Here is a 54578-nt window from a genome sequence, read left to right as displayed (position 1 = left end):
GAAGGCGCTGGGGGGCAGATCCGCACTGGGTTCGCCGCGCGCATGGCCATGGCGTGTCGTCTCGCCCTGGTAGATGAACCCCTCGGCCAGGCAACGCGCCAGCTTGGCGGTAGGCTGCTCGGCAAAGTCGCTGTAGTAGGCGTCGGTTTCACCGGTGAGCAGCACATGCAGCACGTTATGAAAGTCGTCATTCCATTGGGCGTCGAAATCGTGCTGCAACAGGCTGGCCTGGTTCAGTTCGTTTTCCAGCATCAGCCACACGTGGCGCCCGCCGTCCACCTGCTGGCGTACCCGTTGTGCCAGTTCCTGCAGAAACCCAGGGTTGTCGATGGCGTGCACGGCATCCAGGCGCAGGCCGTCGAAGCGGTATTCGAGCAGCCACATCAAGGCGTTGTCGAGGAAGAAATCCCGCACTTCACGACGCTCGAAATCAATGCCGGCGCCCCAGGGTGTGTGCACGTCCTCCTGGAAGAAACCCTGGGCGTACTGGCCCAGGTAATTGCCGTCGGGGCCGAAGTGGTTGTAGACCACATCGAGGATCACGGCCAAACCGTGGCCGTGGGCACTGTCGATCAGCTGCTTGAGTTGCTCGGGAGTGCCGTAGGTAGCGTGGGGCGCATAGGGCAGCACGCCGTCATAGCCCCAATTGCGTTCGCCGGGAAATTGCGCCAAAGGCATCAATTCAATCGCGGTGACGCCTAGTTCGGCCAGGCGTGCCAGGTGTTTCTCGACGGCAGCGTAGCCGCCCATGGCGCCGACATGGAGCTCGTAAATCACCGCCGTGTGCCACGGGCGACCCTGCCACTGGCTGTGGCGCCATTCATAGGCGAGGGGGTCGACTACTCGGCTCCACCCATGCACGTCCAGCGCCTGGGCCCTGGAGGCGGGGTCGGGCACTGTGTTTTCGCCATCGATGTTAAAACGGTAAAGCGTGCCGGCAGGGCACGCGATTTCGACTTCAAACCAACCACCGGCCTGGGGCAGCATGACGATGGTTTTACCCTGTTCCAATTCAACGCTGACATAAAATGCGTCTGGCGCCCATAACGCAAAGCGCGTGCGGTGCGCGTCAAGCATGATTGCGCCGTGGGGCCAGGTTTCCAGAGTCCTTGACGGCATCTTATGAAGACCTCCCTTAGTTGTTCCAGTCGCTACTTGTTCGATTTCCCCAGGGCCTTGGCCACCAGTTGTTCGTAGAGTTCGGCGTAGGGTTCCACGGCCTGGCACCAGTTGAACGGCTGGGTCATGGCACGGCTGCGCATGGCATTGAGCAGACCGGGGAAGGCGAACACCTTGAAGGCGCGGCGCAGCGCCTCTTCGTAGCTTTGCACCGTGGATTCATTGAACAGGAACCCGGTGACGCCATCCTCAATGGTGTCCGCCAGCCCGCCGGTGTTACGCGCCACCGGCAACGAGCCGAAGCGTTGCGCATACATCTGACTCAGGCCGCAGGGTTCATAGCGCGACGGCATCAGCAGAAAATCGCTGCCGGCGAACATGCGGCGGGCATCGGTCTCGTTGAAGCCGATGCGCACCCCCACCTGACCCGGGAAGCGCAGCGCCAATTCACGCATGGCCTGTTCTTCTTCCGGCTCGCCACGGCCGATGATCGCAATCTGGCCGCCGTTTTCGACGATGAAACCGGCGACGGCTTCGGTGAGGTCCAGGCCTTTCTGGTAGACCAGGCGCGAGACCACAGCAAACAGCGGACCACTGGATGGCTGCAGCTCAAACAGCTCGCGCACGTGGGCGGCGTTGATGGCTTTGCCTTCCCAATCGCCGATATTGAAGTTGTGGGTCAGGTGCGTGTCGGTGGAGGTTTCCCAGCTTTCGTCGATGCCGTTGGGAATGCCGCTGAGCAGGCCTTGCTGGGTCTTGCTGGCGAGGAAGCCATCCAGGCCACAACCGAATTCCGGGGTGGTGATCTCCTGGGCGTAGGTGGCGCTCACGGTGGTGATATGGCTGGAATAAGCCATGCCCGCCTTGAGAAACGACATCTTGCCGTAGAACTCCATGCCTTCCTGTTGCAGGGCGTGGGGCGGAATGCCCAGCTCTGGCGTCGAGGCCAGGCTGACCACGCCTTGGTAGGCCAGGTTATGAATGGTGAACAGGGTGGGCGTGCGTGACCCACGCCAGTGCATATACGCCGGAGCCAGGCCCGCAGGCCAGTCGTGGGCGTGCACCAGGTCTGGGCACCAGTGGATTTGTGCAAGGTTGGCGGCAATGTCCGCGGCAGCCAAGCCCAGGCGGGCGAAGCGAATATGGTTGTCCGGCCAGTCGCGGCCGTTGTTGGCGCCGTAGGGCGTGCCTTCGCGCTCATACAGTTCGGGGCAGATCAGCACATAGATGACCAGGCCGTCCTTGAGGTCCATGCGCCCGATCTTGCACGGTGGCAACGCGGCATGGCCACCCAGTTCACCGACGATATGAATCGGGTTATCGCTTTCCATCACTTGCGGGTAACCCGGAATCAGCACCCGCACATCATGCAGGTGCGCCATGGCGCGGGGCAGGGCCGCGGAGACGTCGCCCAGGCCGCCGGTTTTCACCAGGTCCGCGAACTCGGAAGTGACAAACAAGACTTTCTTTCGATTCGGATTCTGACTCACGACCGGCCGCACAGTGTTGGGCAGGTCGGCCAAAGACTTTGGCCCTCCTGCCGGCTGACTAAAACGCTCTCCCTGAGTATCTACTGCGGCACTGATCATAATGCACTCCCATCTGTTGGTTGGCTAATGGCCCGCTGCCATCGGCTCCGAGTGACCGCATCCTGCGGCCATGCACACAAGCGCTATACAAACTGGCAAGGCGTATGCCAGTTGCAACGTCGGCTTAAAAAGATTGGATGAGCGGGCATTCGGCCTGAAGCGCGCGTGCTCGCCCTTACCTAAAACTTGACCAGCGGCAGGTTTCGAAAGTTTAGATTTTTTGCGGGGTTTTTGTTTTGGAACGGACCCATCGGTCATGAGTCTAGGACAGATCCCAGCGCCTGCTGGGTTTTCATGCAGATTTTGTAGGACAAAAAACTTTTAACGATATGCCCCTGTGGCGAGGGAGCTTGCTCCCGCTGGGGCGCGTAGCGGCCCCAAAATTTTGGGAGCGCTGCGCACTCCAGCGGGAGCAAGCTCCCTCGCCACAGGGGGGGGGTGCACTTTAATGGTGCGTCAGGCGAGCCCGCGAATGGGCACACCCTTGGCCCAGGCTTGGATATCTTCGATCATCTGCTGATAGAACTGCTGGTAATTCTGCTCGCTCACATACCCCACGTGTGGCGTTGCGAGCACATTGGGCAAGCGGCGAAACGGGTGGTCAGCCGGCAGCGGTTCCTCGGCAAACACATCCAGCGCCGCCCCGGCCAGGCGTCCGCTGCGCAATGCTTGCAGCAGTGCCTGCTCATCCACAATCGGCCCGCGTGCGGTATTTACCAGGCGCGCTGTGGGCTTCATCCAGCCCAACGCTTGCGCATCCACCAGACCACGGCTGCGCTCGCTGAGCACCAGATGGATGGTCAGAATATCCGCCTGCTCAAACAGCTCGCGCTTGCTGACCCAGGTCACCCCCGATTCAGCCGCGCGCTCCGATGTGAGGTTTTCACTCCAGGCAATCACCCGCATGCCAAACACCTGGGCAAACCTTGCGACTTTCTGGCCAATGCTGCCCAGCCCCAGGACGCCCAATGTCTTGCCGTGCAGGTCGCCGCCCAGGCCGACCTGCCATCCGCCCCCGCGCAGCGAGTTGGCTTCGGCGAGCAGGTTGCGTGTAGAGGCCATGATCAAGGCCCAGGTCAGCTCCGGAGCTGCGTGTTTATAGCTGTCGGTGCCGCATACCTGGATGCCCAGGGCCTTGGCTGCGGGAAGGTCGATGGCGGCATTGCGCATGCCGCCGGTCACCAGCAATTTGAGCTGGGGCAGCCCTTGCAGAAGGGCTTTGCCAAAGGTTGAGCGTTCGCGCATCAGGCAAATCACCTCGAACCCTTTCAAGCGCTCGATCATGGTGGCGGTATCGGCGGGGTAGTCGTGGAGAAAATGCACCTTGCCCACGCTGTCCAGCGCCGACCAATCTGCCACGTCGCTGGCCACGTTTTGCCAATCATCCATCACTGCGATTTGTATCGACATGCACGCGGGCCTCGAAAAGTGGCAATTAAAGGGCGTTCAACCCGTGCAACAGGGCTTTATGAAACTGTTCCGGCTCTTCCATCTGGGGCGCATGGCCCAGGCCGGGGAACTCCACCAACGTGGCGCGGGGAATCAGCTTGGCCACCTGCTTGCCCAGTACCTCGTAATGACCAATTTTGGCCTTGACCGCCGCCGGCGCCACATCTTTGCCGATGGCGGTAGTGTCGCTGGTGCCGATCAGCAGCAGGGTGGGCACCTGCAAGTCCTTGAACTCGTAGTACACCGGTTGGGTGAAGATCATGTCGTAAATCAGCGCCGAGTTCCAGGCAACCTGAAGATGCCCCGGGCCTTGGTTCAGGCCGGCGAGCATGTCTACCCAGCGCTCGTACTCGGGTTTCCAGCGCCCAACGTAATAGGTGTTTCGCTCGTAATTGCGTACACCGTCGGCGCTCAGTTTCAGCTCGCGCTGGTACCACTGGTCGACGCTCTGGTAGGGCACGCCGAGGGCTTTCCAGTCTTCCAGGCCAATGGGGTTCACAAGCCCCAACTGTTCGGTTTGCTGGGGGTACATCAGCGCATAGCGTGTGGCGAGCATGCCGCCGGTGGAATGGCCGATCACCGTGGCCTTTTGAATGCCGAGCTTTTCCAACAGTTGATGGGTGTTGGTCGCCAGTTGCTGGAAGCTGTACTGGTAGTGGTCGGGCTTGCTGGAGGTGCAAAAACCAATCTGGTCCGGGGCGATGACGCGGTAACCGGCGTCACTGAGCGCCTTGATCGAACCCTCCCAGGTAGCGCCGCAAAAATTCTTGCCGTGCATCAGCACCACGCTGCGGCCGTTTGGAGTGCCGGTGGCGGGGACGTCCATGTAGCCCATTTGCAGGGATTTGCCCTGGGATTGGAAGGCAAAATGATTCAAAGGGTAGGGGTATGCAAAGCCCTGCAACTCAGGGCCGTAGGTGTCAGCTAACACGGGCGCCGCGCTGACCGAAAACAAACCGGCTACGCATAATGTACGGATAAAAGGCATGGGTTTTGGCTCCGAGACAGATGCCCGGATGCTCTTTGCCCGCGATTAACGGGGGATTAACGCCCACTGCAACGTCAGCGCTGCGATTACGCCATAGCGCAGGCTTTTCGCCAGGGTTACCAGCAGTAGAAAACGCCACAACGGCTCACGCATCACCCCAGCCACCAACGTCAGCGGATCACCAATGACTGGCACCCAACTGAGCAACAACGTCCAGTGCCCCCAGCGTGCGTAATGGCTGCGAGCCTTGTCCAGCTGATTGGCGCTCACCGGGAACCAGCGTCGCTCTTTGAAGCGCTCGACCGAGCGCCCCAGCAGCCAATTGACCAGCGAGCCCAGCACATTACCCAGGGTGGCGATGCCCAGCAGCAGCCAAAGGTTGTAATGCCCGCTGAGCAGCAGGCCGACCAGCACAGCTTCCGACTGCAGGGGCAATAACGTCGCGGCGCCAAATGCCGCGCCGAACAGCCCCAGGTACCCCATCAACACCGGTCAGTGAGCCGGGTAGTCCGCTACCACCACGTCTTCGCCGTCGCGGGTCAAGCCAATGATTTGATACGCCTCGCTGCGTCCGTCTACTTCCATGCCTGGCGAGCCCAATGGCATGCCCGGTGCGGCAAGGCCCAGCAGGTCGTTGCGCTTGCGCAGAGCCAGGACCTGCTCGGCGGGTACGTGGCCTTCGACGAACTTGCCGTCGATCACCGCGGTGTGGCAGGAGCCAAGGCGTGGCGCCACGCCCAAGCGTTGTTTCACCGCGCTCATGTCGGCTTCAACGTGGTCGTTGACCTTGAAACCGTTGCTCTCCAAGTGGCTGATCCACTTCTTGCAGCAGCCGCAGTTGGCGTCGCGGTGTACATCGATGGGGATCAGTTCGGCGGCCTGGGCCAGGGTGGTGGTAAACAGGGCACTGAGCAGGGCCAGTCGCAATGGGGTTTTCATCGTGGGTCTCACTGAAGGCGCGGCAATAAGCCGGGCATTCTCCCTGCTTTTGCCGGCATGTTTGCAATGTGACGTCGTGGTAATGTTTCTAAATTATACGAACCCCGGATTGTCCAGCCGCTGCTTGAGCCGGTCCAACGCAATCGCCGACAACGCGACCATGCGCTCATGCAAAGACGCCAGTTGCAGTTCAGTCTCGTAAGTCAGCACCCGTTTGAACAGGGTGCCTCCCTGATGAGCGCGCAAGCAGTAATGGATGCAACCGTCAACCGCCAGGGAGGTGAACACGGTCTTGAACTCGCTGGGGCGGCGGGCGATTTGTACGCGGTAACTCATGGGGACGCGTATGCCCAGCAGGTCGATGATTTCGGTAAAACGCGTGCCGACCGGTAATGAGCCGGTGGTGCCGGTGTCGGCGCTGAGGGAGGTGGGGTGCCACTCGTGCCAGCGGTCGGGCTGGGTCACATAGTCATAAACCGCCTCGATCGGCGCCTGGATGAAGCGTTCCTGACTGATCTGCTCCAAGCGGACCGAATGCTCAGTCGCGTGCATGACACACCTCCTGTGTGGCGGTTTTTACACTAGGAGTTGTGAGAATAGTCTGACTCCCATGCTTTGCACGAGAGTCGGCAGACCGTTGATCAATCCCGCTGAGAACGGCCCCCACAAGGGTTTCCAGCAAACGCTAGATATCCAGCATGGCCAGCACTTCCTTGGGGTAACGCAGGCCTGCGGTTGCATCGGCAGGGAAGATCGCATCCAGCGCAGCCAGTTCGTCAGCGCTGAGAGAAATCGACAGCGCCTCCACATTCTCTTGCAGATAGGTGCGCCGCTTGGTGCCGGGAATCGGGATGATGTAATCGCCTTGGGCCAATACCCAGGCCAGCGCCAGTTGCCCGGCCGTGACACCTTTGTCTGCCGCCAGGCTCTTGACCTGTTCTACCAGCAGCAGGTTTTTCGCAAAGTTCTCCCCCTGAAAGCGCGGGCTGAAGCGTCGGTAATCATCGGCGCCGAAATCATCCGGGCTCTTCAAGGCGCCGGTGAGAAAACCTCGGCCCAACGGGCTGTACGGCACAAACGCGATGCCCAGGCGCTGGCAAGCGGCGAGGCAACCATTGTCTTGCTGGTCGCGGCTCCACAGCGAATATTCACTTTGCAGGGCGCTAATGGGATGGACCTTATGCGCCCGTTCCAGAGTAGCGGCGGACGCCTCGCTCAGGCCCAGATAGCGCACTTTGCCCTGTTTCACCAGGTCGGCCATGGCGCCGACCGTTTCTTCGATGGCCACGTCGGGGTCGATACGGTGCTGGTAGTACAGGTCCAGCGTATCCACCCCCAGGCGTTGCAAGGTGCCGTCGATGGCGTTGCGGATATACTCGGGCCGGCCATTCACCCCGCGCACTACGGGGTTGGCAGGGTCGCGCACAATCCCGAATTTACTGGCCAGGAAGACCTGGTCGCGCTTGCCGGCAATAGCCTTGCCGATCAGTTGCTCATTGGTGTGCGGGCCGTACATGTCCGCGGTATCGAGAAAGTTGACGCCCAGCTCCAGGGCGCGGTGCAAGGTTGCGGTGGCTTCGGTGGTATCGGTGCCGGGCGTGTAGAAATCGGTCATGCCCATGCAGCCAAGGCCGATGGCAGACACATGCGGGCCGTTTTTACCGAGTTGTCGAGTGTGCATAGGGAAGCTCCTTGTGATGAGGGGCCCATTGTTACCCTTGAAAAAATGCAGATAAACCCGCTAAAAGTGCTATCACTGTTCGTAATATCTAAACAATTCCCCACGGGAGCATTTTATTGGATCGTTTTAACGCCATGCGCGTGTTCACTCGGATTGTTGAATTGGGCGGGTTTGCCAAGGCCGCCGACAGCCTGCAATTGCCACGCGCCTCCGTGACGATCCTGATCAAGCAACTGGAGGCCCATCTCGGCGTGCAACTGCTGCAGCGCACCACGCGCCACGTCAGCCCGACCCTGGATGGCGCGGCGTACTACCAACGTTGCGTGCAATTGCTGACTGATCTTGAGGAAACCGAGGCGGTGTTCTCCACGCGGCGCCAGAACCCCCGGGGCACATTGAGCATCGATATGCCCTCAGGCATTGGGAGCTTGATTGTGATTCCGGCCTTGCCAACGTTCACCGCGCTGTACCCACAGATCGAGTTGGAGATCGGCCTCAATGACCGGCCAGTGGATCTGATTCGCGAAGGCGTCGATTGCGTGTTGCGCGGTGGTCCGGCCCTGGATGAATCGCTGGTGGCACGCCCCTTGGCGATGATGGAACAACTGACCCTGGCCAGCCCCGCGTACCTTGAACGCATGGGCACGCCCACTTGCCTGGAGCAGTTGGCGGGTCACCAAATGGTCGAGTACGTGTCCAGCGCCAGCGGTAAACGTTTTGGCCTGGAATTTCTGCTGGGCAGCGAGTTGCATCCGATCAACCTGCCGAAAGTGGTTGCCGTGAACAGCTCTGCCGGTTACTTCGCTGCGTGCGAAGCCGGCTACGGGCTGATCCAGGCACCTCGTTATCACTCCCTGCGCCAACTGGCCGAGGGCACGCTGGTGCAGGTGCTCCCTGATGTGGCAGTGCCGAAGATGGCGCTGACTGCGTTGTACCCGCCTCATCGGCAGTTGTCGCAGCGGGTGAGGGTGTTCGTCGATTGGCTGGTGCAGTTGTGCGCTCGGCCCGGCACCGGCTTACAAGGCTAGGCTTGCGCCCTTCGATAGGCACCAGGCTGTTGCCCGGTGACTTTATGGAAGGCTCGGGTAAACGCCGCCACCGATTGATACCCGGCCGCCAGCGAAACCTCGGCCACGGTCTGGTCCGCCTTGAGCAACCCACAGGCGTGGCGCATTCGGATCATCAGCAGTACTTGCCCGGGCGACTGTCCACACAGTTCGCTGAAGCGCTTGAAAAACGCCGAGCGCGACAACCCGGTACAGGCCGCCATGCTTTCCAGGCTCCAGGGCTCGGCGGGGCGGGCTATCAATTGCTCCAGCAAATGTGCGAACGCCGGTGCCCGGCCCAGCGCCGCAAGGCCGCCAAGCTCGGTGTTGTCGAGCACTTGCTGGCGCAGCACATACAGGAACAGCAGGTGGCACAGGCGCTCAAGCAGCGCGGAAGAGGGCGCTGGGGTGCGTGCGCATTCTTGCAGGATCAATTCGAACAGGTTGCGTGCAGCCATCAGCGACGGGTCGCCGGCGCGCAGGATGATCCAACTGGGCAGGGTGTCGACGATCAGCGTCGACAATCCGGATTGGAAGTGAAAGAAACCGCAGACTAGTCCTACGCCGTCCGTGGCCGTGCTATCGAGAGGCAGCATCGAGCGGCGTGGGCACTGCTGGGCGCCGGCCGCCGTGGCTTGGCCGGAAAGCCTGAAGGCAAAGTCCCGCAGCAGGAACACCGCGTCACCATTGTTCAGGTGTTGGGGCGTTGGATCACCGTCGATATGCAGCCAGCATTCGCCTTGCACAATCAAGTGGAAGCTCGCCTTCGCGAGGCCATGGGTGCTCGCGTGCCAGTCACCACAATAACGGCCGACGTGAAACAGGCTGGTGTTGAGTTCGAGGCTATCTAATAACCAATCGACAAGTACATCGGACGAATTCATCTAATGGAAAGACTCAAGAGCAAGTAATCGCTACTTTAGCCTATTGAGCGCTTTTTTTAGAACCAACAGACTGGGGCATTCAAACCCAACAGGAGTCCACTTCATGTCCCGTGTACCGTTGCTCACGCCTGAAACCGCACCGGAAGCCGCCAAGCCCTTTCTGGAAAACGCGCTGAAAGGCTCGGGTTTTATCCCTAACCTACTGGGCGTACTGGCCAACGCACCGGCTGCGCTGGAAACCTACATCACCGTCTCCGGCTTGAATGCCAAGGCCGAGCTGAGCCTGGCCGACCGTGAAGTGGTGCAACTGATTGCTGCTACTACCCACGGTTGTGATTTCTGCGTCGCCGGCCACACGGCGGTTGCCCGCAACAAAGCCAAGTTGCCCGAGGAGGTGATCGAGGCCTTGCGCCGCCGGGGTGAGTTGCCTGACGCGCGCTATGAGACACTTGCCGCGTTTACCCGTGAAGTGATCGCCACCCGTGGGGATGTGAGTGACGCGGGCTTTGAGGCGTTCCGCGCCGCTGGCTACACCGACGGCCACGCGCTGGAAGTCATCCTGGGTGTCAGCCTGGCAACCCTGTGCAACTTCGCCAACGTGTTTGCCCGCACCCCGCTGAACCCGGAGCTGGCGCAATACCGTTGGGAAAAACCGGCCAACTGATTCGGCGTTGGCCCACCTGCTGTAAAAGGAGAGACATGAATGCTTGACCCAATCTTGAGCCGTTGGCTCGATGTTCAAGCGCAGGCCCTGGACGTGGGCAGTTGCGATCCACAGGAAGTGCTGCCACGGCTGGCAGAAGCCAATATTCTGAGAATCGGCGTGCCCACCCACCTGGGCGGCCTGGGCGGCGATGTGGCGGGTGCGGTCGAGGCCATCGCCAATGTGGCCAGCCATTCCCTGGCTGCGGCGTTTGTGTGCTGGGGCCAGCGCTCGTTTATCGAGTACCTGCTGCAGAGCCCCAATCAGCGCTTGCGCGAGCAGCTGATGCCAGACCTGCTCAGCGGCAAGTTGGCCGGCGCCACCGGGTTGTCGAATGCGATGAAGTTCCTGTCGGGTATCGAGACGTTGCAGATCAGCGCCGAGCCCAACGACCACGGTTGGATCCTCAACGATCGCCTGCACTGGGTGACCAACTTGCGCAAGAATGGCTTTGTCGCTGCGGCGGCCATCGAGCATGCCGGGGGCGGCGCGCCATTTATCCTGGCCATTCCAGATTCGGTGGCCGGGTTGCAGCGCTCCCGTGACCTGGAGCTGCTCGGGCTGCAATCGAGCAACACCGCAGCGCTGGGCCTGGAAGGCGTGGAGCTGAGTCGCGAGTGGTTGTTGCACGAGGATGCGCGCAAGTTTTTACCGGCGGTACGCCCGGCGTTTCTAGGCTTGCAGTGCGGTATGTCGATTGGTTTGGCACGGCGTTCCCTGGCTGAAGTAGCCCACCATTTGGGCGCCAGTCGTACCGTGTTGCGCGACGAGCTGGAAGCCCTGCGCGCAACGCTGGATCATCTGGTCAACGAGCTTGAAAAGGGGCTGTTGGCCGGGCGCTTTACCGCCGAGCCCATACCGCTGTTCAAACTGCGTATCGCCTTGGCCGAAACCGCCGCCAGCGCTGTGCAGCTTGAACTGCAAGCCAGCGGTGGCAAGGCCTACCTGACCGCCCACGGCAGCGGCTTTGCCCGGCGCTGGCGCGAGTCGGCCTTTGTACCGATCGTAACGCCCAGCCTGGTGCAACTGCGTACCGAGCTACACCGCCAGGCCAATCTATGAGCCAGGCGGTATTGACGGCCCAGGGCATTTGCCTGGGGTATGGCAGCGGGCCGGTGTTGCAAGGCTTCGACTTGCACTTGCAACCGGGTGAAGTGGTGTCGATCCTGGGCCCGAGCGGCGTGGGCAAATCCAGCCTGCTGCGCGTGCTGGCCGGCTTGCAGGCACCTCAGGCTGGCCGCGTGCAGGTATTGGGCGAGCCGTTGAGCGGCCCGCATCCGCGCGTGGTGGTGGCTTTTCAAGACCCGAGCCTGTTGCCTTGGCTGACCCTGGAAAAAAACGTTGCCTTCGGCCTGGATTTCGCTCGCCAACCGCACTTGAGTGGTGAAGAACGCCGCCGTCGTGTTGATCACGCCATTGCAGCGGTGGGGCTGGAGCCTGCGCGCCAGCAGTTCCCGGCGCAATTGTCCGGTGGCATGGCACAGCGCACGGCACTGGCCCGCTGCCTGGCGCGTCAGCCACAAGTGTTACTGCTCGACGAACCCTTCGGCGCGCTCGATGAAGTGACTCGCGCCGATATGCAGCACCTGTTGCTCAAGGTCAATCGTGAGCAAGGCTCGGCGGCCGTATTGATCACCCACGACATCGACGAAGCGCTGTTGCTGTCGGACCGCATCCTGCTACTGGGTAACCGCCCGGCGCGGACGTTGGGCGAGTGGGCTATCGATTTGCCACACCCTCGGGAAGAACAGGTCGAGGCCATCGGCGCGCTGCGTATCGAAATTTTGAAAACCTTACGGCAGGCGAGCCGCCCTCAACCCAACCCCCTTGAACAACAGGAGTTTACTTATGTGTCTGGATGACCTGGCCCACTCGCGCCGTGACTTTCTCAAACTCTCCGCCGTGCTCAGTGCCGCCGGCGCCTTGCCTCTGCTGAGCAGCCTGCAGGCGCGTGCCGCCAACGAGCCCGACGCGCCGGTGCGTATTGGCTATCTACCTATCACTGACGCCACGCCACTGCTGGTGGCCCACAACAATGGCCTGTTCGAAGCCGAAGGTATCAAGGCCGAGCGCCCAGTGTTGTTGCGCAGTTGGGCCCAAGTGATCGAGGCGTTTATCTCCGGCCAGGTCAACGTGATACACCTGCTGTCGCCAATGACCGTATGGGCGCGCTACGGCAGTAAAGTGCCGGCCAAAGTCGTGGCGTGGAACCATGTGGGCGGTTCGGGCTTGACCGTATCCCCAGGTATTACCGACGTGAAGCAACTGGGTGGCAAGTCGGTGGCGATTCCGTTCTGGTACTCGATCCATAACGTGGTGGTGCAGCAACTGTTCCGCGATAACGGCCTCACACCGGTCACCCGCGCCACCGGCAGTTCGATTGCTGCCAATGAGGTCAACCTGATCGTGTTGCCGCCCTCGGACATGCCTCCGGCCCTGGCCAGCAAACGCATCGACGGCTACATCGTCGCCGAACCGTTCAATGCCCTGGCAGAAAACCTCAAGGTCGGTCGCGTGCAGCGCTTCACAGGTGACGTGTGGCGCAACCACGCGTGCTGCGTGGTGTTCATGCACGAGCACGACCTGGCCAACCGTCCGGAGTGGTCGCAGAAGGTGGTGAACGCCATCGTCAAGGCCCAGGTGTGGACCCGCAACAACCGTGAAGAGGCGGTGAAGCTGCTGTCCAAGGATGGCCCGAACCGTTACACGCCCCATGCCGAACCGGTGTTGAGCAAAGTCCTGGCGCCGGCGGCCAGCGACCGCGCCTCCTACGTGGCCGACGGCGCGATCCAGCACGCCAACTGGGACGAGCAGCGCATCGACTTCCAACCGTACCCGTTCCCCAGCTACACCGAAGAACTGGTGCGGCGCTTGAAGGACACCCTGATCGAAGGCGACAAAAAGTTTCTCACGGACCTGGACCCAGCCTTCGTGGCCAAGGACCTGGTGGACGACCGCTTCGTGCGCAACGCGATCGAAGCCGTGGGTGGCATGCAGACCTTCGGTTTGCCGGATGGTTATGAGCGGCACGAGGAGATCGGCGTTTGAACAACAGCAGAATCCCCGGCTGGTGGCTGGGGCTGAGTGGCTTGGCGGGTTTGTTGGTGCTGTGGTGGTTGGGCGTGAAAGTGTTCGGCGAGGCCGATGGCCTGTCGGCGCGCTTTTCCCTGGCGGCCACCGCCAGCAGCTTGTGGGAATTGCTCGGGCGGGGTGAGTTGTACCTGCATATCGCCGTGAGCCTGAAGCGTATTTTCGTCGGGCTGTTTATCGCGTTGTTGGTAGGCGTACCCCTCGGGCTGCTGGTGGGCAGTTCGCGTAACCTGGAGGCGGCGACCACGCCAGCGTTCCAGTTTCTGCGGATGATTTCGCCGCTGTCCTGGATGCCGATCGTGGTGATGCTGATGGGCGTGGGCGACCAGCCAATCTATTTCCTGCTGGCCTTTGCCGCTGTCTGGCCGATCATGCTCAACACCGCAGCGGGCGTGCGTCAGCTCGACCCGCGCTGGTTACAGTTGAGCAAGAGCTTGAGCGCCACGCGTTGGGAAACCTTGCGCCGGGTGGTCATTCCTGGCGTGGTAGGGCATGTGCTGACCGGCGTGCGCCTGGCCATCGGCATCCTGTGGATCGTGCTGGTGCCCTGCGAAATGCTCGGGGTCAGTGCGGGGCTGGGGTATTACATCCTCGACACCCGTGATCGGCTCGCGTATTCGGAGTTGATGGCGATGGTAGTGGTGATCGGGGTGCTGGGGTTCGCGCTGGATGCGTTTGCGCGTTGGTTGCATCGGCGGTGGGTGCATGGCGGCTAAGTGGTGGAAACCGGCGTCGAGGCTCCGAACCCGCCTGACGAGTAGGTAATGTCGATGCAGTAACGCGTGAAGCCCCCAAGCGTGCTGCACGCGTTGTGCACGAAGCGTTATCCGGATGCAGATCAGCGCCGCTGGTAACCGCCACCACCCTCATAGCGGTGATCATGCCAGCCCCCGCCGCGCGGGAAGAAAAAACAACCGCCCAGGCTCAGCATGATCATCAGTGGAACCAGCAGGATGAGTCGTCGCAGCATTTCACAGTTCTCCAAGGGGTATTCGCAAGGCCTGTCAGGCGGAGGGCAAGCCAAAACTTTTCATCGCCTGTAACATAAGACCCTGCCGAAACCGCGCCATCCCCGTGACTGGGTATGTGCTTGGCATGCACGGCGATACACAGTGGATACATTCTTCAGGTTCAGGAACTCGTCATGACCCAAAAGCAACGCTTGAAATACTCGCTTCTGATTGCCCTGGCTGTACTGGGCGCGATGTTCGGCCTGTCTTATCTGCAGAACACAGGCGTGATCAGTGAAAAAACCTTCCAGTACCTGGCCATCGCGATTGCCGTGGTCGTCGTCGTGATCAACGGCATCATGCGCCGCAAGGTCAAGCCTAACTTCTGACGGGCGTCAGTCAGGCACGACCTTCGAGTACCTTGGCAGCCTCTTCATGGAGGCTGTAGCTCTTGTCAGCGTTGAGGGTGATCACGCCCTCGCTGCATAGACGCTTGAGTACCTCGCGCACGCTGAGAAACGACAACGGTATGCCCAGCTCCAGCAAATGGCTGTGCACGCCGCGTACCCCGAGGGTGCGCTGATTGTCGGCGGCAGTGAGGAGGGCGTCGATGACCTTCAGCCGGATCAGGCTGGTGCGCAAACCGAAACACTTGAGCAAATGGCGGATGCGCTGGTTGCCCTGCTGTTCGGGCGCGTTACCGAACGCCCGTGCGTCGTTGCCATAGTGGGTATCTGCGGCCTTTGAATGTCCATCCGTGGGCACTTGCGGGTTATACATGCAAAAACTCCTTTTCAGAGCCTGATCAGGAAAAAGATGGTGCTCTTGGGTAATAAGACGAACGAGTGACGCAAATCATGAAACGATGGATGTAGAAAATTTGTCGGTATCAGGTTTGTCACATCCCCTGCGCCGTCGATAGGCAACCTTGTGCGGTTAAATTTTGCCGGGCGATGTGCGTTCTTACGGTGGGGTAACCATCCCTCGTGAGGCTGTTCAATTTGACTGTGGAGTCGGCGTGATTATTTCCAAGGGGTTGTCCAGAGTGGGCACGGCAGGGCTGTTACTCGCCATGAGCCTGGCCGTATCGGCACGCGAGCAAGTGACGCAAACGTCGGCGGATATACGGCGTACCAGTTATGGCGTGCCGCATATTCGCGCCTCTGATGAGCGGGGCCTGGGGGTAGGTATGGGTTACGCCTATGCCCAGGACAACCTGTGCCTGCTGGCCAATGAAATAGTCACGGTCAATGGCGAGCGGGCGAGGTTTTTCGGGCCGGACCAGGCGACCCTGGAAGAGCGCAACAACCTTGCCAGCGATGTATTCTTCAACTGGCTGAATACACCCGAGGCCGTTGCGGCATTCTGGAAAGCCCAGACGCCCGAAATGCAACAGCGCATCGAAGGGTACGTGGCCGGCTACAACCGTTATCTCAAGGATAAGGGCGCACCCGCACAGTGCCAGGCCGCGTGGGTACGGCCCTTGGTAGTGCAAGACCTGGTGAAGTTGACCCGCAGGCTATTGGTAGAAGGGGGCATCGGCCAATTCGCCGAAGCCTTGGTCGGGGCAGCACCGCCGCAGGCCACCGCCAGTGTGCAGTCCGGTGCCAAAGCCTTTGCCATGGCCGCCGCCAACCAGCAACGCTTCACGCTGGATCGAGGCAGCAATGCCGTTGCCGTGGGCCGTGACCGCTCATTCAATGGCCGTGGCATGCTGCTGGCCAACCCGCATTTCCCGTGGGTGGGCGGCATGCGTTTTTACGAGATGCACCTGACCATCCCGGGCCAGTTGGATGTGATGGGCGCCGCACTGCCAGGGCTGCCCGTGGTGAACATCGGTTTCAACCAGCATGTGGCGTGGACTCACACCGTGGACACGTCCAAACACTTCACCCTGTACCGCCTGACCCTCGACCCCAAGGACGCCACCCGTTACCTGCTGGACGGCAAGTCCATCCCCCTGGATAAAACCGCCGTAACGGTACAGGTCAAGCAAGCTGACGGCAGCCTCAAGGCCGTGACCCACACCGTCTACAGTTCGCAGTTCGGCCCCGTGGTGCAATGGCCGGGCAAGCTCGACTGGGACAACCACTACGCCTTCAGCCTGCGCGACGCCAACCTTGGCAACGACCGGGTGCTGCAACAGTGGTACGCCATGAATCGCGCCGGTAGCCTCAAGGAGCTGCAAACCTCAGTGCATACCCTGCAAGGCATCCCCTGGGTCAACACCCTGGCCGCCGATGACCAGGGCCAAAGCCTGTACATGAACCTGTCGGTAGTGCCCAACGTCAGCGCCGCCAAGCTGGCAAAATGCAGCGACCCGCGGGCCGGCCTGCAAATGATCATGCTCGACGGCGCCCACAGCGCCTGCGCGTGGGACATCGACCCGCGCGCGGCCCAGCCGGGTATCTTCCCGGCCGACCAGTTGCCCCAGTTGCAACGCACCGACTACGTGCAACACTCCAACGATTCCGCCTGGATGGCCAACCCCAAGGCGCCGCTAAGTGGCTTTTCGCCGGTGATCAGCCAGGACAACATCGGCCTCGGCCCGCGTGCGCGCTTCGCGCTCCAGCGCCTGCAAACCCTCGAGCAGCAGCCGATCACCGTCACTGATCTGCAAGACATGGTCATGGACAACGAGGTGTACCTGGCGGGCCAAGTCATGCCCGACCTGCTGACGTTCTGCGCCAAACACCTGGGCACTGACGCCGCTGCGCTACAGCCGCTGTGCACCAGCCTGAAAAACTGGGACCAGCGCGCCAACCTCGACAGCGGCGTCGGCCTGCTGCACTTCATCAACCTGGTGCAGCACCTGCAGCAAATCCCTGACGCCTGGCGCGTGGCCTTCGACACGGCCCATCCTCTGACCACCCCTAGCGGCCTCGCCATCGACCGCGCCCCGGTCGCCAAGGCCCTGCGCGCAGCCATGCTGGCCTCCAGCGCTGAGGTCAGCAAACTGGGGCAGACCCGCTGGGGCGATATCCAAGTCTGCGGCCAAACCCCCATCCACGGCGGCCCGCAAGAACTCGGTATCTACAACGCCATGCAAACCGTGCCCCGCGCCGACGGCAAACGCGAAGTCGTCAGCGGCACCAGCTACCTGCAAATCGTCAGCTTCGACGACAAAGGCCCCAACGCAGTCGGCGTCCTCGCCTTCTCCGAGTCCAGCAACCCGGCGTCCGCCTATTCAAAGGACCAGACCCAAGCCTTCTCCGAGAAAAAACTGCGCCCATTGCCCTTCACCGAGGCCCAGATCAAGGCCGACCCGCACTACCAAATCCACAGGGTGAAGGAGTAGGGCAGAGGCGCAACCCCTTGATGCCAAGGCAGAATATTTTTTGAAATCAAGGGGTTGCAGGCCTAGGCAAATGAGTACATAATGGCGCCCATCGAACGCAACGAAGCATTAAAAACTTCAATGTATTCAATGAGTTAGAGTAGAGGCAGGCTTCACGTAGCCCACTCAAGTTTGTATGCGGTGAATGTCAGCAACCAGGGCATTGATCGTTTGAGGCCGAGTAGCAAAATGGTTATGCAGCGGATTGCAAATCCGCCTACGCCGGTTCGATTCCGACCTCGGCCTCCACTCTTGAAAACCCCGTAGATTAACGTCTACGGGGTTTTTTATTGCCTAAAATGCAGCAATACCGCCACCGCCCTGATTCCGTGAAACTGATCGAAGCAAATGATGTCCGATTGCTATCGGCCAAGGAAGAGGTCCGCCAAGCGCGCATTGGGTCTACGCTCAGTAGAGCCTCAAGCGACCTCCTCATGCCGGTTTAGCCGCGCGCTTATCCTGCCTGCGCAGGATAACGCCCGCACTCATCAAAGCTGACAGAGTGACCCATGAAACAAAAAATTCTTCTTGTAGCCGTGTGTGCTGCACTCATCCAAGGCTGTGCCGCCCCTTCCAAAAGCCATGAAGAATCACCTTCAATGCCTATTACCTCAGCAGCTGTAGCCCAGCCAACCTTATCCGCTTACGACTGGAACCTGGTCTCGGCAACGGATGCGTCGGGCAAGCCTCTTGTGGCGATGAACAAAGGCATCGAGCGCAAGTTGCGCGTTGCCTTCGGTGACAAGAACCTGAGCATCAGCGGTGGCTGCAATCGTCAGTTCGGCGGCTTTCACTATCAGGACGGAGTTCTGAAGGTTCAGCCACTGGCCTCTACGCTGATGGCCTGTGACAAGAGCCTGATGGACCTTGATGCCCAAGTAGGGCGGCTGTTCAAGGGTGATCTGCGCGCTGTGATCACCGGCGATAACGTGGCGCCGATGCTGCAACTGACGACAGCGGATGGCTCGGTGCTCAAGCTGCAAGGCGAGGCCACCCCGCAGACCCGCTACGGTAGCGAGGGTGAGGTCAAGTTTCTGGAAGTGGCGGCCAAGACGGTCAAGTGCAGCCATCCTTTGATCCCAGGTTATCAGTGCCTGCAAGTGCGCGAGCGTCGCTATGACGACGCGGGCCTGCAACTGGCGACCCAAGACAGCTGGCATCCGCTGTACCAGCCTATCGAAGGCTTTGTGCATCATGACGGCGTGCGCACTGTGCTGCGGGTCAAACAGTACGAATGGAAGAATCCGCCAGCGGATGCGCCTTCGACGGTCTACGTGTTGGATATGGTGGTCGAGCAGGACGCTTCTGGCAGCAAGTAAGCGAACACAAACCCCGTAGATCAGCGTCTACGGGGTTTTTTATTGCCTGTGATTTATGCGTTTTTTCGACGAGTGACATGTCTAGGTCAAGGGTTCTGGGTCGATCAGGGGTTGTCACGTGCGGATTTGCCGACTACCCTGAAAATGTTTGAATTATTACAAACAATTTCGGTGTGACTGTTTTTTAGGTCATACGGCTTCAGGACGAGGAACGAAAAATGTTTTCACATGAAGGTATTGCACTAGAGCTGTTGGTCTTGGTTTTTGGCGTCACTGGGTTATTGTTGATCGCCTGGTTTATTCACCATCAATACGAGCTAAAGTCGCGTAGGCATGTAAAAAAACAACATGTTTCTGGCCAGCAGCGTGAAGCTCAGAGCCGCTGACTGTCCCTTCACCCGTGCCAGCCTTTACGGCTGGCTTCAGCATCCGGTTTTCAATGGACTGCAAGGTTTTCCCGAGCCCACTGCTCAGCAGTGGTGACAGGAATCGATTGTTGCTCGTTGAACGTGGCCGCCTTAGGCCAGGCCACACCTTTGGCTTGTGCGAATACAGCACGGTACTTCTTGATGTGGTGCGTGGGGTCTTTTTCCAGTGCCTGCATGAGATAGTCAACCGTCCACACGTTGCGTTTGAACGGGCGATCCAGAACGCGTTCCAGCATGCTCGCAACCTGCCCATACGTGACGGTGTCGCCGGCGAGATAGACAATCTGATTGCGCATGCGCGGTTCGAAGAACACGATTTGCGCTGTCAGCGTACCGATGTCGTCCGGTGTCGTGAGCGTCACGCTGTTCTCGAGGCTGCCCAGGGCGTTCACTGTGTTGTTGTCGAAGTCGACGACCTCGAACACCGGCTCGAACAGGAAGCTGGTGAACATGCCTGTCGAGATGATGACCCATTCAGTGTTGTCCTGGGCGCGCAGCAACTCACGCACATCCAGTTGGGCATCGAACAGATCCTGGGGGCTGCCCCGGCCAATCACTTCGAAATCCACGCCAAACTGCCAGGGGAAGTAGCGCTTCACGCCGGATTTGAGTGCGGCGGTTGCCAGCTTCATCGGGGTTTCTCGGCCCGCGATCATGCCCGCGCAGCCGATCACGGTATCGAAGCGTGCGAAGACCTTGGCAAGTTGATCGATTGAGTCGTTCACCAGATCTGCGGCGACCATCTGGATGCCCAGGCTGCGCAGCTCATCGATGTCTGCCTTTTTCTCGGGCGCTTGAGTGTTGATGGTCGATTCCCTGAGTAATACGCTGATGGTGGAACCGGGCGCGCGTTTGGCCTCCCGCGCCAGGTTGCGCAAAACCGGCAGGCCGAGTTCGCCGGCACCTAGAACGAGGATCGATTGAGGGGGAAGTGGGGTCATTTCAGGCATGATTTCTCCGCAGACCTGTTGGCGATAAGATGAGCCCATGCTGGCACGATTCGGCAGCGCTCATAAGAAGGCACACGTGTGATACCAGGGGTAGAAATGACCGATCAGGAAACGCTCAGCCAGGCAGAAGTTATCTGCCAGTCGCTCAGGGAGGAGGACGATGGCGTCAGGCGTGAAGTCCTTGCTCACGCTGGTAGCCGCTGGGCATTGGGCATCCTGCATGCCCTGGGTGTGTACGGTGCAATGCGTCATGCCGAGATAAAACGACAGATGACGGGTGTGACTCAGCGCATGTTGACCAAGACGCTTCGTGCCATGGAGCGCGATGGTTTGTTGGTTCGGCGCGAGTTCGGTGAAATTCCGCCACGCGTCGAGTACGAGCTGACGCCCCTGGGCCGAGAGCTTTTGATTCGCATGTCGCCTATCTGGACCTGGGTGGTGGAAAACGTGGAGGACTTTCGCAAGGCTCGGCGTATTTTCGACAGTCAGGAGGGCAAAAAACCGGCATGGCAGGTTCCCACACCGGTTTCCGATGCGCCTCGGTAAGCGCTACTTCTCGATGAAGACTTTGCAAGTGTACGCCTCGATCCACCCCTAGCTGTACGGGGCGCAGCGCGCCATAACCCACTACTGTCGCAGGCACATCACCACCGCTTGGATGCCGCGCCATGTTCATGTCTACCAGCCTGTTATCAGCCTTCGTGCTGTTCGCTTTTGTCTCTTCGATCACCCCAGGGCCCAACAACACCATGTTACTGGCCTCAGGCGTGAATTTCGGCTTTCGCCGTTCGATGCCCCATGCGCTGGGGATCAGCATTGGCTTCATGCTGTTGGTGATTTGTGTGGGGCTGGGCTTGGGCGAGGTGTTCAAGCTGTTTCCGTGGGCCTACACGCTATTGCGTTATGTCGGCGCCGCGTATTTGTTGTATCTGGCGTGGAAGATTGCCAATGCGGGCGGCATGTCTGATAACCCGGATGAACATGGCAAGCCGATGACCTTCCTCGGTGCGGCGGCCTTCCAGTGGGTCAACCCCAAGGCGTGGATCATGGCGCTGGGGGCGATCACTACGTACACGCCGGCCGAGGGTTATGTCACCAATGTGCTGGTGATTGCCTTGGTGTTTGCGGTGGTTAACCTGCCGAGTGTGTGCGTGTGGGTGGGGTGTGGCAGCGGCTTGCGCAACTTGCTGCGTGAGCCGCGCTGGTTGCGGATGTTCAACTGGTCCATGGCCGGGCTGTTGGTGCTGTCGCTGTATCCGATGCTGTTTGTGGGCTGAGGTGGCGTAGGTAACGCGTTGACTGTCAGGCCGTCATCGCAGCATAGGTATCTACATAACTTCGGCACGACGCTAAATCTGTGGCGAGGGAGCTTGCTCCCGCGACGGCCTGGCAGCCGACACAGATATAACTGATGCGCCGCGATCCAATGTGGGAGCTGGCTTGCCTGCGATGACCATAGGTATCTACACAGCTTTGCAAAGCACCCGTAGCAGCCGACGGTAACCACGATGCGAAGCGAGTCGCTCTTGATCTGCTTTTGATCTTAGGCGCCCCGTCAAACCACGCTGGCCGGAATCAAAAGTGAGCCGCTGTAAAAGCGGAACCCTAAGTGGCCGCTACCGCAGGAATGGATATGTACACGGTCCAACTGAGTTGACCGTCAGGCCGTCATCGCAGGCAAGCCAGCTCCCACATTTAGGTCGCGGGGCGTCAGGTAGATCACCGTCGGTTGGCAGGCCGTCACGGGAGCAAGCTCCCTCGCCACGATGCGGGATTAGACCGGCGAGATGGTCGCCAACATGCCGATGCCAATGGTCAATACCAAAAAGCCGAACAGGAAAATTGCCATCTTGGTCATAAGGCCTCCGAGGGGAAGGGGACGACAGGAGTGTCGGGATGGGGCTATTGTCCGCCTCAAGCGGTTTTCAATACAGGCGCAGATCGAAAAGAAAAAACCGTATCAGATCACCGCGCAGCGCCTGGGCCGTGGCTTTTCAAGCGACCAGTTTTTATCAAGATCAGTGCAATGGCCGCTGCCAGCCTCGAGCGTCACCTGAGACAGGCACTGCATTTGCCCCTAAGATAGCCCCCACTGCACAACAATAAGCGTGGGCCGACCCTCGATGGAAAGACGCCAGTTCAGCGGTGGCATGCAAGGCAAGAACCTGCGCTACCTCAGTGATAATCCCCAGCAATCGACGTCGGTCACCCGTGTCGGTTTTTTGCTGCTCGAACACTTCTCCTTGCCGGCCTTTACCCAGACCCTCGACACGCTGGTGACCGCCAACCTGTTGCGCCCTGATCTGTTCGCTACGCGCACTTTCGGGTGGGGCGAGGGCGAAGTCATCAGCGACTTGGGCCTGATCATTCGCCCGGATGCGAACCTGATGCTGGCGAGCTTGCAGGACTTGGACCTGTTGGTGATCTGCGGTGGTTTTCGCACCGAACTCAAGGCGAGCGAGCCATTTATCCAATGGCTGCGCAGTGCGGGTGAAGCGGGCGTGCGACTTGCCGGTTTGTGGAACGGCTCGTGGTTCCTCGGGCGTGCGGGGCTGCTGCAGGGTTACCGTTGTGCCATCCACCCCGAACATCGCCCGGCGCTGGCCGAAGTGTCCAAGGCGGCGCAGGTCACCAGCGAGCCCTACGTGATCGACCGCGACCGCCTCACCGCGTCCAGCCCCTCGGGGGCTTTCCATATGGCCTTGGACTGGATTAAGAGCCTGCATGGCAAAGCCTTGGTCGAAGGCATCGAAGATATCCTGGCGTTCGAAGAGTCGCGCTACCGCCGCATCAAACCCACCGAAAACATGTGTGTCAGCGCGCCGCTGCGCGAGGTGGTGAAGTTGATGGACGCCAACCTCGAAGAACCCCTGGAACTCGATCAACTCGCCGTCTACGCCGGCCGTTCCCGCCGTCAGCTGGAGCGCCTGTTCAAAGAACAGCTGGGCACCACGCCGCAGCGCTACTACATGGAACTGCGCGTCACTGAGGCGCGACGCCTGTTGCAGCACACCGAGTTATCCCAAGTGGATGTGCTGGTGGCGTGCGGGTTTGTCTCGCCGAGCCATTTCAGCAAATGCTACAGCGCGTATTTCGGCTATCGCCCCTCCAAGGAGAAGCGGTTGGTCAAGTAGCCTGGCGGGTGTAGCAAGATTTTCACGAGGAGTGGCAATGGATATCACGCTTTTGGATCGTTATCGCGGCAGCCTACTTGGGCTGGCGTGTGGCGATGCTGTAGGGACGACGGTTGAATTCATGCCCCGCGGCAGCTTTTCTCCCGTGACGGATATGCTAGGCGGCGGACCGTTTAGCCTCAAGCCTGGCCAATGGACTGACGATACGTCCATGGCACTGTGTCTGGCCGAAAGCCTGTTGCGCAAAGGCGGTTTTGACGCGATGGACCAGATGGGACGTTATCTGAATTGGTGGAAGTGGGGTTACTTGAGTTCTACCGGAGAGTGCTTTGATATCGGCATGACGGTTCGCGAAGCGCTGGAGCAATTTCAGCAAAGTGGCAACGCTTTTGCGGGCTCAACGCATCCGTATTCGGCCGGCAATGGTTCAATGATGCGTCTCGCACCTGTCGTGTTGTTTTACTTTCCAGATAGGGCGGACATCCACCTGTTTGCCGAGCAAAGCTCGCGAACTACGCATGCCGCGCATGAGGCTATCGAGTGCTGCCTGCTGCTGGCCGAGGCTATCAGCAATGCCCTGAGCGGCGTGCCAAAGAAACAGGTGCTGAGTTTTTCCCACACCGCGCTGTCGGCTCCTAAGGTCAAGGCTATCGCCTCTGGCGACTATCGCGATAAAACCTCTGCTCAAATCGTTGGCTCAGGTTATGCGGTGGCTTCGCTGGAGGCCGCATTCTGGTGTTTCGATCAGACCTCCAACTTTGCTGAAGCGATACTGGCCGCCGCCAACCTTGGGGATGACGCAGACACTACTGCCGCAATCGTTGGGCAACTGGCGGGGGCGTATTACGGCGTCCAGGCTATCCCCGCCGATTGGTTGAACAAGCTATGGATGCGCGATGAAATCCAAGAAACGGCTGATGCGTTATTCAGCACTTCGCGCCTACCACAGTAAGGTTCAGAAACGATCCAGCCGATAAGGCTGTAGTTCTGGCACCTGCTCACCCGCAGCAAGCTGCCCAACCCGCTCGGCCGTCACCGCCGCTTGTGTCAGCCCCAGGTGCTGGTGACCAAATGCAAGCAGCACTTTGCCGTCGCACACCCGGTCAATGATCGGCAGCGAGTCGGGCAGGGAAGGGCGAAACCCCATCCAGGGCGTGGCTTCGCTGTCGCTCAGTTCGTGTCGGAACAACCCTTTGCTCAACCGGTGCAACTGCCAGGCCCGTTGCATATTGGCCGGGCGGTCGAGGCCGGCGAATTCGACCGTGCCGGCCAGGCGCAGGCCACCGGTCATGGGCGTCATGATGAATTTGCGCTCCAGCGAAGTGACCGCGAAGGGCAGGCGCTGTTGTTCGTGGGGCAGCATCAGGTGGTAACCGCGTTCGGTGTCCAGCGGCACTTGTTTGCCGGTGAGAGCTGCGGTGAGTTTGGCCGAGTGGGCGCCGCAGGCGATCAGCACTTGCTGCGCTGTCAGTACGCCTTGGTCGGTCATCAGAGAAACGCCACTACCCTCCAGGCGTCCGTCCAGAACGCGCTGCTGAAGAAATTGCACCCCCTCAGCCTTGGCCGCGTTCACCAGTTCGCCAACCACCGTGTACGGGTCCAGAAAGTGTCCGGTAGCGGGGAAGAACAAACCGCCTTGTATGGCGTCGCTCAGTTGCGGCGCAGCCTTGCGCACCGCATCGCCGCCCCAGAAGTCCACGGCGACGCCTTGCTGCCGCATGCGTTGCTGCACTGCATCCAGTGCAGCGCGGGATTCGGGGCGCTCATACACCAATAGCGAACCGTCTTCACGCAGCAATTGCGTTTGACCCATCGATTGCAGCAAGCGTTGCCACGCGCCCAGGCTGCCTTCGTTCAGCGCGCGAAGGCCTGCCACGGTGCGCTGGTAACGCGCTGGCCGCAGGTTGAGCAACAGGCGGATAAACCAGGGCAGGGCGCGGGGCAGGTAGGTCCAGTCCAGGCGCAGCGGGCCCATGGGGTCCAGCAACATGGCGGGCAAGCGCTTGAGGATCGACAGGTCGGCGATGGGAAACACCTGTTCCGTCGCCAGGTGGCCGGCGTTGCCGTAGGAGGCACCCATGCCGGGTGCCTGCGGGTCGAGCACGACGACATGGCGGCCTTGGCGTGCCAGCTGCAAGGCGCAGGCGACGCCGATAATGCCGGCGCCGACTACTACGATGTCTGCTTGCTTGGGATCGGCCATGATTACGCTTCTCGCTGGCCGTCGAGCAGGCGCCGCAACCGCAGCGGGTTGTCGTGCTGCAGCGCGGTGGGAAGCAAGGTGTCCGGGAAGTCCTGGTAACACACCGGGCGCAGGAACCGCAGAATCGCCGCCGTGCCCACCGACGTACTGCGCGCATCCGAAGTCGCCGGAAAGGGCCCGCCATGCACCATGGCGTCGCACACTTCTACGCCAGTCGGCCAGCCGTTCACCAGCAGGCGCCCAGCCTTGCGCTCCAGCACCGGCAGCAATGCCCGCGCCTGTGGCAGGTCGTGGTCATCCATGTGCAGGGTTGCGGTGAGTTGACCTTCCAGGTGCTCGGACACCTGGCGCATTTGCTCGACATCACGGCACTGCACCACCAGCGAGGCGGCGCCGAATACTTCGGCTTGCAGGTGTTCATTGTTCAGGAACGCCTCGGCCTGGGTCACGAACAGATGGCCCTGGCCCTGGTTCGGCCCGGTCGCTGGCAAGCCCTTGGCGGCGATGTGAGCGTGCTGGGCCAGGGTCTTCAGGCCAGTTTCGTAAGCGCTGAAGATGCCCGGTGTGAGCATGGTCTGGGACGGGCAACGCGAGAGCCGCTCACTGGCAGACTGAATAAAACGGTCCAGAGCGGCGCCTTGCAGAGCGATCACCAGGCCAGGGTTGGTACAGAACTGGCCGGCGCCTTGGGTCAGCGACGCGATGAACCCTTCGGCCAAGGCTTCGCTCCGAGCTTCAAGCGCAGCAGGAAACAGGTACACCGGGTTGATCGAGCTCATTTCCGCATACACCGGGATCGGCTCCGGGCGTGCCTGCGCCGCTTGGCACAGGGCAATACCGCCACTGCGCGACCCCGTGAAGCCCACGGCCTTGATGCGCGGGTGGCGCACCAATGCGATACCCACCTCGTTACCCGCACCATAGAGCAGTGAAAACATACCCTCCGGCAAGCCACAATCTTTCACCGCCCGGGCGATGGCGCGCCCCACCAGCTCGCTGGTGCCGGGGTGCGCGTTATGCGCCTTGACGATCACCGGGCAACCGGCGGCAAGGGCCGATGCGGTATCGCCGCCCGCTACGGAGAAGGCCAGAGGGAAGTTGCTGGCACCGAACACGGCTACCGGACCCAGGGCGATATGGCGCTGGCGCAGGTCGGCACGGGGCAGGGGTTGGCGCTGGGGCTGTGCGGTATCGACGCGCACGTCGAGCCATTCGCCCAGGCGCACGGTGCGGGCAAAAGCGCGCAGTTGCCCGCAGGTACGGCCGCGTTCACCTTCAATGCGTGCGCGAGGCAACCCGGTTTCGGCGCAGGCGCGTTCGATCAACTCATCGCCCAAGGCTTCGATGTGGCTGGCGATGGTTTCAAGCAACGCGGCGCGATCTGCCAAGGTGGTTTCGCGGTAAGCGTCGAACGCGGCCCACGCCAGTGCGCAGGCCTGGTCGACGTGCTGCTCATCCCCGCAAGCGTAGGCGGGTTCCAGTGGGGTGTTGGTAGCGGGGTTGATCGCCCGGATCGCATCGCGATGGCCGCAAACCGATTGCTGACCGATCAGCATCTTGCCTGTCAGAGTCATGGTGAAATCCTGGTAAACAAAAGAGGTGTTGTAGGAGCGAGCTTATGTGGCGAGCAAGCTTGCTTGCGCTGGGGTGCGAAGCGCCCCCAATAAAAGCCGGAGACTGCTGCGCAGTCAGCGGGAGCAAGCTCCCTCGCCACAGCAAGCTCGCTCCTACACAAAATCAAACGACGTTCTGTTCGGCCGACCAGTTGGCATACCACTGGCGGAACAGCGCGTACTGCTGCTCGGCATACCGGCGCTGGGCAGCGCTGAGCTCGTCGGTTTCGTTGAAGTGCAGGGCGTAACCCTGGTTGCCGTTGAGCACCATCAAATGCTTGTAATACAGCACCAGGTCGCAGCCCTCGTCGAACGATGACAACACCGCCAGTGCAGCTTCCAGTTCGCGGGCCTGGCGACGCGCCTTGGCATCGCCCTTGGCGGCCTTTTTGCTCAGGGCCACCAGTTGCAGCACCTCGCGGGGCAGTGCATTGCCGATGCCGGTGATAGCGCCGGTGGCGTTGCAGTTGACGAAGCCGTGTACCACCTGGGTGTCGACGCCGACCATCAGGGTCACATCATCATCCTGGGAGGTGATGTTTTCGGCGGCGTAGCGCAGGTCGGCGGCGCCGCCGAACTCCTTGAAGCCGATCAGGTTCGGGTGTTCGCGGCGCAGTTCGAAGAACAGGTCGGCGCGGGTGGCGAAACCATAGTAGGGGCTGTTGTAGATCACCGCCGGCAGGTTGGGGGCGGCGTTGAGGATTGCTGCAAAGTGGGCCTTTTGCGCAGTGACCGAAGCCCCTCGGGACAGCACGCGGGGAATCACCATCAAACCATCGGCGCCGACTTTGGCGGCATGGGCTGCGTGGGATACGGCTTCACGGCTGTTCACCGCCCCCGTACCGACGATGGTCGGCACACCCGCAGCCACCAGGCGCGCCACGCCTTCCTGGCGCTGGGCCTCGGTGAGCAGCGGCCAGTCGCCCATGGAACCGCAATACACCACGGCACTCATGCCGATGTCGATCAGCTCGCGGCCCTTGGCCACCAGTGCGTCGAAGTCCGGTTGGCGCTCGGCGGTGCAAGGGGTCATCAGGGCGGGCATGCAGCCGGTGAAGATGTTGTCGCTCATGGTGCTAACTCCGGTTTCAGTTGAATGAATAATGGGCTCAGATGCCCCAGGCAAACGGGTCTTGTTCGTCGATCAGCAACGTGCTGTCGGCGGTCATGTAGGCGCGGCCGGTGATGAATGGACGTACGCGTTCGCCGTCCCACTCATAGCGGCCCAGGAACTGGCTGCCGGTGATGCTGGCTTGGACCCAGGGTTCTCCTGCGGCCAGTTTTGCGTCGGCGGCCAGGCAGGCGAGCTTGGCGCTGGTGCCGGTGCCGCAGGGGGAGCGGTCATAGGCTTTGCCGGGGCACATCACGAAGTTGCGGCTGTCGGCGTGGGCGTCGTCGGCGAACAGTTCGATATGGTCGATCAGCGCACCGTCTGCGCCACGGATGCCTTGGGCTTCGAGGGCGTTGAGCATGGCCCAGGTGTAGTCGGTCAGGGCCTCCACGTTGTCCATCTGCAACTCATGGCCGTGGTCCGACACCAGGAAGAACCAGTTGCCGCCCCAGGCGATGTCGCCCAGCACCACGCCATGCCCAGGCACTTCAACCGGCACCTGCTTGCGGTAGCGGTAAGCGGGCACATTGCGCAGGGTCACGCTGCCGTCCTCGTGCAAGGTGGCCGCGACCGGGCCGACCGGCGTGTCAAGGCTGTGCACGCCCGGTTGGATCAGCCCCAGGTGGTGCAGCGAGGCAACCAGGCCGATGGTGCCGTGGCCGCACATGCCGAGGTAGCCGGCGTTGTTGAAGAAGATCACCCCGCAGGTCGCCCCCGGCGTGACTGGCGCACAGTACAGCGCGCCTACCAGTACGTCGTTGCCCCGTGGCTCCAGCAGGCAGGCGCGGCGCCATTGATCGTGGTGGGTGCGCAGGTGCTCCAGTTGCTCGGCGATCGAGGCACCGACCAGTTCGGGAAAGCCGCTCATGACCAAGCGTGTAGGTTCACCGCCGGTGTGTGAGTCAATCACATGCAGCCGTTTCATAAGGCGCTCCATCAGTGGGTAGTCGGGGATAGTGGGGCGCTGTAGTGCGCGTCGCTGACGGCTTCGCTTTCGTCCTCTTCCTGCTCCAGGCGTACCCAGTGGGCGGGTACACCGGTGGCGGCGCCCCAGTAGTAAATGCCCAGGGCGCAGGCCGCCACCACCAAGGTGTCAAACGGGTGGCTGATCACCCCGATACCGCCAAAGCTGCCGAGTTTGGAGAGCAGGATGGTCACGGCGTAGAAGCCGATCAGCCACGCCGAGGAGCGCACTTGTTGCTTGAGGTTCAGGTGCGCGGTCGGCACCCAGCGCGCGCACAGCAGGTACACCGCAAACATCAGAATTTGCAGGCCCAGCAGCCATGACACCGTGCTCCAGCCCGACCAGTACACGATCAACGCAGCGATGATGAATGACAGCGGGCCCAGCACCGCCATGCCCTTGACCCGAAACGGGCGCGCCATGTCGGGTGCATTGCGGCGCAGGGCGGCGACTGTCACCGGGGCCACGGCATAACTGAGGATCAGGGCGGCGGACACCACGTTGATCAGCGCTTCCCAAGACGGGAACGGCAAGGTCCAGAACACCGACAGGCCAAAGGTCAGCCACAGCGCCGGGCGCGGGATGCCGGACTTCTCATCGATGCGCGTGAAGATCTTGAAAAAGGTGCCGGTCTGCGCCCATCCATACACCACGCGCGGGGTGGCGTTCATGTAGATGTTGCCGCAGCCGCTGGGGGAGATCACTGCATCGGCCACCACCAGGTAGGCCAGCCAGCCCACGCCCAGCGCCAGGGCGATATCGCGATAGGGCAGGGCCAGTTCCTTGCTGATGCCGGCCCAGCCATTGGCGAGCATTTCGGTAGGCACGCCGCCGAGGAACGCGGTTTGCAGCAGCACATAGATGGCCGTAGACAACAATACCGAGAGGATCAAGGCGATGGGGATGGTGCGCTGTGGGTTTTTCACTTCGCTGGCCACCGAAATGATCGGCGTCAGGCCCAGGTAGGCAAAGATCACCCCGCCTGCCGACACGGCCATCTCGATGCCCGACAAGCCGAACGGTGCAAAGCCATGCACCTGGAAGTTCTCCGGCTTGAAGAAGGTGAACAGCACGCCGATCACCAGCAACGGCACGATGAACTTGAATACGCTCACCAGGTTATTGGCGATGGCAAAGGTCTTCACGCTGCGGTAATTGAGCACAAAGAACAGGCACAGCAAGGCAAATTGCACCAGCCAGCCCAGGGTGGTGGGGTCGCTGGAGCCGGCCTTGGTCAGCTCTGGAAACCAGGCTGCCGCATATTGACGCGAGGCGACCACTTCAATCGCCACCAGGCTGGAAAACGCGATCAGCGTGATAAAGCCCATCAGGTAGCCCAGCAGCGGGCCATGGGAATACACCGGGTAGCGCACCACGCCGCCAGCGCGGGGCAGGGCGGCGCCCAGTTCGCAGTAGACAATGCCCAGCAACAGCACGGCGAAACCGCCCAGCAGCCAGGAAAAAATCCCCGCCGGGCCTGCGATGGCAGACACGTGACTGGCGGCGAACAACCAACCCGATCCGAAGATGGCTCCCAACCCGATAAAGGTGAGGTCCATCAGTGACAGCTGTTTCTTGAACTTGCCTTGGCCTGACATAGCGGCGCCTTCTTGTGAGTTATTGGATAGGCATGCAGTGGCGCTATCCTGAACCCATCAGGCAGGCTGACGATTGATGTTTTGCGCAGGGATGGATGACGAATTCAGCACAATTTGCCGCGCTCGACAGCGCTCGCCCCATGCCTCAATCTGCTGGCTGTCGACGAATAAAGGGGCTGAGAAAGTCATGTTGCAAAGCGCGTTCGCGAGCCTTTTCCAAGGCAGCCGACCCCACAGCATCGAGCAGCTATTAAGCGGGGTAGAGCAGTTGCTGCCGATGCTTGATGTACTGCCCAATGCTGCGATTTTCATCAAGGACATCGACGCTCGCTACGTGCTCGCCAACCGCACCCTGGTGCAACGCTGCGGCCTCAAACACCTGCAACCGCTGCTGGGCAAGACCAGCGCCGAAGTGTTTCCTTCGCAATTGGGCCCCGGCTATACCGAGCAGGACCGGCGCGTGCTGAAGCAAGGCCTGGTACTGGAGGATCAACTCGAACTGCACCTCTACGGCACCCGCGAACCGGGCTGGTGCCTGACCCACAAGTGGCCGCTGTACAACCAGCTCGGTGCGATCATCGGCCTGGCCGGGATCTCGGTAGATCTGCAATCAGCCAGTGAAACCCACCCGGCCTATCAGCGTCTGGCGGCGGTGGACGAACACATCCGCAGCCATTTCAACCGACGTGTCACCCTGGGGGAATTGACCCGAATCGCCGGGATTTCCGTGGCGCAACTGGAGCGCTACTGCAAGCGCGTGTTTCACCTCACGCCTCGGCAAATGATCCAGAAAGTCCGGCTGGAACATGCCCGGCGGTTGTTGCATACCGAGCTGCCGATTACCGAGGTTGCGCTGCAATGCGGGTACACCGATCACAGCGCGTTTACCCGGCAGTTCAAATCTTCAACCGGGTTCACCCCTAGGCAGTACCGGCAAGCCACGCAAGGCAGCAGCGCAGGTGAATGTCTTCTGTAGGAGCGAGCTTGCTCGCGAAAAACTCACAGGCGCCGCGTTCATTCAGGAAGCACGCGTTATCGTTGACGTTTTTCGCGAGCAAGCTCGCTCCTACAGGGTAAGCGTTCTATTGCGATGCAACGAATGCCGCCCACGCCCCTCATATGCTTACACCGACCCTTTTCACCACGACAGGTACCGAGCTTATGACCGCGGCGAACAACGATCATGTGAACTGGCTGGTGCAACATTCCATGCTCCACGCAGCGCGGCAGCGGGCCAAGCTGTATTCGGGGCAAGGCCGCCTGTGGCAGCAGCCTTATGCACAGACCCGGCCGCGTGACGCTTCGGCCTTGTCGTCGGTGTGGTTCACGGCCTACCCCGCGTCGATTGTCACCCGCGAAGGCGGCACCGTGCTGGAAGCGTTGGGGGACGAAACCCTGTGGCATACCCTGTCGAAGATCGGCATCCAGGGCATTCACAACGGCCCGCTGAAGAAGTCCGGTGGTTTGTCTGGCACCGAGCACACCCCGACCATCGACGGCAATTTCGACCGCATCAGCTTCGACATCGACCCGCAACTGGGCACCGAGGCACAATTGCAGGCCTTGACGCGCATGGCTGCCGCGCACAATGCGGTGATCATCGACGATGTGATCCCGTCGCACACCGGCAAGGGCGCGGACTTTCGCCTGGCAGAAATGGCCTATGAGGACTATCCCGGCCTGTACCACATGGTCGAAATCCGCGAGGAAGACTGGCCGTTGCTGCCCGACGTGGCTGCCGGACGCGATGCACAAAACCTCAGCCCCTCCCAGGTAGACGCACTGCGCGACAAGCACTACATCGTCGGCCAATTGCAGCGGGTGATTTTCTTCGAGCCCGGCGTCAAAGAAACCGACTGGAGCGCCACCCCGGTGGTGCTCGGCGTAGATGGCAAGCCGCGGCGCTGGGTGTACCTGCATTACTTCAAGGAAGGCCAGCCGTCGCTCAACTGGCTCGACCCTTCGTTTGCTGCGCAGCAGATGATCATCGGTGATGCGCTGCACGCCATTGATGTGATGGGCGCGAAAATCCTGCGCCTGGATGCCAATGGCTTTCTCGGCGTGGAGCGCAAGCTCGATGGCACGGCCTGGTCCGAAAGCCATCCGCTGTCGATCACCGGCAATCAGTTACTCGGCGGCGCCATTCGCAAGGCGGGCGGGTTCAGTTTTCAGGAACTCAACCTCACCGTGGACGACATCGCGTCCATGTCCCACGGCGGCGCTGACCTGTCTTATGACTTCATCACCCGGCCGGCCTACCAGCATGCATTGCTGATGGGCGACACCGAGTTCCTGCGTCTGATGCTGCGCCAGATGCACAGCCTCGGCATCGACCCCGGCTCGCTGATTCACGCGCTACAGAACCACGATGAACTGACCCTGGAGCTGGTGCACTTCTGGACGCTGCACGCCCATGACAGCTTCCTGTTCCAGGGCCAGACCTTCCCCGGCAACATCCTGCGCGAGCATATCCGCGAACAGATGTACGAACGCCTGACCGGTGAGCATGCGCCGTATAACCTCAAGTTCGTGACCAACGGCGTGTCCTGCACCACCGCCAGCATCATCACCGCAGCCCTGGGTATTCGTGACCTGGAGGCGATCACCCCGGCGGATATCCAGCAGATTCGCCAGATCCATTTGCTGCTGGTGATGTACAACGCCATGCAACCTGGGGTGTTTGCCTTGTCCGGCTGGGACCTGGTGGGCGCGCTGCCGTTGGCGGCCGAAGAGGTGGCGCATTTGATGGCCGATGGCGACACACGCTGGATTCACCGTGGCGCCTATGATCTGGTAGACCTGAACCCCGACGCCGAACTGTCAGCTGGGCAAATGCCGCGCTCCAAAAGCCTGTATGGCAGCCTGAACAGCCAACTGCAGGACCCGGAGTCCTTTGCCTCCCAACTGCAAAAAATCCTCGCCGTACGCCGCGCCTACGACATCGCCGCCAGCCGCCAGATCCTGGTGCCGGACGTCGAGCATCCAGGCTTGCTGATCATGGTGCACGAACTACCGGCGGGTAAGGGCACGCAAATCACTGCGCTGAACTTTGGCGCCACGCCGATCACCGAAACCCTGCACCTGCCCAACATCGCACCGGGGCCGGTGGTGGATATCATCAATGAGCGGGTGGAAGGCGATTTGACCGAGGAGGGCGCGTTCACGATTACGTTGGACGCGTATGAAGGGTTGGCGTTGCGGGTGGTGAGCAGCACGCCGATGTAAAGGCGACGAAACGGTAACTGTGGCGAGGGAGCTTGCTCCCGTTGGACTGCGTAGCAGTCCCAGCCTCTTTGAACAAAAGAGCGGGGCGGCTTCGCGCCCCAACGGGAGCAAGCTCCCTCGCCACAGGTCAGTGTTTGGTGGCTAACAGCGCCGTGCCACGCGATCAGTGGTGCTTGTTCTTGTGCTTATGTTTGTTGCCTTTGTGCTTGCCACCACCGGAACGATGACCGCTCTCGTCATCGGCCAGGTTGTTACCCAGCGCGCCACCGGCTGCGCCACCCACGCCGGCGCCGATGGTTGAACCGGTGGTGCCGCCCAGGCGATTGCCAATCAGCGAACCGCCTGCCGAGCCCAAACCGCCGCCAATCGCCGCTTCGGTCTTGTTGCCCTTCTGCGCACCCACTGCACTCCCGGCTGCGCCCCCCACGCCGGCGCCTATGGCCGCACCTGTCGAGCCACCAAGCTGCTGGCCGACCACGTTGCCCAATACACCGCCGACACCGCCTCCCAGCGCCGCCGTACCATCTCCAGCGGCCAGGGCCCCTTGGGTGATCAGAATGCCCAATGCCAGGGCCGGGAATGTCATTTTCATTTTTTTGTACCTCAAGGGCTGTCTCAGGCGCTCACGGGGTAAAGCACGCCTGGCATTTTGATTAGAGCACACGCCATAACACTTGGGCTTGGGTGATCGCCCCTTGCGCAAGAAAAATTTTTTCCAGCCCTCTTGAATTCCTTTTGCGCGTCCATAAATTTTTGATCACGCGATGCCGAATCCGGGTCGTGTACTAAATCACTTGGAGAAACTCAGGAGATTTTAAAATGGCTACTACCCTGTCGTTGGCCCCACTGTTTCGTCAATCGGTGGGCTTTGATCGCTTCAATGACCTGTTCGAGTCGGCGCTGCGCAGCGAGGCTCCGAATTCCTATCCACCTCACAACGTGGAAAAGCACGGTGACGACGCGTACCGCATCGTGATCGCCGTGGCTGGCCTGACCGAGGAGGATCTGGATATCCAGGTCGAGAGGGGTGTATTGACGGTTTCCGGCGGAAAACGCGAAACCGACGATAAGGTCGCTTACCTGCACCAGGGCATTGCCCAACGTGCGTTCCGGTTGTCGTTCCGCTTGGCGGACCATATCGAAGTACGTGGCGCATCCCTGACCAACGGTTTGCTCAACATCGACCTGCTGCGTGAAGTGCCTGAAGAGGCCAAGCCAAAACGCATCATGATTGGTGGTGAGACCAAACCCGAGCTGCGTCAGGTCAGCTTGCAGTAAAACAATCGGCGGTAAAAAGGCGCTCTACGGAGCGCCTTTTTTGTGCGCGCTGCAAACGCAAGCCGGCTAAGCCTGGGTATTGGGTGCAAACAACTGCTTGGCCTCGGCAAAACACTTCTCTGCAATGACCGAGCGCGGTTCGGTCTTGCGCATCACCATGCCCAGGGGCGCAAGGACGCTGGCATCCGGCAGGTGGATAAACGCCAGGTTCTCGATGGGGCTTTCCAGGCCGCTGTCCAACGGCATGATCGCGCAACAGAAGCCTTCGTGGATGGCCTGGAACAGTTGAAAGGTGGAGTCGCTTTCCAGAATCGGCTGGGGATCGAGACCGCGGCTGCGGAAACTCAAGTCGATGGATTTTCGGTAGTGCATGCCATTGCTGATCATCCCAAGGGGCAGTTCGGCGGCTTCTTCCCAGCTCATCTGTGTGCCTTCGAAGTGGAAGTGGCGGGTGTCGTACAGCAGGCCGACGCGGGTTTCGCCCAGCTCGAAAAACTCCAGGTAATTGGGGCTGACGTGGTCCAGGTAGCACACGCCCAGGTCCAGTTGGTTGGTGCCCAAGGCTTCGATGATTTTGTCCGAACTCATGGAGGTGAGGCTGAACTTGAGTTCCGGGAAGCTGTGGGACAAACCCTGGATAAAGCTGATCGGGTTGAAGCCGCTCAGGGGCACCAGGCCCAGGCGCAGGTTACCGACCAACTGGCCGCGACACGCAGCGGCTTCGGCGAACAGGCCGTCGTGTGCGGCGAGCAGGGTCCTGGCCCAGGCCAATACGCGTTCGCCGGCCTGGGTGAAACCTTCGAAGCGTTGGCCGCGGGTTACCAGCTCCAGGCCCAGTTCTTCCTCCAGGTTGCGCAGGCGCATCGACAGGGTGGGCTGGGTGATGTTGCAGCGCGCGGCGGCCTGACCGAAATGGCGGGTCTGCTCCAGCGCGATCAGGAATTTAAGCTGCTTGATGTCCATGAAGGCACCTGCCTGGAAATAAGTGAACGGTCATGATTGGCGCAAGTGCCTGAAACCCACGGGGTGGAGCCGATGATCGCATTGTAACGACCGCCACGTCCAAGTGCCCTTGCCACCGTGCGGCTGCATTGTTCCATTTTTGAGATGGAGCGGCCCGTTTCAGCCACTACCTAACCCTGAACGCGATGATTAAGGTGGTTCCACTGTTTTTTGGATGGGCCAACGTCTACACCCAGGCCGTGCCGCACTATCAGCTTCTCATCGAGAGCTACATCAAGGCTCAGGAAGTGGCAAACAACCACGAAGTACTAGACTCACAGCGCAAGTAAATACGCTGGGGTCTTTTGCGGCGAGCCCATGTTGGGCGCTGCCTTTTTATCAGGAGTATGAAGATGTCTACACCTTACGTTCGCTTGGACAAAGACAACGCCGCTGTGCTGTTGGTCGACCATCAGGCCGGCTTACTGTCATTGGTCCGCGACATTGACCCGGACAAATTCAAGAACAACGTGCTGGCCCTGGCTGACCTGGCCAAGTACTTCAAGTTGCCGACGATCCTGACCACCAGTTTCGAAACCGGCCCCAATGGCCCGCTGGTGCCCGAGCTCAAGGCACTGTTCCCGGATGCGCCGTACATTGCGCGCCCAGGCCAGATCAATGCCTGGGACAACGAAGACTTCGTCAAGGCCATCAAGGCCACCGGCAAGAAGCAATTGATCATTGCCGGCGTCGTGACCGAAGTGTGCGTGGCGTTCCCGGCGCTGTCGGCCCTGGCCGAAGGCTTTGAAGTGTTTGTGGTCACCGACGCCTCCGGCACTTTCAACGAACTGACCCAGCAGTCCGCCTGGGCCCGCATGTCGGCCAACGGCGCGCAACTGATGACCTGGTTTGGTCTGGCCTGTGAGCTGCACCGCGACTGGCGCAACGACATCGAGGGCTTGGGGACGTTGTTCTCCAACCACATTCCGGACTACCGCAACCTGTTCACCAGCTACAACGCGTTGACTGAAGGCAAGTAAGCCTGACGCGAGGCTGCCGCTAGCCCTGAGGGGGACGGTAGAGCGCCTATTTCACTGGCACCCCTAGGTCCACATGTGGGAGCTGGCTTGCCTGCGATGGCGGCATTGCGCCTGGCACCTATTTATCTGACACCGCGCGATCCAACTGTGGGTGTCAGGTAAATAGGCGTTGGCTGTCGGGCCGTCATTGCAGGCAAGCAAGCTCCCACAGTTGGATCGCGGAGCGTCAGTTGGATCGGCGTCGACCGTCGCGGGAGCAAGATCAGTACCGCTAGAGGGATGACAGCACTTTAGTCGTAATTTGTTACTAACCAATGCCCTAAAAATACAACGCTGTGGCGGCAAAGCGGGACAAAACGCCCTCTCGCCATTCAATTTTCATAAAAATGTAACAACCCTGCTTCACAGTTCGGGAGCCCGTCACCACAACGAGTTCCTTTTAATGAAAAGCTTGATGAAGTCCGCAGCACTCGCCGTTACGGTATCCCTGTGTGCCTCCTCCTTGACCTTCGCCGCCGAAAACGTGCGCCTCACCGGCTCCGGCGCCAGCTTCCCTGCACCGATCTACCTCACCTGGTTCAAGGATTTCAGCAAGAAGACCGCTGGCGTCACCGTGGATTACCAGTCCAAGGGCAGCGGCGCAGGTGTGCAGGACTTCCTGAATAAAACCGTCGACTTCGCCGCCAGTGACTCGGCCATGAAAGACGAAGACATCGCCAAGGTCGCCGAAGGCGTGCAGTTGCTGCCAATGACTGCCGGTGAAATCGTGCTGGCCTATAACCTGCCGGGCAATCCCAAGGGCCTCAAGCTGCCACGCGATGTTTACTCCAACATCTTCCTGGGCAAGATCACCAAGTGGAACGACCCACAGATCGTCGCCGCCAACCCGGACCTGAAGCTTGGCGACACGCCGATCACCGTGGTGGTGCGCGCAGACTCCAGCGGCACCACGGCGGTATTCACCAAGCACCTGGCGACCATCAACCCTGAATTCAAAACGGCACTCGGGGAGGGCAACACCGTCAACTGGCCGGCCAGCGACAAATTCATCAAGTCGCCCAAGAACGATGGTGTGACCGCCACCGTACGCCAGACCCCAGGCGCCATCGGTTACATCGAGTACGGCTTCGCCAAACTGGCCAAGGTTGACTTCGCCCAGTTGCAGAACAAGGCCGGCCAGTACGTGGTGCCGAACGCCGAAAGCGGCGCCGAGGCCCTGGCCGCAGTGAATATGCCGGAAAGCCTGGTGGCCTGGTTGCCGGACCCGGACGGTGCCAAGTCTTACCCGATCACCTCGTACACCTGGATGATCTTCCGCAAGGACAACGGCAACCCTGCCAAGGCCAAGGCCATGCGCGAAATGGTTGAGTACAGCCTGACCGAGGGGCAGAAAATCGCCGACTCCATGGGCTACATCCCGCTGCCGCCATCGGTGGTGGAGCAGGTTCGCAAGGCATCCGCCAACATTCAGTAACACCCGTGAGGCCGCTCTCGGTGTGGGCTGTTTGCCGCGCCGGGGGCGTTTCCCCCCTGTTCCGGAATTAGCCAATGAACAAACCTTTCGTCGTACCGGTTAACCGGGATTCTGCCTGCCAACCTCCCTCGGCCAAAGACTTTCTGGTCGATCGCACCTTCCGTGGGCTCGCGCGAATCGGGGTGGTACTGATTCTGGCGTTGGTCGCAGCCTTGGTATTCGAGGTGGGACGCAAGGCCTTGCCGGGCATGGAAAAGCACGGGTTCGATGTGCTTTTTGGCAGCGTCTGGGACGTTAACCAGGGCAAGTACGGGATCTTGCCGGCCATTTGGGGCACGCTCTACAGCGCTTTCATCGCGCTGCTGATTGCAGGCTTTTTCGGTGTCAGCATGGCGATTTTCCTGACTCAGGATTTTCTGCCGGCCAAGCTGGCCGCTGTGTTTCGCACCATCGTTGAGCTGCTCGCGGCTATTCCCAGCGTGGTGTACGGCCTGTGGGGCATCTACGTGGTGATCCCGGCCATTCGGCCACTGACCACCTGGTTGAACAGCGAACTGGGTTGGATACCGTTTTTCGGCACGTCCCTGAGCGGGCCGGGGTTGCTGCCGGCGGCGCTGGTGTTGGCCATCATGATTCTGCCGACGATTGCCGCCGTATCCCAGGACGCGCTCACCAGCGTGCCGATGAAGACCAAGCAGGCCGCCTACGGCATGGGCACCACCCATTGGGAGGCGATTCTCAAGGTGATGGTGCCATCCGCCGCCACCGGTATTTTCGGCTCCCTGGTACTCGGCCTCGGCCGTGCGCTGGGCGAAACCATGGCGCTGGCGATGCTGGTGGGCAACGCCAACAACATTTCACTCTCGCTGTTCGCGCCGGCCAATACGTTGGCAGCCTTGTTGGCGCTGAACTTCCCCGAAGCCGGGCCCAACGAGGTGGAGGTATTGATGTACGCCGCTCTCGTCTTGATGTTCATCACGCTGCTGGTGAATGTCATCGGTTCCATGATCATGCTCTACGCCCAACGGGGTAACCGATGATGACGAATCTCACATCCCCTATCACCGCTGTGCCGAGCCTGCAGCGCAAGTTCGAAGGCCGCGCCTTGCGCAGCCTGGTGTTGACCACATTGGTATGGTTTGGCGCGCTGCTGGCCAGTGTGCCGCTGATTTCCGTGCTCTACATGCTGATCACCCGTGGCGGCGCACGCCTGAGCCTGGAGGTGTTCACCGAACTGCCGCCCACCGGCTTCGAAACAGGCGGCGGTTTCGGCAACGCCATGGCCGGCACCTTTGTGATGGTCGGTATCGCTGCGGCGATTGCGGTGCCGGTCGGCATCATGGCCGCGATCTTCCTGGCCGAACTGGGGCCGGACAGCAAATTGGCCAACGCTGCACGCTTTGCCGCCAAGATGCTCACCGGCTTGCCTTCGATCCTGGCCGGCGTGTTTGCCTATGCCTTGGTGGTGATGACCACCGGCACCTACTCGGCACCGGCCGGCGGCGTGGCCCTGGCGGTACTGATGCTGCCCATCGTGGTGCTGACGGCTGAAGAGTCGATGCGCATGGTGCCCAAGATCATGAAGGACGCCGCCTATGGCATGGGCTGCACCCGCTCCCAAGTGATCTGGAAGATCATCTTGCCGACCGGCCTGCCAGCGATCCTCACCGGCGTAATGCTTGCAGTGGCACGTGCCGCAGGCGAAACCGCGCCGTTGTTGTTCACCGCGCTGTTCAGCAACTACTGGATCTACCACGACGGCGACTTGGCGGTGATGAACCCCACGGCCTCCCTTGCAGTGTTGATCTACAACTTTTCCGGCATGCCCTTCGACAACCAGCTGGAGCTCGCCTGGGCGGCCTCGTTGGTGTTGGTGATGATCGTGCTGGTCGTGAATATTGTGAGCCGTATCTTCGGCAAGCCTAAGTATTAAGAACGGGAGCATCTGAATCTTGAACGTCTCAACTGCGCAAATAGCCGCTCCGTTTGTTACCCAATCGCCTGTGGTCATGGACTGCAAGCTGGACAGGATTTTCTACGGCAACTTCATGGCAGTGCGTGACAGCCATGTGCCGATCGAGAAAAACAAGATCACCGGTTTCATCGGCCCGTCCGGCTGCGGCAAAAGTACGGTACTGCGCAGCCTCAACCGCATGAACGATCTGGTGAAGGGCTTTCGTTTCGAAGGCCACGTGCATTTCCTGGGGCAGGACGTGTATGGCAAGGGCGTAGACCCGGTGGTGGTGCGCCGTTACATCGGCATGGTGTTCCAGCAGCCGAACCCGTTTTCCATGAGCATCTTCGACAACGTCGCCTTCGGCCTGCGCTTGAACCGCTACAAAGGTGACCTGGGGGATCGCGTCAAGCACGCCCTGCAAGGCGCTGCGCTGTGGGATGAAGTCAAGGACAAGCTCAAGGTCAGCGGCCTGTCGCTTTCCGGTGGCCAGCAGCAACGGCTGTGTATTGCCCGCGCTATCGCCACAGAGCCGGAAGTGCTGTTGCTCGACGAGCCTTGCTCGGCACTCGACCCGATTGCGACTCGCCGGGTAGAGGAACTGATGGTGGAACTGAAGAAGGACTACACCATCGCCCTGGTCACCCACAACATGCAGCAGGCGATCCGCGTGGCGGACACCACGGCATTTTTCTCGGTGGATATTTCCCAGGGCACGCGTACCGGCTACCTGGTGGAAATGGGCCCGACCGCGCAGATTTTTGGCAGCCCGCGTGAACAGATGACCGAGGATTACATCAGCGGCAAATTCAGCTGAGTAACTCCATGTTCGATAGAAACCACACGTGCGCCACCGTCAGCCCAGGAACGCCAATGTCTGCAACGCATCGTCTTGATTTGTCAGCGATTGAACGCGCGCTCCGCAAAGTGCAGAGCCGCTTTGCCCAGCTCAGCACGCAATTTACCGAGCCGCGCGACCCCTTGACCGACGAAGTGCTGCACAACGTGCTTGAAGGCTATGCGCTGGTTGACGACTATGTCGCACGGGGCGTTGACCTGTTTGACCTTCATCATCTGGACCTGATGCTGGAGATCAACGCCACGGTGCTCTGCGGTAGCGACCCGGCGCGCCGCGTGGAATACGCCCAGCACCTGGCCGCCACCGAGGAGCACTTCTTCAACAACGTTGAAGGCGGTATCAAGGACTTGTTCAATTGGTACTGCGCGTATCGCAGTGAATCGGTGTGGAAGCGTGCGGCCGGTGTGTATGTGCGCATTCTCAGCAAGCCCCAGTTGTTTATCGAAGGCAACAACCGCAGCGGCTCGCTGATCGTCAGTTATCTGCTGATGCGGGCCGGGTTGCCACCGTTCGTGCTGACGCTGGAAAATGCCGAGGGTTACTTCAATCCTTCCTCGGTCATCCGTAACTCGGCCAAACATGGGGTCAAGGCGTTGTATGAATTGCCCAAGATCAAGAAAAAGTACGCCGCCTTCCTGGAGGAACAGGCCCCGGATCCCAAGGCGTTTTTCTTGAGCGACGCACCACAGCCTATTTATCAGGGAGGCCATTAATGCGCCGGTATCCAATACTCGCCAGCCGAGCCGTGCAAGCTATCCAGCAGGCGCTTCTCACGCGTGCCGCCAAGCGACCGCGTGTACGCATCTCCTTTGATATCGACGACACATTGGCTTGCCAGCTCCACCACGCTGATGTCGAGAGCAGCTGGCTACCGGCCTGCGCTCATCGTTGGTGGGGAGAACCGCTGCGTATTGGCACCCGTTCGCTGACGCGAGAGCTGCGGCGCCAGGGTTGCAGTATCTGGGTCTACACCTCATCGGGCAGGGCGCCTTCCTACATCAGGCGTTGGCTGATGCTGTACGGCATTCGTGTCGACGGCGTAGTCAACAGCGTGCGGCATAACCACGCCCTCACGGTGCATGGGCTGTCGAACACCCCCTCGAAATTTCCGCCGGCCTTCGACATTGATTTGCACGTGGATGATTCCGAGGGTGTGCGCCTTGAAGGTAACGACCACGGCTTTCGCGTGGTGGTGGTTGATCCGCAGGATGAGCACTGGGCGCAACGAGTGCTTGAAGCCGTCGCGGGCGTGCAGGCGCAACTGGCCCGGCAGCAATTACCCAGGTTCAAGCAGTCTGTATGCCAAGGTGCTGAGGTTTATTCTTCCTGAGCTCCAGAGAAACCTGAACTTCTTGAGCCCTTATTGCAGTTCACAACTTGCTATAAGGGTTTGATTTTCTTTGACTCGCCAGTCACGAACAACACAGAACTTCACCTCTTGTTCGACAAACAGCGCTTATGGCGCTTTTGTCGTCTATCTCCCCAAGTACATACACTTGTCATCCGATAGTCGGTCACTTTAACGCAGCACTTCTAGGCTAGTGTTGACGAGCTTCCTTAATGGTCAACCTCGATATTAAGCAACGAAGCAGCCTGAACAGAATGCACAACAACAACTTCAATGCATATTGTTTAGCCCGACGCATCAGGTATTACCGTTGACTTTCGGTGTTGATCGCTGGGCTCAAGGAGTACTGACATGGCTATATTCGATTACAAGGGGCAAGACGCCCGCGTCCTGATTTCAGATGCCTGGACCCTCGCCACTTACACCAGTGGTGTAGCGACCGTCGGCGCGCTCTACAACATTCCGGGGCTTGTGCTGGGCGAGGGCAACACCTTCGCGCTGCCCAAGGGCTGGCGTGAGATCGGCGCGAGCGAACTGCAGGTTGATAGCAGCCACACCGACGTCACTGGAAGTTTTACCGGCGACGGCGTCTTTGGTTCTCAAGCCAGGGTGTTTGGTCAATACGATGACAGCGGCCAATTAGTCAAAATGGGTTTTTCCATTGCCGGCACCAACTCGCCAATTGATCTGCTGGGTTGGCCGGCGATGATCGATAACTCTTATATCAACGGCTACGACTACCTGCTCAACTCAATCAAGGATTACGCCACCGGCCATAACCTGAGCGGCAAGGATGTTCTGGTCACCGGCTATAGCCAGGGTGGCTCCGTTACCAACAGCATGTATATCGGCAAGGACACTCTGGCCGACGGTTTTTTCAAGGATTCGGACTACTTTGGCATGGAGTCGCCCAAGTCCAGCAACAGCGACGGAATCTTCAACTTCGGATTTGAAAACGATGTGGTCCACCGTCTCACAGGTCAAGAGACCAACGTGGGCAGCGCCATTATCGATGCGCTTCAAGGCAGTGATGCCAGTTACACCTCGACGACTGACAACATCGTGCTGTTCGACACAATCTACGCGCTGCCAACCTGGCCCAATGGTCCGTTCTCGATTGCCAACCTGTCAGGATGGGCCGCGCACCTGGAAGGCATTTTCATCAACCCTATCCAGCGTATCGCCCAATCGACCTTCTACGATTACATCGAGCGCGACAGCACCATCATCATCAGCAACCTCGACGCCATCAGCCGCAGCTTTACCTGGGTCGGCGACAAACAGACCGCCACCTCCAACCACTACGGCACACCGGCCTTCCTGCTGGGCACCGACAGTTCGGACAAGCTGCAGGACGGTCGCAGCGATGACTTCCTGGATGGGTTCAAGGGCGACGACAGTTTCCGCGTGAGTACCGGTACCGATATCGTCGCCGGCGGTGAAGGCAACGATAAAGTCTTCCTCAAAGGCACCGCATCTTCCTACGAAGCGGTGAAACTCAACGATGGCACGTTGTTCTTGAACGACAGCAGCGGCCAATACGGCCTGAAGGAATTGCACGGCGTAGAACACGTGGAGTTCGAAACCGGCCTGGCCAACAGCCTCGGCCATGTGCCCGTGTTCGGCGGGCTCTTCGGTGGCATCGGCGAGGCCCTCACGCCGGCCTATACGGTGACCAGTGGCAAACTCGACTTCGAAGGCCTGTTCGGCGCCGATAAGGCGTATGCCAAATCCATCGAAGGCAGCCAGCTGGCCGACACCCTCAAAGGCACCGCCGCTCGCGACCTGATATTCGGCCAGAACGGCAATGACCGGCTCGACGGTGGCGCCGGCAATGACCTGCTGCACGGCGGTGAGGGCAACGACACACTGCTGGGCGGCACCGGTAACGACGCGCTGTATGGCGCCAACGGCAATGACGTCTTGATCGGCGGGCAGGGTAATGACCAACTCAGCGGTGGCGTGGGCAGCGACCTGTTTGTTTTCGACCAGCGCGGGTTCGGTCACGACGTGATCAGTGACTTCAACATTCATCAGAATGGGAAAGACCTGCTGGTGTTCGCCAAGTCGCTGTTTGCCAGCGCCGATGCTGTGCTCGGTGCGACTACCCAGCACGGCAGTGACAGCGTGATTCTGGCGGGGGACAGCAGTGTCACCCTGGTGGGGTTCAATGCGGCGCAGTTGAGTGCAGAGATGATCAGCGTGGTTTGATGCCGGATCGGTAAAGCCGGTGATAAAACCTCACAGGATCGTTGATGCTGTGGGGTTTTTTCTTGCTTATCGCTTTATAGCAATCTGTCAGTGCGAGAGGCAGCATCAGGTTTGTATTTGGTTGAGATCCAGATCTCGCAGTATTGCGCTTTCTTTACTTGCTGGTAGCCATCATGTGTTTGCTTCGCATGACTACGGCTCGATCAGGTCGTAATCGCTCCACGCTGCTTGGGCAATCCAATCCAGGTGCGATGCCCGTACGAAGGCTTTCTTCGAGGACTTCTTGCAGCATCAACAACTCCTCACGCTGCACTTTTAGCGTGGCTTCGATGTGCTGTATCTCCTCCAGGCGTACATTGATCTGTTCCAGAGTGAGGGATTTGGAGCAGCTACCGTCATGAAGGAAGAGGCCACGAATGGTGTCGAGGGAAAACCCCAACCTTTGCGCATGGATCACGACTTCCAAGCGTTTAATGGTGGTTTCGCTGTAATAGCGATAGTTGTTCACGTCACGCGTGGGAGCGTCCAGCAGGCCTTGCTCCTCGTAGTAGCGTATTGCTGAAGCAGCAAGGCCTGTGCGTCGCGAAATCTCGCCGATCTTCATTTTTTGCTTGACCTTCAAGTTGACTTTAATCCGCAGTATAAGCCGGAGCGCAATCCTGAAGGTATTCGGATTGGGCTGGATAAAGACCGTTGACCTACGTGGAATATGAAGAATGAGCAAAATAACCGAGTTACTGAATTGGCGTTATGCGACGAAAAGTTATGACCCGTCCAAGACCGTGCCGGCTGAAAAGCTGGAGCGAATTCTGGAAGCGGTACGACTGACGGCGACCTCGAGCGGCCTCCAGCCATTTGAATTGCTGGTGGTGACTAATTCGCACATTCGCGAAAAGATCAAGGCGGTCAGCTGGAATCAGTCCCAGGTGACCGACTGCTCTCATTTACTGGTGTTCGCCGCCTGGGATGACATAACGCCTGAGCGCGTCAACATGATGTTCGACCTGACCAATACTGTACGAGCTACTGTCAACCAGGGGTGGGAAGATTACCGTCAAATGCTCCTCGGCATAGTCGCCGAGCGTGGGCAGGAGGCCAATTATCAAGCGGCTGCGCGCCAAGCCTATATTGGCCTGGGCTCGGCTTTAATCGCCGCGGCGTCCGAGCAAGTCGATGCAACGCCCATGGAAGGTTTCGATCCCTCGGCTGTCGATGAGATTCTGGGACTGGGGGCCAGGCATCTGCGCAGTGTGGTGCTCCTGCCGTTGGGGTATCGGGCAGCAGAGTCTGACTGGCTGGTAAACCTGAAAAAAGTACGGCGGTCTCGCGAAAACTTCGTCACTGAAATCAACTAGGGAGACCGTGCAGCCGTCCCACATTGCGGCAGTAGTGGGGTGGCGCTTCATGCGCCGAACGGATTGTGTTCGGTCGGCAGGACGCCGCTGATGAGAATTGCGGAGCAGAAAAGATAAGGGCCTGCCCAGGTTTCCCTGGCAAGCCCTTGATATCTATGGTGCCCGAACCCGGAATCGAACCGGGACGCCCTTACGAGCGGGGGATTTTAAGTCCACAGACAATTACATGTAAAACAGTAGGTTAGCGATATTTACGGTCCGCAATTATTCTTATACGACTCGCTTGCAGCCCTTTGTTTTCAAGGGCTTATATTTTATTGCGGAACGGCTTTTTACTTTGTGGGGAGCACCTTTAGGCCTTTGCGGCGCCGGATATACTGCTCTGTCATGCCGACAGTTGTGTGCCCCAGTTGATCTCTCGCATCGCGAATACTTCCAGTCGATTCCTCCTTGTCTGTTGCCGCCTTTGCGCGAAGGTCGCGCATCTGAAAAGCAGACTTTTCAATCCCGGCCTTCATCCTGGCCGCGTCAAATCTCCCTCTGAGCATGCTCGTTGTCATCGCCTGGCCGTTGTCCATTACGACGAGCCTGGTTGAGCGAATCTTGTGCCCCTTTTTCCTTTCCAAAATGCGTTCAATAACCACCTTCAGCTCTCCTACAACCTCAATGCGGCGTTTTGCACTCGTCTTCCCCTGCTTGATCAGCAACTGGTTATCCAGCAGGTCACGTTCGTCCATCTTGAGCGTGTCACCTATGCGCTGAGCTGTGAGATAGAAGAGGTCTAACGCGTCCTTGAGTGGCTGATCAGCGTGCAGGTACACCGCCGCAAACATTTCGTCTTCGACGTAGGTGTCCCGGCCTGTTTCCTTGTTTCCTTTGATGCCGGCGCACGGGTTGGCCAGCGACGTATAGCCGCTTTGACGGGCGAAGTTCCAGATAGCGCTGAGCAGGGCTTTTTCTCGGTTGGCACGCACCTTCGCTGTCTTCGACCGATAACGCAGGTACTGAACGACGTGCTTCGGCTCGATCGCCTCAAGAGGGCCGGGTGGGTCATTGAAGAAGATCAGAAGTTGCTTCAGTTCCCTAGTGTTGTCTTTTTGTGTGGTCGAAGACTTCGTGGGCACAACCTCTTCCATATATTTGGTAGCGACGTACTCAAAAGTCAGTACGGCTTCTACAAGCGCACTCGCCGCACGGCTCTTTTCCAGTCGGGCGTATTCAACGATTGCGGCTCCGTAGTCGGAACCAAGCGCTATCTCCCTTCTCGGTTTGTCGCCTGCGTCGTAGTAGTAATAAACCCTTCCCCCTGGCCGCAGGCGCTTTCTAAGCCGAGGGATGCTGCCAGGGTTGGTAGGTCGCCTTGCCATTTACTGGATACCCATCCTTGGTTGCCATTCAGCCTTTTCTGGCTTGATATCTTTCGTACTGACCATCAACGATGCGGATATCACACACGGCCATCCGTTGCGCTTGATGGTGTGCCGTATACCGTTACGCGATAGGACTTGGATCTGGCCAGCTTTTGTCCTGGCGCCCGTCAATTCACAAACATCTTCGTGCGACAGAAAATGAATTTCCATAACTACCTCCCGCTGGCGGTGGGCCGCGCTGTCTTGATGACGTGGATTGCCAGGCCGAAGCTGATCAGCAGCCAGGCGCAAGTGCCGGCGAAGGCGTAGAGCAGTGCGTCGGTGGTGCCTATGCCGACAAGGCCGGGCCCGGCCCAGAAGAACCAGCCGAGTGTTCCTGCCAGGTACAGCAAAGCGCCCAGCAGTATCAGGGTTAGTTTCATAGCGAACATGAGGTGTGTCCTAGCCGCGCGAGGCGGCATATAGGGGATTGGAGTGATAGCTTTCTGCCTATCTTTCAAACAGGACCGAAGCGGTGTACAAAAGGGTTCAACTTAGTTCGTGATGAGGCATGGACGTGTCACACAACTTCGATGCTCCGATAGCGCACGCTTACCGGGGCCACGTGATGTTTCTCAAGTTCGATTGGCGTCGCCCGAACGACCAGAGCCCTGTTGCTGCAAAGATCATTGAGCCAGCACCCATCAATGGCTTGGGTGAGGTTGCAGCAGAGTTGGAAGGCCCCTGGCCTGACTATCCGGCAGCGCTTGATGAGGCAATGGCGGCAGCTGAACGATGGATCGACAGTCAGTTGCCCTGACTCCGCTCACCGGCAGGCATGTAGGGGGATTGGGGCTACAGCGCCATCTCGGCCTGGGTTTCTCGCTGCCAGATCGGGGAACTGTTGTGCGATTCGATGCGGTCGGCGATGACGTTGGCGCGTTGGCCCGCAGTTGGTGGGGCATACATGCCGAATCGGCTGATACTCCCGCCGTTCACCGCAGCGTTCGTGCTGTCGGCTGATGCGAACGGCAGATGCTGGAATATCGCGGGGTCGAGCATCCTGAGACCATGGAGGCGACACGCTGGTCGGCCTTGGTCGTCGCAGATTGCTTCCATTGCTGAACCCATCCGTTTCCACCAAGCCGCCGTTCCAGGGTGTGCCCATTGCCCTGAACTGCCGATGGCCACTGTCGGCCAGCCGGCAGCGAGGCGCTGCAACCTTTCCAACGATTCGTGCAGGTGCCAGACCGGCACACCGCGTAACTCTCTGGGCCAGGCTTCCAGAAGCGCATCGTTGGCTGCCTCGTCGCCGTCAATTACATCCGGAATGAGTGCCCAGTCGAAGCCCGGGTGCCGGTGCCATTGCTCAACCCAGGCGGTATAGCCATTAACATCCAGCTTGCCGCCTTTCTTCCAAACCGAAAACGCACCGTTGTCGAACACGAACGACTGGCAGACATCCGCCACGATGCCCATGTCGTCCTGACGTGGGAAAGGCACCAGGGCATGCCGGCCGGCAAGGAACCGGGCGCCGTCCTGGCGGGTGCCGCCGATTGGCGTGCCGTGGTATGCAATCATCCGCTGAGCCCCACCGTTTCGATCTCGACGCCCTGGTGCGTGGCGATGATGGTCTGATCGCCGCCCAAGGATTCCGCCAGGCTGTCGGCAATCTGTTCATGCCAGCCTTTGGTGATCAGCGCTGTTGTCGCCTTGATGTGCTCGACGCGAATCATGGCGCTTGAGCGCAACTCCAGTCTGTAGAGGATCGTTTCGCCGTCGGAAGGGCAGACGGCTGCGAAGGTGTGTCGATAGGTATTCATGGCCTGGGCCCCTTGTAGATGAAGACGTAGGCGAACCAGGGGGGTGGCGATCATGGCGTCACCTCCCGGCGCGCCCACTGGACATACGGGCCGTCATCCGTATCGAAGATCCCCATCAGGAACCACTCAGGCCCGGGTGATTCGGGGTTCCAGGCGGTGCACGCGGCATCCTCGTCAGATAGTTCCTCAAGCTCGTCGCCAGAGTGCCAGCCTTTCAGTTCCAGTCCCTGTTCCTTGATCCAGGCAATGTAGGGCACCGGGTCTTCCCCTTCGCCAAAGCTCGGAATGTTCGGGTGATGCCACCAGCCGTCTGCATCGCGCTTCACCTCGACCGGCCCGAACTGCTTGCTGCCGCTGTGCGCCGCGCAGGGAGTGACGTAAAGCACGTCGGAGTAGTGCCCGCCGCCAGAGCTGAATTCCATCTTGCAGCCGCACTTGGCGGGCAGGCCATTCACGAACGTTATCTTTTGTTCAGGCATGACAGTTCCTTGGCCGCTATAGCGGCTAGTTAAAGGTTTTACATCTAGAAATATTTTGAGTTTCTAGTTATGCTGCTTCGCTCAAAAAAACATGGATGTAGAGATAAGATGAGTACTTGGCGTTTAGTTGTTGGTGCGATTCTGTTTTTGACAGGCTTAGTGCTAGGAGGTATGGCAGTTTATGACGCTCGCTATTGGTCTGCCTTGGTATTCTTCATCGCTGGAGCGTCATCTGCAGTTTCGTTTATTGTCTGGGAGTTTGGGGCTTCGTCGGTCTCATGGGTGTCTGCGCTCATCGGTGTAGCTTTTTCCGTTGTATCTATTATTGATGTTTTTAGTTCAAGTCCTGCATTGGATTTCGAGCAGTCAAAAGCTCAAGTAGACTTTTTTCAAAAGCTTTTAGAGCTAGAGGCTGACCCGTCAGTGCTTGATGAGAATGAGCGAAAATTAGTTGGTCAGGCTTTATATGCCTGTGCGATGCAAAGCAATCGAGACTTTCGTGATCTAACAATAAATGCAAACAAGGCAATTAAAATGGGGCCAAATGCAACTTTGGCTGATGGAGCTAATTCAGCGATCGATTCTGATAAACGTGTCCGGTGTCTTGACTATTTTCAAAAATTGTACAAGACGCAGCCAGTATTGTTTGAGAGTTTTGTCAACACATATCCGTGGCTGCTGAGTAAAAATAACGGTAAAACCTTGTAGGTCATTTTAATTGGAATTGGTGATTGATACCGAATCTTTACTAGCCAGCACTTCCGCCGAATGCTAGTTCGTGAGCATACTGGTCATTCAGCGTTGGCGGTGTATCGCGGCCATATTTGAACCATCAGTTTCAGCGATAGATAGCTGCTCGGATGTTCCGTCGTAGCGTTGGTCAACTAACACAGATGATTACAATGATTGTGTTATACAGCCTCCCTCGTTACCAGATCATGGGCATCCACAACGGTCATGCCGAGCTTCTCGGCTATCAGCACTTCAAGCTTTGCGCCCTTTGAATGCTCCCAGCCGGGCAGGGTGGCCACTATGTCGCAGTCCATCAGGGCGGCAATGTCGCGGCGCATACAGTGGGTCCAGGTGCCGCCTTCTGGGTTTATCTCGGCGGGGTTGGTGACTGTGTGGCCGCTGGCGCGAAGGCTGGCGGTCATGCTCTGGAAGGTTGGGAAGTTTTCAGCCCGGGCAAGCCGCTCATGGGGCCGCTGAGGTAAATTCGCTTCACGGGGAGTCCTTGCCGAGCCATGCCTGGGCGAGATCTGCGGGAGGTGCGCGACGAGATTGTCGCTTGATATCAGTGTCGATCAATGATATTTAGCGTGCCGTAACTCTTTGGTTTTAAACGTAATGCCAAAATTAAAGCAATGTAGGGAAGGAAAAGTAATGTCTTCTAAACTTCGTCAGTCATTAATGAGACTCGATGGGTATCAGGAAATTGAGCAAGAGCATAGTGATGAGAAGGATGAATTAATAAGGTCGAGCGGAGCAGGTGTTGATGAGATCGAATTTAAGTTGGGGGCAGCCGTATTTCATGGTCTGCAAATTCGTACTGCTGTCCTCACAGTTAATAATATAAGTGTATCGTTTCGATTTCACACGGCGAAGAAGGCTGAGCGTCCAAAGCTGTACGCAATGATTAATTCTTACAATAAGTCTAGGGTTGCTCTTAAGGCGGTGCTTGGTGTTGTGGAAAAAGACTATTTCGAGGTTAAATTTAGCCTAGAGTTTATGTGTCCAGATGACTTTTTGAATGATGAAATTATTCATCCAGCTATAAAGGTTCTCAGGACTAGCGGGAGACTGCTTCTTGGAAGTCTAGGGGGGCACGGTATAAAAATAAAAGACGCCAAACATAATGACTAAGCTATTGCTCATATTATATACGCTGATCACGTCTTTAGCTTATACGGCATTGGTAGCATATTTTAGTACTCACACTTCTGATTGGAGTGTTAGCTACATAGGAGCTATTTTAATTGCAGCTACGGCGCTGATAGCTGTTGGGCGTGAAAAAATATCGGAAATTGATGCTAATAAGAAAATCAAAGAAAAAACAGACGAGATTGAAGCTTTAAAAAAACTATTGAAGCAGAAGCAGGCGATGTTGCATTCTGTCAAGTCTAACGTAATCCATAATGTGATTAATGTTAGTAGCGCGGACGAGCTTTTGAGTACAATGAAAGGTCTCGCTACTCTTCTTAACGAAAGCCTAGCCATCAACAATATTGACCTTGATGATGATCTCGATACTGGCGGTTACCTCGACATCCTAAAAATCAATGTTAAGACGCAGTAGAGGAAATAGCTCGACCTGAGAGCTAAAATATAAATACGCTATGCGAACATATGTAGCTAATACGGATTTAACTTCCGCACTGTCTTTTTTTCACGCAATGCCGGAAAGGCTGAAAATTATCGTAAGTGTGACGGATCCTCGCCGGCTGGCGCTGTTCAGTGATATGGGGTATTACGGGTGACCGGCATGGAGCCGGATCAGGCGGTTATATTTTGTGGCGTATTCACAGAGGTCAAAAGTTATTATATGAGCGTATTCAAATACTCTGAGCGTAAGTGGAGCGAATTACTGTTGAGTTGTGGAGGTGTAAGGATTGGTACGCTTTATGATTTTAGAAAGGATGAGCATAAACGGGGTGTTCTGGATAAGCATGAAGGCACAAAGAAGGTTTTTCATGAAATAAAAAAATATAGCTCAAACGTTAAATGGGGCGTCGATCATGCTGCAGTTGAAAAGTTTGGTTTTATTAAAGGCGATGGTTATACCCTAGCTGATATGAGGTTTGAGCGAGATTTTGATGCTTCAGATTGCTATGTTCATTGCACGGCCCATCTTCTTAGTCAGTCTGTTATGGATGAGTTTGATAAGGCGGATTCGTGTGTGGAGATATTCAAGGTCGGAGCTTTTTATAGGCGCCTTACTGATGTTTTAAACAAGATAAATCCAGTTCACTTTTATGGTGTTCATAAAATTACCTATGGCGAAAGGGACGAGCTGTTCAACGGTGAAAACTTTGGAGTCCGACCCGACTTGATAAAGGCGCTGCGCTACAAGCCGCAATGTGAAATGCGAGCTATATGGATACCCAAGTCGAAAAAACGCCACATTGCTCCTCTAAATATAGAAGACAAATCTTTAATTAAATATTGCAGAGAAGTGACGGTTACCTGAGTGTCGTGCAAATAGATAGAACGTTGCATCCCTGTGTCCATCATAAATTTCTTGAGCTGATAGTACATCCACGGGAAGAGTAGGAAGGCCGGTCGCCCGGCCTTTGTTTTCACTTTGGATCGAATGCACCCAGCGACAATGCAGCCGCTTCGCCGATACCACTTTGTAGCACCGCCTTGAATTCCTGCGCGATGTCTTCGCGCTGGACCTCTTCGCCAACCCAGCGCAGCTTGAGCACTGGCTGCGAGCCGCTGGTAATAACCGACAGGCGCAGCGTGATAACTTGTTCAGCCAGACCTTCGAAAGGGATGGTGCTGAACTGCAGGGACACAGGCAGGGTTTCCTTGCTGCGCGCTTCGATCTGGTCCATGGCGCTGCGGCTGGCGCTGGTCTCGCCTACCGTGGTTTCCGATTCGCTGGAAGCCTTAATCGTGATGGTTCGCACGGCTGCAATGGCCTTGGCCACTGGAATGGCCTTGCCTTCCTCGTCAACCGGGGTGAGGTACTGGTGCCAGTCTTCGATCCAGTCGCTGAGGTCTTTCTGGCTGATGCTCCGCCCGCCGATTTGCTGGGCGGCGGTGTATCCGGCGGTTGGCTTCAGCTTGAGGACGGCGCGGTCATCGGCGTGGCCGGGTTCGCCGGTGGTGCCCAGGTTAAACAGAAGTGCACAGCTCATGGCGTCTTGGTCGATGAAGCCGCGCGCGCCTGGTTCTGTGCGTTCCACCACGTAGGCACTGAAGTCTGCCAGCGAATGGGTGCTGTAGGTGCCACGGAATCGGCTGCGGCCGGCCTGGAACTTCTCCAAGTCGATGACTTTCGAGCTTTCCGGCAGCACCACGGTAGGGACCAGTGTTTCCAGCTTCTTGCCGTTGGCTTCCAGCGCCGTATCGGTGATCAGCTGAATTGCATCTTTGGTAAGTGACATCGCTTATTTCCTTGGATTGCGGAGGGAGGGTGGG

Annotated in this window: 59 protein-coding genes, 1 tRNA gene and 1 pseudogene (1 of these 61 running past the window's edge); 33 read left to right on the top strand and 28 right to left on the bottom strand. The window is 59.0% G+C overall.

The window, feature by feature from the left end; translation table 11 throughout:
- The 8 genes from treZ to JFT58_RS27765 all read right to left on the bottom strand — a co-directional run.
- Positions 1-1119, bottom strand: the 5' portion of a protein-coding gene (gene treZ / locus JFT58_RS27800) for a malto-oligosyltrehalose trehalohydrolase (protein WP_054897379.1). The gene continues 627 nt to the left of window position 1, outside the view; only the first 1119 of its 1746 coding nucleotides appear in the window; its start codon is at positions 1117-1119; the stop codon falls past the left edge of the window.
- 32 nt (positions 1120-1151) lie between these two features.
- Entirely contained in the window at positions 1152-2708 is a 1557-nt protein-coding gene (gene glgA, locus JFT58_RS27795; protein ID WP_073521523.1) for a glycogen synthase GlgA, read from the bottom strand.
- Between the two features lie 456 nt (positions 2709-3164).
- Positions 3165-4118, bottom strand: a complete 954-nt coding sequence (locus JFT58_RS27790) for a D-2-hydroxyacid dehydrogenase family protein (protein ID WP_054897380.1) — start codon at positions 4116-4118, stop codon at positions 3165-3167.
- Between the two features lie 25 nt (positions 4119-4143).
- Positions 4144-5145, bottom strand: coding sequence for an alpha/beta fold hydrolase (locus JFT58_RS27785; RefSeq protein ID WP_054897381.1), 1002 nt, complete (start codon positions 5143-5145; stop codon positions 4144-4146).
- Positions 5146-5190: 45 nt separating this feature from the next.
- The gene (locus JFT58_RS27780; protein WP_054897382.1) at positions 5191-5634 is read right to left on the bottom strand and encodes a YqaA family protein; all 444 of its coding nucleotides are present in this window, start codon (positions 5632-5634) and stop codon (positions 5191-5193) included.
- A gap of 3 nt (positions 5635-5637) precedes the next feature.
- Positions 5638-6084 (bottom strand): DUF411 domain-containing protein, encoded by a 447-nt coding sequence (locus tag JFT58_RS27775; RefSeq protein WP_034127552.1) that lies wholly within the window; start codon positions 6082-6084, stop codon positions 5638-5640.
- A gap of 93 nt (positions 6085-6177) precedes the next feature.
- Positions 6178-6636 (bottom strand): SRPBCC family protein, encoded by a 459-nt coding sequence (locus JFT58_RS27770; RefSeq protein WP_054897383.1) that lies wholly within the window; start codon positions 6634-6636, stop codon positions 6178-6180.
- A gap of 133 nt (positions 6637-6769) precedes the next feature.
- Complete coding sequence (locus JFT58_RS27765) at positions 6770-7765, bottom strand: aldo/keto reductase (RefSeq protein ID WP_054897384.1); 996 nt, start codon at positions 7763-7765, stop codon at positions 6770-6772.
- Positions 7766-7881: 116 nt separating this feature from the next.
- Here JFT58_RS27765 and JFT58_RS27760 point away from each other — a divergent pair, with 116 nt between their 5' ends.
- Positions 7882-8793 (top strand): LysR family transcriptional regulator, encoded by a 912-nt coding sequence (locus JFT58_RS27760; RefSeq protein WP_054897385.1) that lies wholly within the window; start codon positions 7882-7884, stop codon positions 8791-8793.
- Here the strand turns inward: JFT58_RS27760 and JFT58_RS27755 are convergent.
- Positions 8790-9695, bottom strand: a complete 906-nt coding sequence (locus JFT58_RS27755) for an AraC family transcriptional regulator (protein ID WP_054897386.1) — start codon at positions 9693-9695, stop codon at positions 8790-8792. The genes JFT58_RS27760 and JFT58_RS27755 overlap by 4 nt on opposite strands.
- Before the next feature lie 103 nt (positions 9696-9798).
- Here JFT58_RS27755 and JFT58_RS27750 point away from each other — a divergent pair, with 103 nt between their 5' ends.
- Genes JFT58_RS27750 through JFT58_RS27730 form a run of 5 tightly spaced genes read left to right on the top strand, consistent with a single transcriptional unit; the run spans position 9799 to position 14204 of the window.
- Positions 9799-10359 carry a carboxymuconolactone decarboxylase family protein gene (locus JFT58_RS27750; RefSeq protein ID WP_054897387.1) on the top strand — a complete coding sequence of 187 codons (561 nt, stop codon included), beginning with the start codon at positions 9799-9801 and terminating at the stop codon, positions 10357-10359.
- Positions 10360-10398: 39 nt separating this feature from the next.
- The gene (locus JFT58_RS27745) at positions 10399-11460 is read left to right on the top strand and encodes an acyl-CoA dehydrogenase family protein (protein ID WP_198834799.1); all 1062 of its coding nucleotides are present in this window, start codon (positions 10399-10401) and stop codon (positions 11458-11460) included.
- Entirely contained in the window at positions 11457-12260 is an 804-nt protein-coding gene (locus tag JFT58_RS27740) for an ABC transporter ATP-binding protein (protein ID WP_054897389.1), read from the top strand. Before JFT58_RS27745 ends, JFT58_RS27740 begins: the two co-directional genes overlap by 4 nt.
- Entirely contained in the window at positions 12247-13446 is a 1200-nt protein-coding gene (locus JFT58_RS27735; protein ID WP_054897390.1) for an ABC transporter substrate-binding protein, read from the top strand. The genes JFT58_RS27740 and JFT58_RS27735 overlap by 14 nt, the downstream gene beginning before the upstream one ends.
- On the top strand, positions 13443-14204 hold the full coding sequence (locus JFT58_RS27730) for an ABC transporter permease (RefSeq protein WP_054897391.1): 762 nt from the start codon (positions 13443-13445) through the stop codon (positions 14202-14204). Before JFT58_RS27735 ends, JFT58_RS27730 begins: the two co-directional genes overlap by 4 nt.
- Positions 14205-14326: 122 nt before the next feature.
- Here the strand turns inward: JFT58_RS27730 and JFT58_RS30640 are convergent, their stop codons facing one another.
- On the bottom strand, positions 14327-14458 hold the full coding sequence (locus JFT58_RS30640; RefSeq protein ID WP_254914091.1) for a hypothetical protein: 132 nt from the start codon (positions 14456-14458) through the stop codon (positions 14327-14329).
- Between the two features lie 174 nt (positions 14459-14632).
- Here JFT58_RS30640 and JFT58_RS27725 point away from each other — a divergent pair, with 174 nt between their 5' ends.
- Positions 14633-14827, top strand: coding sequence for a hypothetical protein (locus JFT58_RS27725; RefSeq protein ID WP_014718591.1), 195 nt, complete (start codon positions 14633-14635; stop codon positions 14825-14827).
- A 10-nt stretch (positions 14828-14837) separates the two neighbouring features.
- Here JFT58_RS27725 and JFT58_RS27720 read toward each other — a convergent pair whose 3' ends face one another.
- Positions 14838-15218 carry a hypothetical protein gene (locus tag JFT58_RS27720; protein ID WP_034127544.1) on the bottom strand — a complete coding sequence of 127 codons (381 nt, stop codon included), beginning with the start codon at positions 15216-15218 and terminating at the stop codon, positions 14838-14840.
- Positions 15219-15456: 238 nt separating this feature from the next.
- Between JFT58_RS27720 and pvdQ the strand changes: the two genes are divergently transcribed.
- From pvdQ to JFT58_RS27700, 4 genes are all read left to right on the top strand, one after another.
- Complete coding sequence (gene pvdQ, locus JFT58_RS27715) at positions 15457-17736, top strand: bifunctional acylase PvdQ (protein WP_054897392.1); 2280 nt, start codon at positions 15457-15459, stop codon at positions 17734-17736.
- A gap of 214 nt (positions 17737-17950) precedes the next feature.
- A tRNA-Cys gene (locus JFT58_RS27710) sits at positions 17951-18024 on the top strand.
- A gap of 350 nt (positions 18025-18374) precedes the next feature.
- On the top strand, positions 18375-19094 hold the full coding sequence (locus tag JFT58_RS27705; RefSeq protein WP_229999884.1) for an META and DUF4377 domain-containing protein: 720 nt from the start codon (positions 18375-18377) through the stop codon (positions 19092-19094).
- 218 nt (positions 19095-19312) lie between these two features.
- A complete protein-coding gene (locus JFT58_RS27700; RefSeq protein WP_169918799.1) occupies positions 19313-19480 on the top strand; it encodes a hypothetical protein in 168 nt (55 codons plus the stop codon).
- A gap of 50 nt (positions 19481-19530) precedes the next feature.
- Here JFT58_RS27700 and JFT58_RS27695 read toward each other — a convergent pair whose 3' ends face one another.
- Positions 19531-20472, bottom strand: a complete 942-nt coding sequence (locus tag JFT58_RS27695) for an aromatic alcohol reductase (RefSeq protein WP_054897394.1) — start codon at positions 20470-20472, stop codon at positions 19531-19533.
- Between the two features lie 96 nt (positions 20473-20568).
- Between JFT58_RS27695 and JFT58_RS27690 the strand changes: the two genes are divergently transcribed.
- The 4 genes from JFT58_RS27690 to JFT58_RS27675 all read left to right on the top strand — a co-directional run bounded on the left by JFT58_RS27690 (position 20569) and on the right by JFT58_RS27675 (position 24558).
- Positions 20569-21018, top strand: a complete 450-nt coding sequence (locus tag JFT58_RS27690) for a winged helix-turn-helix transcriptional regulator (protein ID WP_054897395.1) — start codon at positions 20569-20571, stop codon at positions 21016-21018.
- Positions 21019-21140: 122 nt separating this feature from the next.
- Positions 21141-21749: a LysE family translocator gene (locus JFT58_RS27685; protein WP_014718583.1), complete on the top strand. Its 609-nt coding sequence runs from the start codon at positions 21141-21143 to the stop codon at positions 21747-21749.
- 873 nt (positions 21750-22622) lie between these two features.
- Positions 22623-23606: a GlxA family transcriptional regulator gene (locus JFT58_RS27680; RefSeq protein WP_072446538.1), complete on the top strand. Its 984-nt coding sequence runs from the start codon at positions 22623-22625 to the stop codon at positions 23604-23606.
- 37 nt (positions 23607-23643) lie between these two features.
- A complete protein-coding gene (locus JFT58_RS27675) occupies positions 23644-24558 on the top strand; it encodes an ADP-ribosylglycohydrolase family protein (protein ID WP_054898118.1) in 915 nt (304 codons plus the stop codon).
- Between the two features lie 3 nt (positions 24559-24561).
- Here JFT58_RS27675 and JFT58_RS27670 read toward each other — a convergent pair whose 3' ends face one another.
- The 5 genes from JFT58_RS27670 to JFT58_RS27650 form a co-directional block, all read right to left on the bottom strand.
- Positions 24562-25809, bottom strand: coding sequence for an NAD(P)/FAD-dependent oxidoreductase (locus JFT58_RS27670; RefSeq protein WP_054898119.1), 1248 nt, complete (start codon positions 25807-25809; stop codon positions 24562-24564).
- A gap of 2 nt (positions 25810-25811) precedes the next feature.
- A complete protein-coding gene (locus tag JFT58_RS27665; protein WP_054898120.1) occupies positions 25812-27383 on the bottom strand; it encodes an aldehyde dehydrogenase (NADP(+)) in 1572 nt (523 codons plus the stop codon).
- Between the two features lie 163 nt (positions 27384-27546).
- Positions 27547-28494 (bottom strand): dihydrodipicolinate synthase family protein, encoded by a 948-nt coding sequence (locus tag JFT58_RS27660; RefSeq protein WP_054898121.1) that lies wholly within the window; start codon positions 28492-28494, stop codon positions 27547-27549.
- A 37-nt stretch (positions 28495-28531) separates the two neighbouring features.
- Positions 28532-29458 carry a 4-hydroxyproline epimerase gene (locus JFT58_RS27655; RefSeq protein ID WP_054898122.1) on the bottom strand — a complete coding sequence of 309 codons (927 nt, stop codon included), beginning with the start codon at positions 29456-29458 and terminating at the stop codon, positions 28532-28534.
- A gap of 11 nt (positions 29459-29469) precedes the next feature.
- The gene (locus tag JFT58_RS27650) at positions 29470-31095 is read right to left on the bottom strand and encodes an APC family permease (RefSeq protein ID WP_054898123.1); all 1626 of its coding nucleotides are present in this window, start codon (positions 31093-31095) and stop codon (positions 29470-29472) included.
- Positions 31096-31282: 187 nt separating this feature from the next.
- Between JFT58_RS27650 and JFT58_RS27645 the strand changes: the two genes are divergently transcribed.
- Both JFT58_RS27645 and treS read left to right on the top strand, forming a co-directional pair.
- Positions 31283-32071, top strand: a complete 789-nt coding sequence (locus JFT58_RS27645) for an AraC family transcriptional regulator (protein ID WP_054898124.1) — start codon at positions 31283-31285, stop codon at positions 32069-32071.
- A gap of 185 nt (positions 32072-32256) precedes the next feature.
- A complete protein-coding gene (gene treS, locus JFT58_RS27640; protein WP_054898125.1) occupies positions 32257-34320 on the top strand; it encodes a maltose alpha-D-glucosyltransferase in 2064 nt (687 codons plus the stop codon).
- 163 nt (positions 34321-34483) lie between these two features.
- On the opposite strand, the gene JFT58_RS27635 is transcribed toward treS, so the two are convergent.
- The gene (locus JFT58_RS27635) at positions 34484-34912 is read right to left on the bottom strand and encodes a glycine zipper domain-containing protein (protein WP_054898126.1); all 429 of its coding nucleotides are present in this window, start codon (positions 34910-34912) and stop codon (positions 34484-34486) included.
- A 227-nt stretch (positions 34913-35139) separates the two neighbouring features.
- Here JFT58_RS27635 and JFT58_RS27630 point away from each other — a divergent pair, with 227 nt between their 5' ends.
- Positions 35140-35598, top strand: a complete 459-nt coding sequence (locus JFT58_RS27630) for an Hsp20 family protein (protein WP_014718573.1) — start codon at positions 35140-35142, stop codon at positions 35596-35598.
- A 66-nt stretch (positions 35599-35664) separates the two neighbouring features.
- Here the strand turns inward: JFT58_RS27630 and JFT58_RS27625 are convergent, their stop codons facing one another.
- Positions 35665-36561: a LysR family transcriptional regulator gene (locus JFT58_RS27625; RefSeq protein ID WP_054898127.1), complete on the bottom strand. Its 897-nt coding sequence runs from the start codon at positions 36559-36561 to the stop codon at positions 35665-35667.
- A gap of 215 nt (positions 36562-36776) precedes the next feature.
- Between JFT58_RS27625 and JFT58_RS27620 the strand changes: the two are divergent.
- The 9 genes and pseudogenes from JFT58_RS27620 to JFT58_RS27580 form a co-directional block, all read left to right on the top strand.
- Positions 36777-36890, top strand: a pseudogene (locus JFT58_RS27620) (hydrolase); the annotation flags it as partial.
- Positions 36891-36953: 63 nt separating this feature from the next.
- On the top strand, positions 36954-37580 hold the full coding sequence (gene ycaC / locus JFT58_RS27615) for an isochorismate family cysteine hydrolase YcaC (RefSeq protein WP_003191542.1): 627 nt from the start codon (positions 36954-36956) through the stop codon (positions 37578-37580).
- Positions 37581-38022: 442 nt separating this feature from the next.
- Positions 38023-39054, top strand: a complete 1032-nt coding sequence (gene pstS, locus JFT58_RS27610) for a phosphate ABC transporter substrate-binding protein PstS (protein WP_054898128.1) — start codon at positions 38023-38025, stop codon at positions 39052-39054.
- 74 nt (positions 39055-39128) lie between these two features.
- Positions 39129-40094 carry a phosphate ABC transporter permease subunit PstC gene (pstC, locus tag JFT58_RS27605; protein ID WP_003191517.1) on the top strand — a complete coding sequence of 322 codons (966 nt, stop codon included), beginning with the start codon at positions 39129-39131 and terminating at the stop codon, positions 40092-40094.
- Positions 40094-40987 carry a phosphate ABC transporter permease PstA gene (gene pstA, locus JFT58_RS27600; RefSeq protein WP_014718563.1) on the top strand — a complete coding sequence of 298 codons (894 nt, stop codon included), beginning with the start codon at positions 40094-40096 and terminating at the stop codon, positions 40985-40987. Before pstC ends, pstA begins: the two co-directional genes overlap by 1 nt.
- 76 nt (positions 40988-41063) lie before the next feature.
- The gene (gene pstB / locus JFT58_RS27595) at positions 41064-41825 is read left to right on the top strand and encodes a phosphate ABC transporter ATP-binding protein PstB (protein WP_019817112.1); all 762 of its coding nucleotides are present in this window, start codon (positions 41064-41066) and stop codon (positions 41823-41825) included.
- Between the two features lie 56 nt (positions 41826-41881).
- Positions 41882-42580, top strand: coding sequence for a hypothetical protein (locus JFT58_RS27590; RefSeq protein ID WP_034127520.1), 699 nt, complete (start codon positions 41882-41884; stop codon positions 42578-42580).
- Complete coding sequence (locus JFT58_RS27585; protein ID WP_054898129.1) at positions 42580-43197, top strand: hypothetical protein; 618 nt, start codon at positions 42580-42582, stop codon at positions 43195-43197. Before JFT58_RS27590 ends, JFT58_RS27585 begins: the two co-directional genes overlap by 1 nt.
- A gap of 369 nt (positions 43198-43566) precedes the next feature.
- Complete coding sequence (locus JFT58_RS27580; protein ID WP_054898130.1) at positions 43567-45426, top strand: calcium-binding protein; 1860 nt, start codon at positions 43567-43569, stop codon at positions 45424-45426.
- A 154-nt stretch (positions 45427-45580) separates the two neighbouring features.
- On the opposite strand, the gene JFT58_RS27575 is transcribed toward JFT58_RS27580, so the two are convergent.
- Positions 45581-46048, bottom strand: coding sequence for a MerR family transcriptional regulator (locus tag JFT58_RS27575; RefSeq protein WP_229999364.1), 468 nt, complete (start codon positions 46046-46048; stop codon positions 45581-45583).
- Between the two features lie 94 nt (positions 46049-46142).
- On the opposite strand from JFT58_RS27575, the gene JFT58_RS27570 reads away from it, so the two are divergent.
- Positions 46143-46781, top strand: coding sequence for an NAD(P)H-dependent oxidoreductase (locus JFT58_RS27570; RefSeq protein WP_054898131.1), 639 nt, complete (start codon positions 46143-46145; stop codon positions 46779-46781).
- A gap of 332 nt (positions 46782-47113) precedes the next feature.
- Here the strand turns inward: JFT58_RS27570 and JFT58_RS27565 are convergent, their stop codons facing one another.
- Genes JFT58_RS27565 through JFT58_RS27555 form a run of 3 tightly spaced genes read right to left on the bottom strand, consistent with a single transcriptional unit; the run spans position 47114 to position 48582 of the window.
- Entirely contained in the window at positions 47114-48148 is a 1035-nt protein-coding gene (locus tag JFT58_RS27565) for a tyrosine-type recombinase/integrase (RefSeq protein ID WP_198834798.1), read from the bottom strand.
- Entirely contained in the window at positions 48149-48361 is a 213-nt protein-coding gene (locus JFT58_RS27560) for a DUF4224 domain-containing protein (protein ID WP_054898133.1), read from the bottom strand.
- 2 nt (positions 48362-48363) lie between these two features.
- On the bottom strand, positions 48364-48582 hold the full coding sequence (locus JFT58_RS27555) for a hypothetical protein (protein WP_169918283.1): 219 nt from the start codon (positions 48580-48582) through the stop codon (positions 48364-48366).
- A gap of 176 nt (positions 48583-48758) precedes the next feature.
- On the opposite strand from JFT58_RS27555, the gene JFT58_RS27550 reads away from it, so the two are divergent.
- Complete coding sequence (locus tag JFT58_RS27550; protein WP_233093651.1) at positions 48759-48950, top strand: hypothetical protein; 192 nt, start codon at positions 48759-48761, stop codon at positions 48948-48950.
- Between the two features lie 35 nt (positions 48951-48985).
- Here the strand turns inward: JFT58_RS27550 and JFT58_RS27545 are convergent, their stop codons facing one another.
- From JFT58_RS27545 to JFT58_RS27535, 3 genes are read right to left on the bottom strand one after another with little or no spacing between them, the layout of a single operon-like run.
- The gene (locus tag JFT58_RS27545; protein WP_198834797.1) at positions 48986-49711 is read right to left on the bottom strand and encodes a hypothetical protein; all 726 of its coding nucleotides are present in this window, start codon (positions 49709-49711) and stop codon (positions 48986-48988) included.
- Positions 49708-49953 (bottom strand): hypothetical protein, encoded by a 246-nt coding sequence (locus JFT58_RS27540; RefSeq protein ID WP_198834796.1) that lies wholly within the window; start codon positions 49951-49953, stop codon positions 49708-49710. The genes JFT58_RS27545 and JFT58_RS27540 overlap by 4 nt, the downstream gene beginning before the upstream one ends.
- A gap of 50 nt (positions 49954-50003) precedes the next feature.
- Positions 50004-50432 carry a hypothetical protein gene (locus tag JFT58_RS27535; protein WP_332875139.1) on the bottom strand — a complete coding sequence of 143 codons (429 nt, stop codon included), beginning with the start codon at positions 50430-50432 and terminating at the stop codon, positions 50004-50006.
- A gap of 108 nt (positions 50433-50540) precedes the next feature.
- Between JFT58_RS27535 and JFT58_RS27530 the strand changes: the two genes are divergently transcribed.
- Positions 50541-51140 carry a hypothetical protein gene (locus JFT58_RS27530; protein WP_198834795.1) on the top strand — a complete coding sequence of 200 codons (600 nt, stop codon included), beginning with the start codon at positions 50541-50543 and terminating at the stop codon, positions 51138-51140.
- A gap of 203 nt (positions 51141-51343) precedes the next feature.
- Here JFT58_RS27530 and JFT58_RS27525 read toward each other — a convergent pair whose 3' ends face one another.
- Positions 51344-51586, bottom strand: coding sequence for a DUF4406 domain-containing protein (locus JFT58_RS27525; RefSeq protein ID WP_233095461.1), 243 nt, complete (start codon positions 51584-51586; stop codon positions 51344-51346).
- Between the two features lie 229 nt (positions 51587-51815).
- Here JFT58_RS27525 and JFT58_RS27520 point away from each other — a divergent pair, with 229 nt between their 5' ends.
- The 3 genes from JFT58_RS27520 (at position 51816) to JFT58_RS27510 (ending at position 53619) form a co-directional block, all read left to right on the top strand.
- Complete coding sequence (locus JFT58_RS27520; protein WP_198834794.1) at positions 51816-52295, top strand: hypothetical protein; 480 nt, start codon at positions 51816-51818, stop codon at positions 52293-52295.
- On the top strand, positions 52288-52728 hold the full coding sequence (locus tag JFT58_RS27515) for a hypothetical protein (protein WP_198834793.1): 441 nt from the start codon (positions 52288-52290) through the stop codon (positions 52726-52728). The genes JFT58_RS27520 and JFT58_RS27515 overlap by 8 nt, the downstream gene beginning before the upstream one ends.
- A 186-nt stretch (positions 52729-52914) precedes the next feature.
- Entirely contained in the window at positions 52915-53619 is a 705-nt protein-coding gene (locus JFT58_RS27510) for a hypothetical protein (protein WP_198834792.1), read from the top strand.
- Positions 53620-53728: 109 nt separating this feature from the next.
- Here JFT58_RS27510 and JFT58_RS27505 read toward each other — a convergent pair whose 3' ends face one another.
- Positions 53729-54544 carry a DUF2303 family protein gene (locus JFT58_RS27505; protein WP_198834791.1) on the bottom strand — a complete coding sequence of 272 codons (816 nt, stop codon included), beginning with the start codon at positions 54542-54544 and terminating at the stop codon, positions 53729-53731.
- Positions 54545-54578 lie beyond the last annotated feature (34 nt).

The organism is Pseudomonas sp. MF6767 (assembly GCF_016405475.1).
GTDB classification, from domain to species: domain Bacteria; phylum Pseudomonadota; class Gammaproteobacteria; order Pseudomonadales; family Pseudomonadaceae; genus Aquipseudomonas; species Aquipseudomonas paracarnis.
The sequence above is the reverse complement of the archived record's forward strand: the minus strand, read 5'-3'. Positions and strand labels throughout refer to the sequence as shown.

Excerpts from the sequence above, each read along its gene's own strand:
- glgA (WP_073521523.1), bottom strand. The coding sequence starts at position 2,708 with ATGATCAGTGCCGCAGTAGATACTCAGGGAGAGCGTTTTAGTCAGCCG.
- JFT58_RS27790 (WP_054897380.1), bottom strand. The coding sequence starts at position 4,118 with ATGTCGATACAAATCGCAGTGATGGATGATTGGCAAAACGTGGCCAGC.
- JFT58_RS27785 (WP_054897381.1), bottom strand. The coding sequence starts at position 5,145 with ATGCCTTTTATCCGTACATTATGCGTAGCCGGTTTGTTTTCGGTCAGC.
- JFT58_RS27775 (WP_034127552.1), bottom strand. The coding sequence starts at position 6,084 with ATGAAAACCCCATTGCGACTGGCCCTGCTCAGTGCCCTGTTTACCACC.
- JFT58_RS27770 (WP_054897383.1), bottom strand. The coding sequence starts at position 6,636 with ATGCACGCGACTGAGCATTCGGTCCGCTTGGAGCAGATCAGTCAGGAA.
- JFT58_RS27765 (WP_054897384.1), bottom strand. The coding sequence starts at position 7,765 with ATGCACACTCGACAACTCGGTAAAAACGGCCCGCATGTGTCTGCCATC.
- JFT58_RS27755 (WP_054897386.1), bottom strand. The coding sequence starts at position 9,695 with ATGAATTCGTCCGATGTACTTGTCGATTGGTTATTAGATAGCCTCGAA.
- JFT58_RS27750 (WP_054897387.1), top strand. The coding sequence starts at position 9,799 with ATGTCCCGTGTACCGTTGCTCACGCCTGAAACCGCACCGGAAGCCGCC.
- JFT58_RS27745 (WP_198834799.1), top strand. The coding sequence starts at position 10,399 with ATGCTTGACCCAATCTTGAGCCGTTGGCTCGATGTTCAAGCGCAGGCC.
- JFT58_RS27740 (WP_054897389.1), top strand. The coding sequence starts at position 11,457 with ATGAGCCAGGCGGTATTGACGGCCCAGGGCATTTGCCTGGGGTATGGC.
- JFT58_RS27735 (WP_054897390.1), top strand. The coding sequence starts at position 12,247 with ATGTGTCTGGATGACCTGGCCCACTCGCGCCGTGACTTTCTCAAACTC.
- JFT58_RS30640 (WP_254914091.1), bottom strand. The coding sequence starts at position 14,458 with ATGCTGCGACGACTCATCCTGCTGGTTCCACTGATGATCATGCTGAGC.
- JFT58_RS27725 (WP_014718591.1), top strand. The coding sequence starts at position 14,633 with ATGACCCAAAAGCAACGCTTGAAATACTCGCTTCTGATTGCCCTGGCT.
- JFT58_RS27720 (WP_034127544.1), bottom strand. The coding sequence starts at position 15,218 with ATGTATAACCCGCAAGTGCCCACGGATGGACATTCAAAGGCCGCAGAT.
- JFT58_RS27705 (WP_229999884.1), top strand. The coding sequence starts at position 18,375 with ATGCCTATTACCTCAGCAGCTGTAGCCCAGCCAACCTTATCCGCTTAC.
- JFT58_RS27700 (WP_169918799.1), top strand. The coding sequence starts at position 19,313 with ATGTTTTCACATGAAGGTATTGCACTAGAGCTGTTGGTCTTGGTTTTT.
- JFT58_RS27695 (WP_054897394.1), bottom strand. The coding sequence starts at position 20,472 with ATGCCTGAAATGACCCCACTTCCCCCTCAATCGATCCTCGTTCTAGGT.
- JFT58_RS27690 (WP_054897395.1), top strand. The coding sequence starts at position 20,569 with ATGACCGATCAGGAAACGCTCAGCCAGGCAGAAGTTATCTGCCAGTCG.
- JFT58_RS27685 (WP_014718583.1), top strand. The coding sequence starts at position 21,141 with ATGTTCATGTCTACCAGCCTGTTATCAGCCTTCGTGCTGTTCGCTTTT.
- JFT58_RS27680 (WP_072446538.1), top strand. The coding sequence starts at position 22,623 with ATGCAAGGCAAGAACCTGCGCTACCTCAGTGATAATCCCCAGCAATCG.
- JFT58_RS27675 (WP_054898118.1), top strand. The coding sequence starts at position 23,644 with ATGGATATCACGCTTTTGGATCGTTATCGCGGCAGCCTACTTGGGCTG.
- JFT58_RS27670 (WP_054898119.1), bottom strand. The coding sequence starts at position 25,809 with ATGGCCGATCCCAAGCAAGCAGACATCGTAGTAGTCGGCGCCGGCATT.
- JFT58_RS27665 (WP_054898120.1), bottom strand. The coding sequence starts at position 27,383 with ATGACTCTGACAGGCAAGATGCTGATCGGTCAGCAATCGGTTTGCGGC.
- JFT58_RS27660 (WP_054898121.1), bottom strand. The coding sequence starts at position 28,494 with ATGAGCGACAACATCTTCACCGGCTGCATGCCCGCCCTGATGACCCCT.
- JFT58_RS27655 (WP_054898122.1), bottom strand. The coding sequence starts at position 29,458 with ATGAAACGGCTGCATGTGATTGACTCACACACCGGCGGTGAACCTACA.
- JFT58_RS27650 (WP_054898123.1), bottom strand. The coding sequence starts at position 31,095 with ATGTCAGGCCAAGGCAAGTTCAAGAAACAGCTGTCACTGATGGACCTC.
- JFT58_RS27645 (WP_054898124.1), top strand. The coding sequence starts at position 31,283 with ATGTTGCAAAGCGCGTTCGCGAGCCTTTTCCAAGGCAGCCGACCCCAC.
- treS (WP_054898125.1), top strand. The coding sequence starts at position 32,257 with ATGACCGCGGCGAACAACGATCATGTGAACTGGCTGGTGCAACATTCC.
- JFT58_RS27635 (WP_054898126.1), bottom strand. The coding sequence starts at position 34,912 with ATGAAAATGACATTCCCGGCCCTGGCATTGGGCATTCTGATCACCCAA.
- JFT58_RS27630 (WP_014718573.1), top strand. The coding sequence starts at position 35,140 with ATGGCTACTACCCTGTCGTTGGCCCCACTGTTTCGTCAATCGGTGGGC.
- JFT58_RS27625 (WP_054898127.1), bottom strand. The coding sequence starts at position 36,561 with ATGGACATCAAGCAGCTTAAATTCCTGATCGCGCTGGAGCAGACCCGC.
- ycaC (WP_003191542.1), top strand. The coding sequence starts at position 36,954 with ATGTCTACACCTTACGTTCGCTTGGACAAAGACAACGCCGCTGTGCTG.
- pstS (WP_054898128.1), top strand. The coding sequence starts at position 38,023 with ATGAAAAGCTTGATGAAGTCCGCAGCACTCGCCGTTACGGTATCCCTG.
- pstC (WP_003191517.1), top strand. The coding sequence starts at position 39,129 with ATGAACAAACCTTTCGTCGTACCGGTTAACCGGGATTCTGCCTGCCAA.
- pstA (WP_014718563.1), top strand. The coding sequence starts at position 40,094 with ATGACGAATCTCACATCCCCTATCACCGCTGTGCCGAGCCTGCAGCGC.
- pstB (WP_019817112.1), top strand. The coding sequence starts at position 41,064 with ATGGACTGCAAGCTGGACAGGATTTTCTACGGCAACTTCATGGCAGTG.
- JFT58_RS27590 (WP_034127520.1), top strand. The coding sequence starts at position 41,882 with ATGTCTGCAACGCATCGTCTTGATTTGTCAGCGATTGAACGCGCGCTC.
- JFT58_RS27585 (WP_054898129.1), top strand. The coding sequence starts at position 42,580 with ATGCGCCGGTATCCAATACTCGCCAGCCGAGCCGTGCAAGCTATCCAG.
- JFT58_RS27580 (WP_054898130.1), top strand. The coding sequence starts at position 43,567 with ATGGCTATATTCGATTACAAGGGGCAAGACGCCCGCGTCCTGATTTCA.
- JFT58_RS27570 (WP_054898131.1), top strand. The coding sequence starts at position 46,143 with ATGAGCAAAATAACCGAGTTACTGAATTGGCGTTATGCGACGAAAAGT.
- JFT58_RS27565 (WP_198834798.1), bottom strand. The coding sequence starts at position 48,148 with ATGGCAAGGCGACCTACCAACCCTGGCAGCATCCCTCGGCTTAGAAAG.
- JFT58_RS27560 (WP_054898133.1), bottom strand. The coding sequence starts at position 48,361 with ATGGAAATTCATTTTCTGTCGCACGAAGATGTTTGTGAATTGACGGGC.
- JFT58_RS27555 (WP_169918283.1), bottom strand. The coding sequence starts at position 48,582 with ATGTTCGCTATGAAACTAACCCTGATACTGCTGGGCGCTTTGCTGTAC.
- JFT58_RS27550 (WP_233093651.1), top strand. The coding sequence starts at position 48,759 with ATGTTTCTCAAGTTCGATTGGCGTCGCCCGAACGACCAGAGCCCTGTT.
- JFT58_RS27545 (WP_198834797.1), bottom strand. The coding sequence starts at position 49,711 with ATGATTGCATACCACGGCACGCCAATCGGCGGCACCCGCCAGGACGGC.
- JFT58_RS27540 (WP_198834796.1), bottom strand. The coding sequence starts at position 49,953 with ATGAATACCTATCGACACACCTTCGCAGCCGTCTGCCCTTCCGACGGC.
- JFT58_RS27535 (WP_332875139.1), bottom strand. The coding sequence starts at position 50,432 with ATGCCTGAACAAAAGATAACGTTCGTGAATGGCCTGCCCGCCAAGTGC.
- JFT58_RS27530 (WP_198834795.1), top strand. The coding sequence starts at position 50,541 with ATGAGTACTTGGCGTTTAGTTGTTGGTGCGATTCTGTTTTTGACAGGC.
- JFT58_RS27525 (WP_233095461.1), bottom strand. The coding sequence starts at position 51,586 with ATGACCGCCAGCCTTCGCGCCAGCGGCCACACAGTCACCAACCCCGCC.
- JFT58_RS27520 (WP_198834794.1), top strand. The coding sequence starts at position 51,816 with ATGTCTTCTAAACTTCGTCAGTCATTAATGAGACTCGATGGGTATCAG.
- JFT58_RS27515 (WP_198834793.1), top strand. The coding sequence starts at position 52,288 with ATGACTAAGCTATTGCTCATATTATATACGCTGATCACGTCTTTAGCT.
- JFT58_RS27510 (WP_198834792.1), top strand. The coding sequence starts at position 52,915 with ATGGAGCCGGATCAGGCGGTTATATTTTGTGGCGTATTCACAGAGGTC.
- JFT58_RS27505 (WP_198834791.1), bottom strand. The coding sequence starts at position 54,544 with ATGTCACTTACCAAAGATGCAATTCAGCTGATCACCGATACGGCGCTG.